Source organism: Acetivibrio cellulolyticus CD2, assembly GCF_000179595.2.
Taxonomy (GTDB): domain Bacteria; phylum Bacillota; class Clostridia; order Acetivibrionales; family Acetivibrionaceae; genus Acetivibrio; species Acetivibrio cellulolyticus.
The window spans coordinates 271,765-329,435 of the sequence record NZ_JH556658.1 but is presented as its reverse complement, the minus strand read 5'-3'; the positions used below and the strand labels follow the sequence as shown (position 1 = coordinate 329,435).

Annotated in this window: 50 protein-coding genes (1 of these 50 running past the window's edge); 6 read left to right on the top strand and 44 right to left on the bottom strand. The window is 34.2% G+C overall.

What is annotated here, in order from left to right:
- The 28 genes from ACECE_RS27940 to ACECE_RS0217145 all read right to left on the bottom strand — a co-directional run.
- A protein-coding gene (locus tag ACECE_RS27940; protein ID WP_010249508.1) for a DUF3846 domain-containing protein crosses the window boundary here: on the bottom strand, positions 1-102 show its start. The gene continues 336 nt to the left of window position 1, outside the view; only the first 102 of its 438 coding nucleotides appear in the window; the start codon lies at positions 100-102; its stop codon lies beyond the left edge, outside the window.
- A 14-nt stretch (positions 103-116) separates the two neighbouring features.
- Entirely contained in the window at positions 117-1,835 is a 1,719-nt protein-coding gene (locus tag ACECE_RS0217275; protein ID WP_010249506.1) for a hypothetical protein, read from the bottom strand.
- A gap of 73 nt (positions 1,836-1,908) precedes the next feature.
- The gene (locus ACECE_RS29555) at positions 1,909-2,493 is read right to left on the bottom strand and encodes a DUF6550 family protein (protein ID WP_010249504.1); all 585 of its coding nucleotides are present in this window, start codon (positions 2,491-2,493) and stop codon (positions 1,909-1,911) included.
- Between the two features lie 150 nt (positions 2,494-2,643).
- Complete coding sequence (locus ACECE_RS0217265) at positions 2,644-3,189, bottom strand: hypothetical protein (RefSeq protein WP_010249502.1); 546 nt, start codon at positions 3,187-3,189, stop codon at positions 2,644-2,646.
- The gene (locus ACECE_RS0217260; RefSeq protein ID WP_040428629.1) at positions 3,186-3,566 is read right to left on the bottom strand and encodes a DUF4320 family protein; all 381 of its coding nucleotides are present in this window, start codon (positions 3,564-3,566) and stop codon (positions 3,186-3,188) included. Before ACECE_RS0217260 ends, ACECE_RS0217265 begins: the two co-directional genes overlap by 4 nt.
- 31 nt (positions 3,567-3,597) lie before the next feature.
- A complete protein-coding gene (locus ACECE_RS0217255; RefSeq protein WP_010249498.1) occupies positions 3,598-4,485 on the bottom strand; it encodes a hypothetical protein in 888 nt (295 codons plus the stop codon).
- Positions 4,473-5,123, bottom strand: a complete 651-nt coding sequence (locus ACECE_RS31865) for a JAB domain-containing protein (RefSeq protein WP_085946259.1) — start codon at positions 5,121-5,123, stop codon at positions 4,473-4,475. The genes ACECE_RS0217255 and ACECE_RS31865 overlap by 13 nt, the downstream gene beginning before the upstream one ends.
- A gap of 165 nt (positions 5,124-5,288) precedes the next feature.
- A complete protein-coding gene (locus tag ACECE_RS0217245) occupies positions 5,289-5,591 on the bottom strand; it encodes a hypothetical protein (RefSeq protein WP_010249493.1) in 303 nt (100 codons plus the stop codon).
- A gap of 21 nt (positions 5,592-5,612) precedes the next feature.
- A complete protein-coding gene (locus ACECE_RS0217240; protein ID WP_235715982.1) occupies positions 5,613-6,539 on the bottom strand; it encodes a type II secretion system F family protein in 927 nt (308 codons plus the stop codon).
- A gap of 3 nt (positions 6,540-6,542) precedes the next feature.
- Complete coding sequence (locus ACECE_RS0217235; protein ID WP_010249489.1) at positions 6,543-7,928, bottom strand: CpaF/VirB11 family protein; 1,386 nt, start codon at positions 7,926-7,928, stop codon at positions 6,543-6,545.
- Positions 7,921-8,673: a ParA family protein gene (locus tag ACECE_RS0217230; RefSeq protein WP_010249487.1), complete on the bottom strand. Its 753-nt coding sequence runs from the start codon at positions 8,671-8,673 to the stop codon at positions 7,921-7,923. Before ACECE_RS0217230 ends, ACECE_RS0217235 begins: the two co-directional genes overlap by 8 nt.
- A gap of 11 nt (positions 8,674-8,684) precedes the next feature.
- Complete coding sequence (gene cpaB, locus ACECE_RS0217225) at positions 8,685-9,452, bottom strand: Flp pilus assembly protein CpaB (protein ID WP_010249485.1); 768 nt, start codon at positions 9,450-9,452, stop codon at positions 8,685-8,687.
- Between the two features lie 15 nt (positions 9,453-9,467).
- The gene (locus ACECE_RS27925) at positions 9,468-9,923 is read right to left on the bottom strand and encodes a prepilin peptidase (RefSeq protein ID WP_010249483.1); all 456 of its coding nucleotides are present in this window, start codon (positions 9,921-9,923) and stop codon (positions 9,468-9,470) included.
- A 25-nt stretch (positions 9,924-9,948) separates the two neighbouring features.
- Positions 9,949-10,281 (bottom strand): hypothetical protein, encoded by a 333-nt coding sequence (locus ACECE_RS0217215; protein WP_010249481.1) that lies wholly within the window; start codon positions 10,279-10,281, stop codon positions 9,949-9,951.
- Positions 10,282-10,294: 13 nt separating this feature from the next.
- Positions 10,295-10,507 carry a hypothetical protein gene (locus tag ACECE_RS0217210; protein ID WP_010249479.1) on the bottom strand — a complete coding sequence of 71 codons (213 nt, stop codon included), beginning with the start codon at positions 10,505-10,507 and terminating at the stop codon, positions 10,295-10,297.
- A gap of 50 nt (positions 10,508-10,557) precedes the next feature.
- Positions 10,558-11,391: a conjugal transfer protein TrbL family protein gene (locus tag ACECE_RS0217205; protein ID WP_010249476.1), complete on the bottom strand. Its 834-nt coding sequence runs from the start codon at positions 11,389-11,391 to the stop codon at positions 10,558-10,560.
- A 68-nt stretch (positions 11,392-11,459) separates the two neighbouring features.
- Positions 11,460-11,723, bottom strand: coding sequence for a DUF6133 family protein (locus ACECE_RS0217200; protein ID WP_010249474.1), 264 nt, complete (start codon positions 11,721-11,723; stop codon positions 11,460-11,462).
- Between the two features lie 72 nt (positions 11,724-11,795).
- The gene (locus tag ACECE_RS0217195) at positions 11,796-12,092 is read right to left on the bottom strand and encodes an Mbov_0395 family pilin-like conjugal transfer protein (protein WP_235715981.1); all 297 of its coding nucleotides are present in this window, start codon (positions 12,090-12,092) and stop codon (positions 11,796-11,798) included.
- A gap of 106 nt (positions 12,093-12,198) precedes the next feature.
- Entirely contained in the window at positions 12,199-13,728 is a 1,530-nt protein-coding gene (locus tag ACECE_RS0217190) for a VirD4-like conjugal transfer protein, CD1115 family (RefSeq protein WP_010249471.1), read from the bottom strand.
- A 365-nt stretch (positions 13,729-14,093) separates the two neighbouring features.
- Positions 14,094-14,711, bottom strand: a complete 618-nt coding sequence (locus ACECE_RS0217185; protein WP_010249470.1) for an Imm5 family immunity protein — start codon at positions 14,709-14,711, stop codon at positions 14,094-14,096.
- Between the two features lie 13 nt (positions 14,712-14,724).
- Complete coding sequence (tssD, locus tag ACECE_RS29545; RefSeq protein ID WP_010249469.1) at positions 14,725-15,735, bottom strand: type VI secretion system tube protein TssD; 1,011 nt, start codon at positions 15,733-15,735, stop codon at positions 14,725-14,727.
- 194 nt (positions 15,736-15,929) lie between these two features.
- Positions 15,930-16,322, bottom strand: coding sequence for a hypothetical protein (locus ACECE_RS0217175; protein ID WP_010249468.1), 393 nt, complete (start codon positions 16,320-16,322; stop codon positions 15,930-15,932).
- Positions 16,319-16,699: a hypothetical protein gene (locus ACECE_RS0217170; protein ID WP_010249467.1), complete on the bottom strand. Its 381-nt coding sequence runs from the start codon at positions 16,697-16,699 to the stop codon at positions 16,319-16,321. The genes ACECE_RS0217175 and ACECE_RS0217170 overlap by 4 nt, the downstream gene beginning before the upstream one ends.
- Entirely contained in the window at positions 16,689-16,973 is a 285-nt protein-coding gene (locus ACECE_RS0217165; RefSeq protein ID WP_010249466.1) for a hypothetical protein, read from the bottom strand. The genes ACECE_RS0217170 and ACECE_RS0217165 overlap by 11 nt, the downstream gene beginning before the upstream one ends.
- Positions 16,974-16,976: 3 nt before the next feature.
- Positions 16,977-17,660: a hypothetical protein gene (locus ACECE_RS0217160; protein WP_010249465.1), complete on the bottom strand. Its 684-nt coding sequence runs from the start codon at positions 17,658-17,660 to the stop codon at positions 16,977-16,979.
- A gap of 4 nt (positions 17,661-17,664) precedes the next feature.
- Positions 17,665-17,859: a hypothetical protein gene (locus tag ACECE_RS0217155; RefSeq protein WP_010249464.1), complete on the bottom strand. Its 195-nt coding sequence runs from the start codon at positions 17,857-17,859 to the stop codon at positions 17,665-17,667.
- Between the two features lie 40 nt (positions 17,860-17,899).
- On the bottom strand, positions 17,900-19,135 hold the full coding sequence (gene mobP3, locus ACECE_RS0217150) for a MobP3 family relaxase (protein WP_010249462.1): 1,236 nt from the start codon (positions 19,133-19,135) through the stop codon (positions 17,900-17,902).
- Complete coding sequence (locus ACECE_RS0217145; protein ID WP_010249460.1) at positions 19,116-19,613, bottom strand: hypothetical protein; 498 nt, start codon at positions 19,611-19,613, stop codon at positions 19,116-19,118. The genes mobP3 and ACECE_RS0217145 overlap by 20 nt, the downstream gene beginning before the upstream one ends.
- A gap of 162 nt (positions 19,614-19,775) precedes the next feature.
- Between ACECE_RS0217145 and ACECE_RS0217140 the strand changes: the two genes are divergently transcribed.
- Positions 19,776-20,237 carry a hypothetical protein gene (locus tag ACECE_RS0217140; protein WP_456049028.1) on the top strand — a complete coding sequence of 154 codons (462 nt, stop codon included), beginning with the start codon at positions 19,776-19,778 and terminating at the stop codon, positions 20,235-20,237.
- An 18-nt stretch (positions 20,238-20,255) separates the two neighbouring features.
- Here ACECE_RS0217140 and ACECE_RS0217135 read toward each other — a convergent pair whose 3' ends face one another.
- The 13 genes from ACECE_RS0217135 to ACECE_RS0217070 form a co-directional block, all read right to left on the bottom strand.
- A complete protein-coding gene (locus ACECE_RS0217135) occupies positions 20,256-21,455 on the bottom strand; it encodes an MFS transporter (protein ID WP_010249453.1) in 1,200 nt (399 codons plus the stop codon).
- 21 nt (positions 21,456-21,476) lie between these two features.
- Positions 21,477-22,013 (bottom strand): Chromate resistance protein ChrB, encoded by a 537-nt coding sequence (locus ACECE_RS0217130; protein WP_010249451.1) that lies wholly within the window; start codon positions 22,011-22,013, stop codon positions 21,477-21,479.
- A gap of 425 nt (positions 22,014-22,438) precedes the next feature.
- Positions 22,439-22,975, bottom strand: coding sequence for a cupin domain-containing protein (locus tag ACECE_RS27915; protein ID WP_010249449.1), 537 nt, complete (start codon positions 22,973-22,975; stop codon positions 22,439-22,441).
- 14 nt (positions 22,976-22,989) lie between these two features.
- A complete protein-coding gene (locus ACECE_RS0217120; protein ID WP_010249447.1) occupies positions 22,990-23,895 on the bottom strand; it encodes an alpha/beta hydrolase in 906 nt (301 codons plus the stop codon).
- A gap of 90 nt (positions 23,896-23,985) precedes the next feature.
- Positions 23,986-33,483 carry a hybrid non-ribosomal peptide synthetase/type I polyketide synthase gene (locus ACECE_RS0217115; protein ID WP_010249446.1) on the bottom strand — a complete coding sequence of 3,166 codons (9,498 nt, stop codon included), beginning with the start codon at positions 33,481-33,483 and terminating at the stop codon, positions 23,986-23,988.
- A gap of 993 nt (positions 33,484-34,476) precedes the next feature.
- Positions 34,477-34,623 (bottom strand): hypothetical protein, encoded by a 147-nt coding sequence (locus ACECE_RS31220; protein ID WP_162862571.1) that lies wholly within the window; start codon positions 34,621-34,623, stop codon positions 34,477-34,479.
- A gap of 80 nt (positions 34,624-34,703) precedes the next feature.
- Positions 34,704-35,438, bottom strand: coding sequence for a hypothetical protein (locus tag ACECE_RS0217100; protein ID WP_010249445.1), 735 nt, complete (start codon positions 35,436-35,438; stop codon positions 34,704-34,706).
- A gap of 94 nt (positions 35,439-35,532) precedes the next feature.
- Positions 35,533-35,904, bottom strand: a complete 372-nt coding sequence (locus ACECE_RS0217095) for a hypothetical protein (RefSeq protein WP_010249444.1) — start codon at positions 35,902-35,904, stop codon at positions 35,533-35,535.
- A 12-nt stretch (positions 35,905-35,916) separates the two neighbouring features.
- A complete protein-coding gene (locus tag ACECE_RS32110; RefSeq protein ID WP_268871023.1) occupies positions 35,917-36,048 on the bottom strand; it encodes a hypothetical protein in 132 nt (43 codons plus the stop codon).
- A 186-nt stretch (positions 36,049-36,234) separates the two neighbouring features.
- Positions 36,235-37,287, bottom strand: a complete 1,053-nt coding sequence (locus ACECE_RS0217085; protein ID WP_010249443.1) for a DUF3991 domain-containing protein — start codon at positions 37,285-37,287, stop codon at positions 36,235-36,237.
- Positions 37,288-37,307: 20 nt separating this feature from the next.
- Entirely contained in the window at positions 37,308-43,955 is a 6,648-nt protein-coding gene (locus ACECE_RS32390; protein WP_010249441.1) for an SNF2-related protein, read from the bottom strand.
- Complete coding sequence (locus ACECE_RS0217075; RefSeq protein WP_010249439.1) at positions 43,952-44,980, bottom strand: ParB N-terminal domain-containing protein; 1,029 nt, start codon at positions 44,978-44,980, stop codon at positions 43,952-43,954. The genes ACECE_RS32390 and ACECE_RS0217075 overlap by 4 nt, the downstream gene beginning before the upstream one ends.
- Entirely contained in the window at positions 44,970-45,755 is a 786-nt protein-coding gene (locus ACECE_RS0217070) for a ParA family protein (protein WP_010249437.1), read from the bottom strand. The genes ACECE_RS0217075 and ACECE_RS0217070 overlap by 11 nt, the downstream gene beginning before the upstream one ends.
- Positions 45,756-45,984: 229 nt before the next feature.
- On the opposite strand from ACECE_RS0217070, the gene ACECE_RS0217065 reads away from it, so the two are divergent.
- Both ACECE_RS0217065 and ACECE_RS27910 read left to right on the top strand, forming a co-directional pair.
- Complete coding sequence (locus ACECE_RS0217065) at positions 45,985-46,200, top strand: helix-turn-helix transcriptional regulator (protein WP_010249435.1); 216 nt, start codon at positions 45,985-45,987, stop codon at positions 46,198-46,200.
- A 168-nt stretch (positions 46,201-46,368) separates the two neighbouring features.
- Positions 46,369-46,863, top strand: coding sequence for a manganese catalase family protein (locus tag ACECE_RS27910; protein ID WP_010249432.1), 495 nt, complete (start codon positions 46,369-46,371; stop codon positions 46,861-46,863).
- 167 nt (positions 46,864-47,030) lie between these two features.
- Here the strand turns inward: ACECE_RS27910 and ACECE_RS0217055 are convergent, their stop codons facing one another.
- Positions 47,031-48,374: a DUF6056 family protein gene (locus tag ACECE_RS0217055; RefSeq protein ID WP_010249424.1), complete on the bottom strand. Its 1,344-nt coding sequence runs from the start codon at positions 48,372-48,374 to the stop codon at positions 47,031-47,033.
- 743 nt (positions 48,375-49,117) lie between these two features.
- Here ACECE_RS0217055 and ACECE_RS0217050 point away from each other — a divergent pair.
- The 3 genes from ACECE_RS0217050 (at position 49,118) to ACECE_RS0217030 (ending at position 55,774) form a co-directional block, all read left to right on the top strand.
- Positions 49,118-52,351, top strand: coding sequence for a hypothetical protein (locus ACECE_RS0217050; RefSeq protein ID WP_026073889.1), 3,234 nt, complete (start codon positions 49,118-49,120; stop codon positions 52,349-52,351).
- Between the two features lie 26 nt (positions 52,352-52,377).
- Positions 52,378-53,556, top strand: coding sequence for a HEAT repeat domain-containing protein (locus ACECE_RS0217045; protein WP_162862570.1), 1,179 nt, complete (start codon positions 52,378-52,380; stop codon positions 53,554-53,556).
- 835 nt (positions 53,557-54,391) lie between these two features.
- Complete coding sequence (locus tag ACECE_RS0217030) at positions 54,392-55,774, top strand: [Fe-Fe] hydrogenase large subunit C-terminal domain-containing protein (protein WP_010249420.1); 1,383 nt, start codon at positions 54,392-54,394, stop codon at positions 55,772-55,774.
- A gap of 252 nt (positions 55,775-56,026) precedes the next feature.
- Here the strand turns inward: ACECE_RS0217030 and ACECE_RS0217025 are convergent, their stop codons facing one another.
- Entirely contained in the window at positions 56,027-57,022 is a 996-nt protein-coding gene (locus ACECE_RS0217025; RefSeq protein WP_205410200.1) for a hypothetical protein, read from the bottom strand.
- A 16-nt stretch (positions 57,023-57,038) separates the two neighbouring features.
- Positions 57,039-57,671: ExeA family protein (locus ACECE_RS0217020; RefSeq protein ID WP_010249416.1), on the bottom strand; the 633-nt coding region annotated here is incomplete at its 5' end.

The following is a 57,671-nucleotide window of genomic DNA, read 5'->3' as shown; positions in this document are numbered from 1 at the left end:
ACCCACTATAGCCTGCATTGCTCTGTAATCCTTTTCAATTTCTTTAACATAAGGCTGTTTTTGTGGTTCAACTACCAGAACTTTTATTTTATTTTTATCCATGTTAATCCTCCTCTTTATTTGGGTGCAATATGCCAGTCATCATATAACGAACCTGAAACATTCACATAATCATTAAGATTTATTGATAACATTCCAGTAGGCGTCCAGGCATCTAATACGTAGGTATAGACCTTATATTGTCCATTTGGATACCAAATAGGTGTAAAATGGCATTTTGCACCATAGGTACTGTAAGGATTTGATTTAAATTCAAATCGTGCAAAGTAGCCACTTTGTGTACATTGAAGAAGTCTCCAATAAGTTTTATATTCAAACTCAGGAAAATAACTCACTCCAGTTTGAGCTCCTGTTATATGGCTTGTTGGTGCAGAAGATAATAGATTTGTTTGCACTACATTATTGATACCATATCCACTTTTCATATTTATATATGAAGCTGTTGGAGATTTAATATCCGGCTTGATTTTGCTAGATGCTGTTAGATTTGCTTCATATACATCGGTATAAAAATCATACCAACCTTTATCTACCCAATTCCCATTATCCAGCCAATGTCCCCAATCACCATGGTCACACCATTTCCAATTTGAAATCCAGACCCAATTAGCATGCCATTTTACCCTCCATACGCTCCATGTAGCATAAGTTCTCTGACTTTTGCTTGGAATACTCACAGGCTTAAATCCATTATTCTTATCATTGGCAGTAGGGTTTGGTGGAGTATTTTTATCCAAATTAACAATTTTTGCTTTAATGACACTTTCACTTAAATATCCTTTCGTTGCACTTACTGTTATTGTGATATTCTTTTCAGTTGAAGGAGTTGTCCATTTGCACCAAACCACTTGACTTTCATCTTTAGGAATCGCAATGTTGCTCATTGTGTAAATCTTACCGCCAACATTAAAAGTTACCGTAGCTGGACTATCTGGATTAATTTCATATGATGAGTTTAAGGTAACGGCAGTAATAACTTCAGTATTTATACGATATTCTATGACTGTATCCACCGGATCTGTTGGGGGAGCATCCTTATAGCTTACAATACCAACTCCTAAATATGTGAGAATTGTGCTGTTTGACTGTGAGCCGGATGTTGCACCAGTCCATGCTTGAAATCCCAGATCTGACTTTTCCAGAAACATTGCCAGTGGCAAGTTTTTATGCGTAAGACTTACCATTTTGCTTCTTAACGCTCCACTTTGCAACTGGTCATAAAGTGCAGCTTCATGTGCCGTCATACCCATTTCAATCCCTTGATATTTGAAATATGCAATCGGTTCTAAAAGCAGCTTATAGTTCCCATTTACTAGCTGGTCAAAATTAATCCCTACATCTTCTGCAATCATTTTGGCTGCACCATCAGAACAAAAGTACTTCTTTATAGCTTCTATTCTTGCTTTTCCACTAGCACTGCTTATTATTTTAGGCATAGGATTTGTTGGATTCTTATAATGATAACTTCCTTTTACAGGGTATAAAGATGTTCCATTATTATATTGAATTTTGGATACCTTGCCAAAGTGGATAATGCTTATAGATGGATTTTTATTAGTATAATCGATACCACTGCCAACTGTTTTTCCTGTTTTTGTGTCAACAACTGTTACCCTTACACCATCATTGCCTGGAGTCCATGAGTTTTGACTTGTGCCACTTCCCATACCACCAGAACCATTATCTATGTTTCCATCACCTTCAGCATATATGGAAGTTATTGAGGATAACAAAAAAATGCAAATAACCATGATTGTAAATATTTTTCTTCTCATCCTGTTCTCCTTTCAGGCAAATAAAAAAGAGGTAAATCATAATGACTCACCTCTAATTCATAGCTTTATTTAATTAATTCATATCTCCTATTTGTTTATTCCAATCTCCATCCGAATCACTTTTTTCTCCAACGTTTGCTCCACTATCTTTCACCCATCCAAAGCCTGGTACATATGTTTCACCTTTATCGTTTGTTTCTCCCCCTTGAGGAGTTTTATCTTTTGACTTGTCAGGTTCAATAGGTTTCACTGTTGTTTGTGGCTTTTTATCTGGATTGGTCAATTCTTTATCTTTTGGCTTTTCATGTGGTTTTTCTGTACTCAATGCTGTTTTCGGCTTTTCTGGTGGTTCTGGTTTCTCTAACGCTTCTGTTAATTGAATATTATTAGACGTTGTTGTAGCTTCAACCTCTGTATCATTCTCTATAATAGTGGGAGAAACTTCTGTAACAGTACGTTGAATAGGAATAGGTGTTGTAGTATCCTTGATTTCATCCATATATGCAGCATTATCTGTTGGTTGCATGGCAATAGGAACTTCAGAAATATTTTTATCTTTACCAATGAATGAAAATATTCCTACCATAATTGCAACACAAAGTAACAGCAACCCTGATACAATTAATCCCTTTTGTTTTTTGGGAGTCATCTTTTCCATTTTTATGTGCCTCCTTCCTCTTTAAAGACTAAATCAAACTACTATCACGTAAAACAAACTATAAAGTCAATTCAAGATCTTCCAATCACTTCATATTATATCACCGAACTTTCGTAATGTCTATATTGATAATACGCACTATGTTTCGTATTAAAATTTGGGTACATAACCTGCTTTTAGCTTTAACTTAAACTTCACATTCGGTAGATGTTCCCACCCAAAAGATAAAGGCATAGTAATATGAACAGTCCCTTCAACAGTAAATTGATTGGTTCCAATTACATCCGAAGGTGCTAAAGGTGCATTCTTCACATCAACATATAGATTGGAAATAGCATATTCCAGATTGCTTCCTGCATATTTTATATATTTATCGCCTTCTTGTACTACGCTTAGGTTTTCTTCAAGTCTTTCATAAATATTCCCGGTACTGATATTCTCAGTCCAACTTGAACCAGTTAAAGTATATCCGCCGGAATACCCTTCCCTAAGACCATTATAAACCTCATCCCAGTTTTCAGTAGCTACGTCAATTATCGAGGATTGTACAGCATCCCTTATACCCATTGCCACAATCATAAGTCTCATATATTCAAAAGCCGCACTTGATAGAATAATGATTACAAGAACAATGGCTACTATTAGTGGTGTAGAACTGCCTCCTTTATTTAGAAGAATTTTTCTGAGTTTAATCATTTGTGGTATACCTCCGATACGCCTGTTGCTTTAGCAGTCAAAGTTATAGGAAATGATGCAAAATCTCCAAAGAGGCCTATATTAACATTTGTAGTTAAAGTAACTTTAAACTCCTCATTAAGCTGTATATCACCAACCTTTGACCACACTATTGTCGGTTTTAATCCGGTTTCATTGGAAAGTTGTTCTGATTTCACTGTTGTATCAATTCCGATTTTACCCGATATTTCAGCTGTTCTGCATAGCTCGCTTGCAAATGTATCTAACTGCTGCTTTGCTATAAACACTGGCATAACTTTGATAACAATAGCTAAAAGCATGGCAATTACCAATACAACAACACATGCATCCACAAAACTGTTCCCCTTTTTATTCATTAGCTCCCTCAAATAGCATCCTTCCTTTCCTCTAAAACATATTTCCTAAAGCTCTCATGATTTCATATCCAAGAATTCCTAAATAAATTAACAAAAAGCATCCCAACATCATAAAAGAATACTTCTTGATTTTTCCCGGCTGTTTCATAGCAAGTAGTTTTAGCTTTTGGATTTCCAATTGTTTAAAATCATGATTTAGCATTTCAAAGTAAATTACACCATTATCTCCTCTCTTAACTGAAATAAGCCCTCTCACCACATCTGATAACATAGCACTACCTATTCTCGATTCAAGCCTGGTCAGTGCTGTTTCCTCGTTTCCTGATTTCATATCTGCAATGGTGACTTCAATCTCCTGTTTGAATTTCTCTCCTGCACTTTTTTGGTATGACTTTAATATTGCAGGCACATCCCTGGTTGCCTTTAGGGATTGAGTTAAATTTGACACAAATCTTGGCAATTCATACTCAATCTCTTCACGTTTTTGTCTGACAATTTCATCTGCTGCACGCATTTCCTTAAACAGCATGGCTATGGAAAGTAATATGATTACAGGTGTTAGTATTGGCAAGAAAGGAAGTATCGGTATAATCAATAACGCTATTAGCCCTGACTTTATCCATGCTTTTGCTATGTATGTTTCTGGCGTCATCTTAAGTCCTGCCGATTTAAGTGTTGCTGCCAACTTTCTTTTTTTGTAATCATCCAATTTTATAAATTTTGATAACTTTGTTGCTGCTTCAAATATAAGGGCTTCTATATTTTTTGTTTTCTTTTTATCCTGCCTTGCAACACTAATTACCGCCTTTGTAGTCGCAATCTTTGGCAAATGAAATATATGTGCTGATATATTGAATAATCCAACCGATAGGAAAAAGGCAGTAAATCCTATTATGAAAAATATCATTATCTCTCCCATTCACTTTCCTCCTCAGTGTCTTGCCCCATAAAGCCAAAGCTTTTGGTAGAATCATCCAAAGAAATATCAAAATCTTTTTCTACTTCCTTTGCAGTTGAAACATTATTAGAACGTATCGGATCATAAAAGATGTTTTCTGCTGCCTTTGGAATCATTCCCCTCTCTTCCATTGAAAGATAGCTGTTATTTGCAACAATAATGTGATCAAGAACATTTATCTGAAGTGGTGTAAAAATTGAGACCAAAATCTGCGTAATTTCTTTATCCTGCAGAGAAGGGACCATGCTCCCACCAGGATGGTTGTGAGCAACAATCATTGATTTACAGTCACAATCAAGAGCCGCTTTCAAAACAGCTCTTGGATAAACAACAGCTTCGCCGATGCTTCCTTCCGATAAAACCTTTGTTTCAATAACATTGTTACCTTTATCTAAAAACGCAACCACAAATTTCTCTTTATCCTTGACTCCTCCTAGAATTGAAACAAAATACTCCCCAGCTTTTGTTGAAGAATTGAGTGTCATCCTGTTATCCATTTCATACAGTTTAAGAAGCCTATAGCATGATATGAATTCATTCAGTATATTAATTTTATCGAGTTGTTGCTTATTAGGCTCAATAATGCTAGGGTGTTCCAATATATTGAATAGATTATTCTCAGCAAAATAACCGCAATCACATTCAATTGTAACATGTGTTCCAATATATTGAATAGATTATTCTCTGAAACATATTTTCTTACTTTTCTTTCTGATAGTCCTGTCAGACTTGTGAGTCCCTTTATAAAGCTGGCAAGATGTGATTCATCGTAATTTGGCTTCAAGACCTGCACCACCTTCCAAGGTTCTAATTTTTTTGTCGCCATATTCAATATTTAATACATCTTCTCCAAGACCAAAAAGAACCAGCTTGACAGCATTCAGTTTTTCATAAACATCTACTGAAAAATCAAAGGTTGCAAGCTTTTTAAAAAAGCCCTCCACTCCGTATATTTGAATGTATTTATTGATTTCATCTGTAATGTCTGAATCAAATGCAAAGAGCTCCCCTAAAAGACTGGAAGCCCTTTCATAATCTCTTTGTTTTATTGTAGTATTATTTATCACTTTGAAAACCCCTTTCATATTTTATCTTTTATACTCTATTGGTCTTGTAATTCTTATCACTGCTGCCAAGGAAACAAAAATAGCCAATGTACATACCGCCAATATTCCTTTTCCCAATACAGTATCTACAAGCACTCTGAACCAATCTTTATTCAGGAAGTAGATGAGCGGAATATTCAAAACTAACAGCAGTGCCATCGTGATAAACTCCTTCAACGGTTCATACATCAGATAATCCAACTCAGCTGATACAATTCTGACATCCGAAAGCTTTGAGATAATGGGTGTAAGCGTAGTTTTTAGGGTTTTATCCTCTTGGCATGCAATCATTGCATCTACCCATTCACTAAAGACATGATGATTGAGCTTTGATTTCATATCATTAAGTGCCTGCTTCACATTGACATTAATCATATTTGCCTGTGTCAAAAATGCTTTAAATGCATTAGATATAGGTGGATTGATATAGCCTATGTTCTCTTGAACAGCCGTAATTATGCTTTCATTTCTAAAATAGCTTGATGTAATAATAGATAAGGCTGTTTCCAATTCTGCATTTACCTGTTTTTTAAAAGAATGAGATATAAATATCAGATACCAAAAAGGAATGAGGGATAAACCTATTGCAGCAACGGGAATCATGAAAATATTCTCCATCAAGATCGAAGCAAAAATACCTGCCACCATAAGTATAAATGAGATAGCAAACACCATTCCGAATTTAGCTTCCTTTCCCATTAGTGTTAATACATCTCCTGCTTCTTTTACAGTTTTTCTAATTCCCCTTAAAGGCTTTGGATTTTTTACTTCTTCTATCTTTTTACTTATGGTTCTTTTGCGGTTTTGAAATGGCTTTAAAAGATTTTCTGCAAACTCAAAAATAGATAGATTTAAAAGCAGAAAAGAACCTAAAATCAAACCAACTAGAGCCATCAATATCAAAAACATCACCTATACATCAACTCCTCCCATTATGCTTTCAAACAAACTCATTGGCATCCCATTTTCAAGAAGTCTTTTTTGCATACTCTTTGAAATATCATTTACTTTCTGATATTCTCCTTTGATAGATAATTTGCCATCTACAACCTTGTTTTCAACAACATTGTAGCGAAACAAAGTATGAATTTTCCTCGTTCCATCCTCTAAAATTTCACATTCTGTTATCTCCATCACTTTGCGGCTGCCATCCTCAAGTTTTTTTACAAACATCACTATGGGAAAGGCTTCCGTTACAAGGTTATACAATGTCTTGTCTGCAATATCATACTTTTGGGTACATAAAGTGACCATTCGGTTGTAAGTAGCTATACAGCTATTGGCATGAGTTGTGGTAATAACGGCATGCCCTGTTCTTGCAGCCTCTTGTGCTGCAAAAGCTTCTGCTGACTTCATCTCTCCTACACAGATAATATCCGGGTTACATGTAAGAGCATACTCAAGTAATTTTTCCTGGTCTATATTTTGCTTCTTATCTTCGGAGTATCTGGTAACAGTATGTACAATACTATTTACTACATTACCATCTTCATCTTCCCTAACAAGATCAAACTCACGGCATCCATTTTCAATTGTAAAAATACGCTTTTCATTTGGGACACTGGATAGAATCCAACTCATAAGAGTAGTTTTTCCTGAACCCGTACTCCCTGTAACGCACATGGATAGGCCATATCTTAAACATATACTTAGAAAGTCAAGCATTTGGGCTGTAGCTGTATTGTTATTGATAAAATCTTCTCTTGATAGTTTTTGAGGATTGATGATACGAATTGATGCTGCTACTCCTTTATCTGAATCAGTAATGGGATTACCCAAAACAGTAATACGGATTTTATTTGAAAGATGTCCTACAACTCCGGGCTGTGAGTTATCAAGAATCATCCCCGATTTATGCAGCAGCCTTCTAACCACATCAACAGCATGTTCTGGACTATTAAATCTCTCTATGGATGGAACAACTCTTCCATCTGAATAGGTAATCTTAACATCTTTCCAGCTATTAATATTGATTTCTTCAATATTTGTAACAAACAGATACTGGGTGAGAAAAGAAAACTCAGCCATTTCCGTATATAACCGCTCAATAAGCTCATCAGCACTCATTCCTTCAACACTCAGGCTATAATCCGCAAGGTATTTTGCAATGTATGCAGTAATTTGCTGTTTTTGCTCTCCTAGCTGGTTATTCCCATTTGCACCTTCTGTACTACCAGAATTATTTACAATCATGGTGGCATATTTACTTGAAATGTATTCTTGTATTTCATTTAAAACTTCAGTAAATTCCTTTTTGTTCTTTGCCACATTATAAAACAGGCCAAGATTTCTACTCATTCCCAAAGACCTCCTTAACTATGGCTTTGATTGAACTATCAAAATCCTTTGCCGATTTCCCTTTAATTTCATCAAACAAAGTAAGAGATGCTGCTTGCTCTTCAATATCCTGCACATGAGGTAATATATGCGAAATACCACCATAAACATTTTTGTACTCTTCAATATCCTGCATTGGTTTGGCATTAGATAATACTTTGATATGACTGTCAGCATTAAACTTCTGCTCTCCCAATAATGGCATTATGGACATAAAATAAGAGATGCTTTTCAAATCACATCCCCCAAGTCTTAATACACTATCTGCAACTTCCAATGCCACCGTAGATAAAATATTTCCTGTTAAAATGCTGGAGCAATCTATCACCACATAATCAACGATGTGTCTTAGAAGTACGAAAAAATCAACTGCTCTATCCTTTCCATACTCTGCATAGGAATAGGGGTTTTCACAAGCTTTATAGCCTAATAAACTTAAATACGGATTGTTACTTAATGCAATGCTGTTTTTTAAGATTACTTCCTGAGTGATGTTAGAAGCTGCTAAAACATCTCCGATGGAAACTTCTACAGGTTCTTTTGATTTATATATGGTTGGTAATGCAGGGCAAATATCATCACATAGGATGAGCAAAACATTCTTCTTTCTACTGCTGAGTTCATTGGCAAGCTTTATTGAGGCAATCGTCTTACCACAATTCGGGCTTCCCCATACTGCCAGCATTTGTTTTCCCTTGCTACTCATCGAACTTCCTCCTATTTTGTTTGTTTTATCGTATTTTCTGTACTTTTGCCTTTAAAGTAGTTATCCTGGTCATTTAGGAATTTCTTTGCATTTTCACCAGAGCCTCTATAAACCAAAGTCGCATGAATATTCCCCTTTTGCTCCAAGTCAGCAAGTACCTTCGCTTGCTCAGTATTAACAATCAAAGTCAGTGTCGAAGGCAATTCAGTTTCTTTGTCTTCTTTCTTTATTTCTGCTTGTGCTTGCTGCTTATCCATTCCGCTTTCTGTTGTTGCAGCCAAAACCTTTACATATTTAAGCTCAGATGGAATGGTTGCTGACCCCATATTGTCATAATTTGATGAAATCAGTGTCACAATATCACCTGATTCTAATTTACCAGACAAGCCTGCAGCAAAGGATTTTATTGTAATGGACATTGCTACTTTGGTTCCATCCAAATCATTTAGGTATTCAAACTCAAGCAAAGGCTTGTCCGTCACCTTTGAAGACAAAATATAATCACCTTTCATGAGATCACAATTAACGTATTTTCCAACAACATCTTCCTTTCTTTTAATAATATTTTGCGGAAGATTATATGCTCCAACCTTTACAACTTCCAACTTATTGCCGGCAATCACCTCTCCTTTTTTCATATCTGATGATATCCTTATTATTTCTGTCTGTGCTTTTAATCCGCTGTTAAACATAGGTGTAAGTATAAAGCATATAAAAAGTGAAAGAACGATACATATAAGACCAATAGCTGTTCGACTCTTTATAAAGTTTAATTTCATAACCGTTTGCCTCCCTTAATTTTTAATTCTCATTAAATAAAATGCTATGTAAGAAAAAATACCTCCTGCACAGAAAAACGGTGCAAGAGGCAGTGTCATAGTTCTAATTCTATTCTTACTATCATGACATTTTAAGCATAATCCAAAAAGCAAAGCCATTGTAAGTGAAATGATACTATGTAATGTGCCAAATGTAATCCCCAGCACAAACCCACAAGCTGCCATAAGTTTTATATCACCGCCACCCATTGAAAAGCCACTGTCTTTTTTAATAAAGACAGCCGCAAGCACGTACGGCAATCCTGTCGTAATAAAACCCACAACTGCATTCCATGGTTGTATAGCTAAAAACCCAGTTGATAGTATAAGCACTACAATAGTGTCAGGTATTTCTCTTTTCCTTAGATCCCATAAAGCAGCAAAGATAAGGAGTACAACAAATAAGCACCCCTTTAATATCAATACATTCATTTTTCAGATTTGCTCCCTCCTTTTGTCATTTGTCCTTTTTGGCAATCATGCCCCATTCATCACCATAAATATATGGATAATACTTCTGACTTCTTGCAAAACGGACCATATTCTGAACCTGGTCTACAACAGATAGATTGGTCTGATCCTTGGTTGTCATCATCACTGAGCCAATTATACCAGCTAAAACGCATACCATTGTTGGTGCTGCACTATGTGAAAATATCCATATGATAAAAGCAACCATTCCAGCTGCCAGTGAACCTATTACAGACTGCAAAAGTTGCTTTCTTCCAAAACCAGAAAAGATTTCTGTTTCGGTTTTTACTCCCATTGGGATATAAAGCTTTTCTTCCATCATATCCTCCTCACTAACTCTTGTAGTAATACAGAATTAAATCCTTGATCTGCCAGATACTTTCGGCAATAATGTAGAAAATCACTGTATTCTTAGCCCTTTTTCTATATTGAGTTGACTCTTCTTCGGCAGCAGATAATCGAACCATGCAATAAATAAATCTTGCAACGGCTCCAATTCTAACAAGACTGATTATGGCAACAGAAATATCGTCAATAGTCACCACTGCCTAAGCACCACCTTTTCAATAAAATTCATTTCATTGCAACCCATCCTTTACTTTGCAAGATTCTTAGCCATACCTACGAGCCTTACACTATGATAAATATTATTAATGACTCCTGTACCTCCTCCACCAGTTGTTATCAGAAATTCCTGTAAGAATTTTGGTGTTTTGATCGCTAGTACCATACATGCTACTCCCCAAAAAATATGCATATTTATCATGAGTCCAACACCTAATTTTGCTAGAGATATCTGAAGGACAATAGCTAAAGTTGATTGGAAAAACTTATTGATATACGACTTAAATATTCCCTTATCGTTATCTAAAAGGCCCACACAAGCCATAGGAATTCCAATTCTAAGTATTAAAATTTCCAGACCTCTCATTAGAAATTGAAAGTATAGCATAAAGTAGCATATTAAAAATATTAATCCAAATATTGCCGTTACCAAGCCTAAAGATGAGATGCCTGTTACCCATGCCTGCCAATCAAAATCTGTAGCTACTCCAATTGCTGTGAGAATTTGATTTGTCATATCTTCAACAATACCACCAAGCCAACCATAAAGTGTTGGGAAACAAATGGCTACTGCCAAAGCTCTTAGGAAATTAGTCAGAAGATATAAAGGTTCTTCGTCTGCATCCCCATCAGTCCACATGACATAGACTTCAAAGCCCTTTTTTAGAAACTTCAAAATTATCAAAGATACTCCAAATCCAAATGTTACATCAAACAAGGTTTCTGCTAGATTTACACCGGATACAACTGTCATATACTTTTCAGAATATAGTGTCATAGGCACAATATCCGTCAAGAAGTTATCAATAAATGCAATAGAGCCATTAAGCAGGGCAACAATGAGCACTATTAAAATTGCTTCCAAATTTCCTTCACCCCTTTCAATGGAGTAAATATAAGGCGATGCCTAAAACACCGCCTTATGAAAAAAGTTTATCCCTTGAAATTAAACATATCTTTGATTTTCTGTGTAATTGTTGGCAATACTGTGTTATTGATGACCAGATATAGTCCTGCAAGGATTAAAGCTCCCAGCACAATAGAAATTAATACAGTTACTGCGACATCAAGCGTACCTTGTCCATCTTTGTTATAAAATACTTTCCTTGCCCTTTCTAACATATTAGATGCTTTACATCTTGAATCAAGTGCTAATAACATAGCTTTGTTTTTGGTATTTTTCATAAATTTACTCATTTTGAGCCTCCTGAAAATAATATTTTTTTGTAATAAAAAATAAAGCCACGGCATAAACATGACTTTTAGATACTATTTGTAATAACCAATAATAAGATTTAGTGTTGCAGAACCTACAACTGCACCAAGGCATGAAACAATTGCAACCACAATTCTGTCATTCCACTTTTTCTGATCCATTTCATCAGCTGCCGATCTACGTATACAAAAATAAATAATAAGCAGTCCTGAAACTACCGGTGCAAGAACCATAAGCCAAGTAGTCACATCTCCAATCAGCTTTTCTGTTCCTGTTACCACCTTACTGTCTTTAATTCCATCAGCATATACTGGTATATTGCTTAGAATCAAAAAAGCAAGTGTAGTCATTCCCACACTTGCCTTTTTCCAAAGACTTGTAGCTTTTGTTTTTAATTTTTCGGTATTCACAAATTACCCTCCTGTCAGATTTTTTCTCACTCTTTTCGTGATATTTCTATTCAAAATCACCCTCACTACTCACATAGGCACCACCTCCTTTATCTGCTGCTTGTTGTATTTTTCTTATAATGTCTTTTTGATAGTAAATCCAGATGTTCCATAATGCTATTTCTTCATGCATATCCGTTATTACCGGACGACTTTTCTCCCTCTCTTCTCTTAACTTGCGATTATGTTCCTTATCTCCAAGGCCAAGCATTTTATTAAAGTGCCATTCTGATAAATCAGGAGAATACATAATTGCAGGATGTGTTCTTGAGGTTACAATTTGATATGGTCTTCTTATACGCCTTATCTCATCAACATTTAAGAGCTTGCGTTCAATCAAACTTATACTGTGAGAACTAGATGGTGTAGTATATTTTGCATGATTTGCTGAAAGCTGATAGCTCGAAACAGTGTATGTACCAAGCTTTTCTGATATCTCTCTTAATGTATCCATATCATCCGCCTGTAAATAGACCCAAGTCTGACAATTAGCTTTAATGGTATCTGAAGTATTTTCATCATACTTCTCTTTTAATTGTGAAAACGACTGAATAAAGAGATTAAATCTTATTCCCCTTCCTCCACCAACAGTCAACTTATTTGTAAAATCAGTAATCGTTGTAAAGTTTCCAAACTCTTCAAGCATAAAGTTTACTCTCTGCAATAACCGTCCACCCCTGCTATCAGCTAAATTTGCCAATAGTTCATACTGTTGTGAAACAACAAGGGATGCAACCGGATAAAATGTAGTTTTTTCGTCAGGCAGAATTATAAAAAGTGCTTGTTTCTTTTGACCAATATCCTGCAATTGAAAGTCACTTTTATGGGTAATGGCATAGATAGATTTACTGGTAAACAAACGAAGTGTCGTTAGTGCTGAAGTATAAAAGCTTCCCCTTGTCCTACTTGGAGCAACGTCTGAAATTGAGAGAAGTGCTTTTGCAGGGTGCGAAGATGGAAGTTTTTTAACATATTCCAGTAGTGGCATTTTATTGCCAATGGTTTTTACCATTTCAGCAATAAACCAATAAACATTGGTCAGATTCTGATACTCTGGACGATACTTATTATCACAAACAACACAAAGAATTGATGCTGCAATTATTGAGCATTCACCATTTGTCCAGATTTTCTCTCCTTCCGGTTTACCGACAAGGCTATTTGTCAGGTCCCATGCCAGCATTTCTGCTTTGTCGGTATCACCCTCATTTACTGCGTTAATGATAGGTTGTAGTGGATTATACCTCTGGCTTTTGGAAGGATTCTTAAAGTCTAAGGTCAGTACTTCATAGCCCAGTTTTTCAAGAAATGTTGCAGTGTAATGAAAAAGTTCTGCTTTTGGATCACTGATTACAATGGATTCTCCTGCAAGTCCTAGTGCACAGATGGATTGAATGACCAAGCAGCGGGTTTTACCAGATCGTGTGGCTCCGATGCACAGTAAATGACTGTCTTCACCGACATAATAGATGCGTTCCTTGTTTCCTTCTTTCTTTAGACCAATGACAACACCTCCTTGTGAGGTAATAGTGGACATAGGGCATCAACTCCTTTCATAGGTTGTGATTCTTTTTCTATCTCGTAAAGAATTAACAGTAAGTGCACTTTGGATGATTAAGGTTTATTTCTTTTTTTCTCCAATTGCAATTCCAGAATTGCATCAGCGATTATAGTATTTAGTGATAAAACCATTCCTAATTGTATTCTAAATTGTAAAGAAGAATCATTCAAACATGTTGTTGAAAAGGGGGTTATAAGGTGTAATTTACCAGAATCTAAAGAGGGCAAATCAGAAACTGAAAGAAGTAAAAAAAGGTTGAAAAATCGTACCGCTTACTAAGCTAAACATTCCAAAAAGCTCTTATCTTTTTTTAAAGATAAAAGCCTTTTTTGTTAACTAAATTAAATTTGCATTGCTTTTGGTATAGCTTTATCTAAATACCATAACCAAAATTCTCGTTTTTTAAGAATCTTAGTTTTTTCATCGTATTGTTCGCTTTCTGAATATGCGAGAGAAGAATAAAAAGCAGTATCCCAAGTGTATGGGTCTAAATCTTCGTCAAGTAAGTTTTCATCATCTTCACCTAAATCTTCATCATTCAGTGCTACCATTACAGCATTAATTGAGCAATGTCCTACATATATTGATGTACCGTAATCATTATCATCACACATATAACTATCTAATACTGCCCAAAAATCATTCTGCAACTCCCATAAAGAATCCCAATCTTTGTCACCTGACAAGTAATCATTTATGCTCTTTAAAAGGGTGTTAGGGGTATTATCATCAAGCATTACATTATTCCATATAGGTAAAACATAATTAACACATAAAACAGAAAGTTGAAGTCTACGAAGATAACCGTCAGTTCTTAAAACTCGTCCTTCACTGTCCTCACTGTGTTCACCCATAAGACTATATATTTTTTTTCTTAAAGGCAGTATAAGTTGACCTTTTGGGTGATTATTAACTTCATTTTTCGCTTTATTTAATAAATCTTTTAGTTCATCTTTCATAAAATATCTCCTTTCATATTTCCCTTATTACACCATTAGGAAAGAATATTCTTGTCTTTTTAGGGTCTGTTGTTATTTTTACTTGTTTTGTATGTATAGCGTGTTTGCTAAAATACTCCACGCAATTAGGACACATAGGTTTAGAAATACCTATGGGTTTATCTGTCAAAAGTGATAATTGCTTTTCCGCATGACAAGCAAAAAAACTTCCCTTTATTCCATTATCATAAAAGTCTGGCATTTTAGCAGGTAACTCATGTCCAATCTCCTTACAATAATCAAACATAGTATCCAATGAAACTCTCGTAAAGTCTTTAGGGGCTTTAGTTGTTTTTCCATCAAAACCGCTTAATGTGATTTTACCATTAGAAGCAACACAACCTTTTAATTTTTTTGTTTTTATAATATCTGTTGCTCTTGTATAAGCCTCTTTAGACTGTTCTATTTCTTTTGCAAATATTTCTTTTAGTTTATCATCAGAAAGACCACTTAAATCTTGCTCACTTTGTTTTGCAAGCCTATCTGTAAAGCTCATAGTAGTTTTTTTAGCACTTTCTACTTTTGGAATATTTTCCATCATGGCTATTTTTTTCTGAATTATTTTAACTGGTTCTTCAACTTTATTAATTACAGTATTATTTGACTCTTTACTTGTCACTTCAATATCTTTAGCAAAAAATTGTCTTATATAAAGTGTAAATGTTCCAACTCCTGTAGAATTTGAATAATTCTCTGAATAATCTACTACGAATGCTTTATTAAAACTAACTTTCCGAACTAACAATTCTTTTTGGTATTGCTCGACCGTAATTTCCTTATAACACTCTGGATTACTTCCTGGAAGTAATGCCCATTTATAAAGTCCTGCCGTTTTTTCGTCAGTGTCTATTTTTCCTGTGATTATCATCGAATTTCTTGGATTTGTGTGTCTACTATTATAATCGTTAGTCGTTTCTGTGCTAAAAGATACATGCTCTATGCTTTCTTTTAAAATAGTTCCATCTGAAATAGTTATCTTATACATATTAAGCCATCCCCCCTTACGTACGCTGAACTTTAACATATATTCTATTAAAAATAGTGTTAAATGTAAATAATTATTTAAATATAAAAATAACTGGGGAATTCTAGCTATTTTTAGCGAGCTTATTTCATAATATTTTCATGTAAGTAACTCTATTTTATCACAATACCCATCTTCGTCCATAGGAACTCCTACTACATAGCGTTTTTATCCAAAACAAAACTGTCAAAAACTTTATCTTTCTCTTCATCCTTAAGCCATCTTGCCGATCCATGTTGATATTGACCGACTGGCACCGGTGTCTTTATATCTGGAGTAATCTCTACTAAATTGGACTGATAAGGCCTTAAATTTGTGAAAAAGAACATTACAGCTATCACAGCCACAAGTCCTTGAAAGCAAAGGAATAGCATTAGATGTTGCTTACTATTTGCCATACTCTTTAAGCACTCCATAACAGAAAACAACTGTAGAACTTTACTTTGCCTTGATAGTATCGAATGCACAGAAGTAGTAAAAAGGATATTAACCAATCCACCAATAATAAAAATCAATGAGCAGATTAATAATTTTGCCTTGGTCTTCATCTTTCAAACTCCCCACTTTTATCAATCTCAAGTTTAAAATCAATTTCATTAAAAGTTTCAAATCCTGTATCAATATCTGCATCATCCAATTGCTTTAGTGCATCCTGCTTGGCAATAAATTCTGGATTAGTAACAATTCCCTGTTCTATCAGTTCATCTGCAATTATTGAAGAGGATAAATCATCTACAAAGCATAGATTTTCACCATCTTTTTCTGCCAAATCAATTACATTTTGAGGCAACATTTCTTCTGCCATTTTCTTTGGCATCATTATTCCTTTATGATTGGCACCAACAATTTCATAGATACCAATAGCAATTTCTGCACAGGTAATTATGTTACCCCAAATATTTGCGTTTGGTCTGCTATCTTGCATTTATTTCACTCCCATCCACAAACTCCATATTTGCTATAAGGCTGAGGTATTCTACACCCAGCCTTTCAATCATTTTATACTGGTTTTTTAAAACAATATCTACAGTCTGCTCCGAACAATATTTCATCATATCTTGAATGTATGTACCAACATCTAATCCAACAGGATTCTTATAATATTGTTCCTCGGGCATATGCTCTAGTTGTTTATTGAGATTGCTTTTATATGCCAAAAACCTTGCTATAGCAATAACCTGATTACTTTCATTACTCATAACTCAGCCTCCAATCTCTGTCTCCATATCTTGCATAAACTCTTCCTCAAAATCAAAGTCATACTCCCTGCCTCGAAGTTCTGGAACAATATCTTCAATCTTTTCAATCATCCGACCAACTGAAAGCATATCGTCATTAGAAATGTTATTATCCAACAAAGTAAGTTTTATAAGGTTTGAGTATAAAACAATAAGCTCTGTCTCTGAAAATAAAGCCTTCTCATCCACTAAGCCTGATCTTATGGCAAAATCCTGTGTAGCTGATTCTTTATTATAGAAAAATTGTCTTTGAAGAGGCTGTTCGGTTTTCGGTGCTATACGAAAAGTCGAAAATACATATCCAAACAGATGGTGTTGCTTACATGCCAGTATGACATTATTATACTGGGTCAGTTTAACAGCCCCATTTTTAAGTCTTTCCTCATTATCAGTATAAGGACACTCTGTACATATGCCAACTTCTACAGCTGTTTTTCTCGCTGTCTCCTCAATAATGTTCAATACTTTATCTTTTACAGACACAAACGGATTTCTCTCAATGGTATCTGCTTTTGTATAGAACGCTATGAGTTGATTTTTATAGTAAACATCTGCAAGATAATCTGAAGAAGTTGACCTTTTGACCTCAAAACCTCTCCTTGCAAGTTGTTCAAAAAAACTTTTATAAAAGTCCATTTTAGTACGCATTGAATTACCTCCTGTTCAAAATAGCAGTTTTTAGGTTCATCGCTCTCATCTTGTTTTTCTTTCTATCCAATTCTTTTTGCATAAAGCATTTATCGCCTGTTTGTGGAAACATACAACTTGGCTTTGTCAATTCCAAAATAAAAGGACACCCACGGCAAGGATGTCCCTCAGGATACTGATATACTGTTGTATTTGACATTTTTCTCTTTTCCTTTCTGAAATATAAAAAGTATGGCAAATTATTTTCCCATACCTTTGTCTCTGTTTCTTAAATATAATTCTTTCTTTGCTCTTTTTGATAGCTCTGTACTTTCAGCTTTTTGTGTATCAATATAATCCATGTTTAAATCATCAACATTCTGCTCTATCATCATTAAAATCTCACAAATCATTTGCTGTGTCTTATACGATTTATACTCCTTGGAATATTCCAGTTTTGAAAGTTCGAATTCCTTATTTGCCAGCGTTTTAATTACGGCAATTAAACGGTTTGCAATCAGCTTGTCCATCTCTTTTATTGCTTTATCTCTATGCCTTTCCACACTCACTGGGTCTGTATCGTAGAGCATAGCCATTTTTGACTTTGTATCTGCATACTCATCAATCAGCTGTTTAATATATGGACTTCCTTGCTTTAAATCTTCCACAAGCCTATCCACTTGTTCTTTTACCTCTTCGGGCAGTAGTTGATAATAAAGCCTCCCCTTTTTCGGCAATATATCTTTTAATTGAAATAGCCGAATTGATATTGGTGATAAATCAACCCCTTTCAGAATACTGTCAATTGGAATATCTTTTAACTCTTCATCATCAATCTTTCCAGCCGCTTCCTTTAATTTTTTATATTGTTTTGGATAAATAGTCTTCATATAATCATCAAAATCTTTTACCAAATCATCCGTAACTTCCTTTAGCTCAGATTTATGTTTTTCCTTAGTCCTGCAATAATCGGCTATTTTTTCAGCAAAGGTCTCTTTTATCAATTGAATCCTTATACTGTCAGCTACTTTGGGACTAACATAATTTTTCATTGTCTTTTGATTTTTATCCCAGAATACAATATGAATATGAGGGTGGCTGGGTTCATTATGATGAGCACATACCCAAGAAAGATTTCTCCGGCTTATTCCATTCTTACTTGCTAAAATGTGAATATGTTTTTCCATGTAATTTTTCCATGCATTATGATCTTTTAGTCCAAGTTCTGCGGCAGTTTCAGGAGAAAATGAGATAACACTTCTAAAAATGTTTACTTTCTTATAAGACAGTTCCCGTATTTCTTTTGCAACCTCCTGCCAGGTTTTAAATTCAGTTAAATTCCCCGGTTGAAGTTTACCAAATAGTCCATGGCTCATTCCTTCATTTTTTGATGCACCGGGTCTGGTTGCGATATATCTTATATGAGCATAATTACATTTTGGAGTTTTATTGAAATTAGGAGGCTTGAACCTCTGCTTATACATCAAAATCGACATAAGAAGTATCTCCCCCTTTTATTTCCGAAACAGCTTTTTTAACTTCTTCATCATCCATAAATTTCGCAATAGCATCTCCGCTTTTCATATTTGCATAGGATAATGCCCTCTTTCTTGCGGCCTTTTCTATTTTCTCAAATGATGAATACCTGTCCTTATCAATTAAATCCGAGATGATGGTGATATTGGCATAATAGGCTGCTGCCGAGATGATTGTAAGTCTGTTAATCATACCTGCTAACCGGTTTGCTAATGATTTTATCGAAGCTTCAATTTCTTGATGAATAATGTCAGTTATCATATCTATATTTTCTTCATATCCGTTTACTGCTAAACCTTTTTCGACAAATTCTCTGATTATTTCAGAAGCATAAACATTCTTTTTTGTTGCCAGTTTCTCAATCTGTTCCAAAGTTTCAGTTGGAAATACTACTGACCTTTTTTGAGTCCTTGAGTTATTTTTGACTTTCTCTTTCACAAAATTCCTCCTTTCAATATATAACATCATACTCTTTTTGGACAAAACAAAAGAAGCCAATTTGCGGCTTCTTGCTATATGTATAGTACAATACTTTTATATTGCTTGTTTTTCTATCTGGTTTATACTGTGGCTTTCTGATATAAATTATTTTTTCACTCAGTGATTAGATTGTATCTTAAGGTTCAAGTACAATATAATTTAGATACTGTGTACCTGTCCTACATTCATAGTTATTATGAATATACTAAAGATGGTGTACGCTATCTGATTTCAGGCGGTGCGGGAGCAGAGCTGTTAACTAAAAACAGTTATTACCACTATCTTATTGCAAGAACTGATTATGCTGACAGAATCACCAGGGTTCAACTGCCCTCTCCGGCAAATAACTATATTGCGAGATACTCCGCAACTGTAAAGCTTTTTGCCAAAGCAATGTATGAAGAAAATCCGGTTGCAGTCGTATTTATTATTGCAGCATTTATATTACTCATCCTTTTGCTTGTCGTCAAGGTATATATACGAAGAAAACAGCCACTTGATACTTTCGGCAGGTGGCTGGGAGATATCGGCAAATATGCGGTAAAGCGATTTAGGGAATTGTTTTGTAAAAAAAGTACTTAATAGTAGAAATAAATCACCTCATTTTAACTGATTTCTTCGTCTTTTCAAATAGAACCCCAGCATAAGGATGGAAGCTATAAATGCCATCGCTGAACCAAAGTAAAATGGGGCTCTGTTATCGATTTTATCGTATAGTATGCCAGCAATAAAACTTGCAGGAAATAAGGTAATGCCTATAAGGGAATTATAAATTCCCAATCCGGTACCCCTCTTGTTTTTATCTATAAGATCAGAAACAAGTGCTTTCTGCACGCCGTCAGTTGCCGCACTATAAAGTCCATATAATGCAAAAAGCAAAATTACTGCCATTTTATCATTGGTTTTTCCAAAACCGAAGTAAATAATGGAATAAAGCAGATATCCAAAAACGATTAATCTTTCCCGTCCGAATTTATCCGAGATTATGCCGGCGGGAACGGCAAAGATAACTGAGACTGAATTGAAAATCAGATATACAAGGGGAATAAAAACAGCCTGTATTCCGATATCGTTAGCTTTTACCAACAGAAGGGCGTCGGTAGAATTACCAAGTGTAAAAACAAAAGCAATTGCAAGGAACATATAAAATCTTCCTGGAAAGTCTTTAAATGAAATCTTTCCGGGGAGGTCAGATTTGTTCCTTTTAGCCTCCTTTACAAATAAAATGATAGACAGTACCCCAAGTATACCAGGTATTGCCGATAGCAATAATACCTTTCTGTAGTCGCCCGGAAACACTGATAAGATTGCAAAAGCCAACAGTGGTCCAACTATTGCGCCGCTATTATCCATTGCTTTATGAAATCCGAAACTTCTTCCTTTTTTACTATCACTTGACGATCCGGCAATAAGACTGTCTCTTGGTGCGGTTCTTATTCCTTTTCCGACCCTTTCGGCAAATCTGATTATTAAAACTTGAAGAGGTGAAGTTACTATTGAAAACAGCGGACATAAAATAGCGGTAAAAGCATAGCCTACAACCATAAAAGGTTTGTTTTTGCCTATTTTATCACTCCACCAGCCGGACAAAGCCTTAAGAACTGATGCAGTGCTTTCTGCGATTCCTTCAATAAGGGACAATTCTGTTTTTGACGCTCCTATAGAGAGTAGAAAAAGTGGCATTATGGCATAAACCATCTTTGTGGTTGTATCAGTCAAAAAGCTGGTTATTCCTGCAAAAAATATATTCCATTCAAGTCCTAAAACCTTTTTCTGCTTATTTTGATCGGTATTCACCATATCAATGCCTCCTCCGTATGCTTATTTGTTATTATGCTTATAAACCATATCACTGTATTCATCAAAGGCTTTTTGGACTTGATCCAGCTTTTCTTTTGCATAACTGCTTTTGGGTGCATTAAATACATCTCTTGATTCAAGTTTTGAAAACCATGACAAGAGTTTATTAAGCTCTTCTTCCTCTTCTTCAATCTCAGCAAAGGTGAATTTCTCTATAGCAATCTCTTTCTCAAGTTCCTTAAAATAATCCCCACATTTTTCGATAAATTCATTGTATTCTTCATCCCGTGCATTATTGAAATAGGAAATGACCTTTTGTTCATACCTTGGCTCAAGAAACTCACACTGCATCAGAAGTACTTCTCCGAAATTAGATTCCATCTCTTGAGAAATAGCTTGTAATGCAGAGTAATTTCCATCACTATGGGGTAAAACCCACATGGATTGTTGTATATTGACGGCACCTAGCTTTTTCAGGTTTCTCCACGCTGCAACCCTCAACCTTGAGGGTTCAGAAGGCAAATTGTAATTTATGACGATCCATTTTCTTTTTTCCATTTTCCAACCTCCATTGTAACATCTGTTACAATTATACAATAATGTAACGTCCGTTACAATAGATAATTACCAAATTACCTTAAATCTCCTGCAACCTAGCTTAATTTTTAACGTATAATATATGATAGGATAGTAATTATCAACAATTTGGAGGGGTTGTGGCTAGAACCCCAAATCTATTACTACTGGATAAGAAGAATGCATACAATAGCCTTTGAAACCAATACTTTACTGCCAACACAAAATAGCCAGCAGATAGTGCCTGTTGCAGTAAACAGTCTGCAGTAAGTATACATCTTCCTTCTATCTCGGTGGAGCATATACAATGGGGCATCTGTGGAAATCATTGAAACTGTTATTTCTGTATTAAAATCGTCATACTAAAAGATCGTAAGATAAAGGAAGATGTATATTGTCTGCAGTTTTTATTTATAAACCGATCGATAACCAAAAATCTTGGCAATAGGTCCTACTATATTAAAAAATAGCTTTTGCACCCATATTGCTCCCGGCAAGAAGGTCTGATCTTTCATTTCATATCCATTAACCGCCAGCTGTAAAAAATTTGGCATTCCCTTTTTGTTTGTTTTTCCGTTTCTTGCCAAATAAAAGCAAGTTTCATAATAATCTTCATAATTCAAAGCAGGACGTATTTCGGACTTAATCATTATTTCTTCGGTTCCACTATTCCATGCAGTGTGAGGAACTCCTCCGGGTAATACTGCAGAATCACCAGGTTTAAAAACTCTATCCTCTCCATTAATTTTAAATGTAACAGTTCCCTTTGCAACTTCAAACCTTTCCTCTGCATTTGGATGCAAGTGTTCCGGCGTAATAGGGGAATTAGGTTTAGCATAATACTCATATCTTACATATTTTCCACCAGTATCTTTTGATGTTTCTAAAAAAATAATTTTTTCCCCTGTAACTGGATTTTCGATAATATCACCTTTTTTAGCCATTAAAAGTCCCCCTATCATTTCATGTATTTATCTAACTTTTCTACTACCCTATCAATAACACTATCTAAACATTCATTAAAAATAAGATGACTATCTATATCAAATTCAACCTTTTCTTTTGTCTTACATTTAATTTTTTCATATACCAAGTCACTATATTCTTTTACAAATAACGGATCACCTTTTGATACCAAAACTACAACTGGGCATTTTATACTCCCATCTGTAATATGTGTCATGTCACAAGCAAAAAGGCTCGCCAAAAATGAAATAGGATATTTAGTCATTCCTATCGGATCAGTATAAAAGTAGTCCTTCCATTCTTTTGTAGAGAATACTTTATCAGCATCAAGGTAGAAATCCATAGCCAATTGTTTTTTAGGCATAATCTTAGCACCTAATTTCATTACACCAATAATAGGGTTATATAAAGGTGTCAGCCAATTTGGGAACCTTGTTACTTTAATAGATTCTTTTAAGGAAGTTAATAGAATATTGTGAGGAAAAACTGCTTTTATCCTATTATCCAAACCTGCAAGAGAAATTGAGAGAACTCCTCCTTGGCTTGACCCCATAAGCCCGACATTATCATTAAAATTTTTAATAACATATGTAATAGTATCCTTTACGTTTGCAATCATATGATCTATTGTAAAAGCTTTTATCTCTCTAGGGCTTTTCCCGTGGGATAAATGGTGAACGCCTATAACATTATAACCTTTTTTACAAATCTCATTTAGAAATGGGCTATAAAATAAAGGATGTGTCATTGTCCCTGCTATAAAGACAATATTAGGATTGCTTTTAGAATCACTTTTCCAAATTGATAATGCAATTTGAGTTCCGCTGGATGGAATTAAAATCTCCTCATAATTAGGCAAATTCACGGAATTGTTATTCATTACTTCTTCTATTCTCATATTACCAACCCCCAATTTTTTAATGTTTTTATTTTTATGATATACGGTAGTATAATACTACCGTATATCTATTCCTGCATTATTGCAAGTTTATTTTTTTAACTGTCCTAGTTTTTCTGTCAGTATGCTGTAATCTATAGCTGATGGTTTTTGTAAATATCCTACTTTAATACAGTAATTAACATATGTCTTGATAATATTCTTATCTATTCGCGGGCAATTCAACTCTGCTTCATTCAGATATTTTTGGGCTATACTGGAGTCATATCTGATCTCTGTGCTATAAAAGTCGTCCAAGTATACAATAATATTCTGTAACCCTTTCATATACTCTTCATCATTTCTAAAGCTATAAACATTTTCTTTATACCATCCTGAATCCATTATATTAATGTCATATCCTGCATCTTTTATATAACCCCATAGTTGATTTCTGCTAACAGGATTGGGATTACAAATGTGAAGCGTTTTTCCCATAGATTTTGTATTTAACGATAGCATAACAATTGCATTGCTTGCAAAATCCACCGGAGAAAATTCTACTAAATCATTTTGAGAATCAGGAACAACCCCCATTTGAATCGCAGCTTTTATGAAACGGTACATAGCATCTGCATGGATATCCTTTTTGAACTTTCCATTTGTAGAATCTCCCATTATAAATCCTGTCCTGAATATTCTGACCGGATATCCTCTAAACATATATTCACGAACTATTTTTTCAGCTTTATATTTTGTTTTTTCATATATATTAGGTAAAATAGCATCCTCAAAAAAGTCAGTTTCTCTGAAGGTCTTATCTTTCCTATCGTTCATTAATCCGCTTACTCCAACAGTTGAAATATAATTCAAGGCTTTAACCTTATACTCATTACAAAAAGCTATAACATTATTTGTAGCAGTAATATTGGATTTTATAAATTCCGCTTCATCTTCTGCATAATGTTTTACATTAGCTGCTGCATGATAAACTGCATCAACTTCCGACGCTAATTTTTTATATTCTTCTGCACCCATTCCGAAGCAGTTTTCTCCCAAATTCCCGTTTACTACAGTTATCCTTTTTCCATAGTTGGAATTTGTCCATTTTTCTTCAAATAAATATTCTAGATTTTTACAAACCCTTTCTTTTGCATTTTCCTTATCGTTTCCTCTTGCCAAACAATAAATTTTAAAATCAGTATTATTTAATAGCTGCCAAGTAATATATCCGCCTAAAAATCCTGTAGCACCGGTAACAAAAGCTGTGTTTATTTCTTGATTTGAATAGTCTTTGTGTACTATTTCCTCTGTATAATTTTCCAATGCAACAGGGTTATCTTTTGATAATGTAGCTGCTTTCTGCTGAAGTTCTGCTCCTTTTTCATGTTTTTCCAATACCTTGCAGATTTCTTGTATTGTAGTGTTATTAAACAGTTCCTTAACATCCAACTTATTATACTGTGCTTTCAATTTTGCCATAACTTGCATAATAAGAAGCGAATCTCCTCCAATATCAAAGAAATCCTGGTTAACACCAACACTATCTAATTTAAGAACTTCGCACCAGATATTAGCCACCTTAATTTCCATTTCTGTTTGAGGTTTAATTATCGTGCTGTTATCAATTAAATCTGCAAATTTCACGCTTGGCAGATGTAATCTATCTATTTTTCTATTTGGTGTTAATGGCATTTCATCCAACTGCATAAACACAGATGGGAGCATATAGCTTGGAACTTTACTGGAGACAAATTCCTTTAACTCCTTAATATTAACTTCTTCTTTAGATGTTATAAATGCCACCAACCTCTTTGTTCCATTTGAATCTTCTCTAATTACAACGGCTACCTCATCCACTTTTTCATATTCAGAAATAACGTTTTCCAACTCACCTAATTCTACTCTGAACCCTCTAATCTTTACCTGGTGATCCTTTCTTCCAAGGAATTCTATATTTCCATCAGAGCCTATCCTAGACAGATCTCCTGTTTTATAAATTTTTCCGCCTTTATTACCTATAAAATCAGGTATAAATACTTCGTTTGTTTTTTCACTATTATTTAAATATCCCCTGGCAACATTATATCCCCCAATACATAGTTCACCAATAGCTCCATTGCCTAACAACTTATTATTTTCATCCAAAATATAAATTTGAACGTTGGAAATAGGTTTTCCTATGGTTACAACATTAACATCATTACTTATTTTGTAGTCAATATCATGATAAGTAACAACATGAGCTTCTGTTGGTCCATATGCATTTACAATAGTGTGCTTTGTTCCAAAAGCACTTTGCCAATCCTTAACAGATCTGCCGCTCATGGCTTCTCCTGCAACAAATATATATTTCAAATGATTAAATGTGAACTTTTGAGCATTTTCCGATAAATAGATTGCCATTTGATTGAAAAAGCTTGTTGGGAAAGATAATATAGTAATCTCCTCTTTTTCAGCCATATTAGCAATTGTTTCCGGAATCTTATCCTCATCATCTATTAAATATAATGTTGCACCACTTAACAATGATGAGAAAATTTCTTGGAAGGAGACATCAAAACTTAATGATGCAAATTGAATCTGTTTGTCACCTTTGCCGATTCCGTATCTCCTAATTTCCCATTCCATCAGATTAGCAACCGCTTTATGATGCATCATAACACCCTTTGGTTTACCAGTAGATCCTGAAGTATATAATACATATACCAAATCTGAAACCGAAGTTATAAGTTCTAAATCATTACCCGACATTTCATTAATATCTTTTTTGGTATAAATCCTTCCAATTTGCTGCCAAGCCTGTGTTCCTGCATCTTCGTCAATTAATACAATGGTCATAATTTTCTCAGTCTTTTGACATATCTTATTTATAATATCAAAATATCTTTTTTGTGTAATAATAATTTCAATCCCTGAGTTTTCCAGCATATACAATATTCTATCTTCCGGATAGCCAGGATCTACAGGAACATAAGCAGCACCTGACTTTAATATACCAATCGTACCGCTAATCATTTCAATGCTTTTACTTACCATTATTCCTACCAACGAATCCTGCTTACTTCCTAAATTGCGTAAAAGCTGAGCAACTTTATTGGATATGACATCCAACTCCCTGTAATTAACTTTTTGATTTTTATAAACAAGGGCAATTTCCTGCGGAGTTTTAGTAGCTTGTTCAGTAAACATCTCATGAATCGGTTTATCAATGCTGTAATCAGTATCTGTATCATTAAACTCCTTAATAAGCTTTAGTTCATTTTCAGTAATTACTTCCGTTTCACTAATTAGTTGATGCTCATCTTCCAACATCTGTGCTAAAATTAGCTTATATTTATCCATAAATTTTTCAATCATATTTGGGCTGAATTTATCTGTATTATATTCAAAGTTAACAGCTAAACCGTTTTTATTTTCCAGTATATTAACTAACAAGTCATATTTACTGGTTACCGATACTAGATTATCTAGCTTGACATTCATATTTTTAAATTTATAGTTGATAGGAACGTTTTGCATTACAAACATGGTTGAGAATAGCTGGATTCCTCTCTTAACATCTATCCTATTAACCAGCTTCTCATATGGATAATCCTGGTTTGCAACTGCACCCGAAACTCTATTCATTACTTTATTTATTAACTCTATATGAGTGCTATTTGAGTCAACATTTTGTCTTATGCACAAAGTATTAACAAAGAAACCCATTACACTCTCAAGCATTTCTACTGTTCTATTTGCTGATGGAATACCAACTACAATATCTTTTTCACCAGTTAGAGCGTGCAATAGTTCAAAATAGCATCCCAGTAATACCGAATAAATGCTACAGTTGTATTTTTTTGCTACTTCTTGAATTTGCAGTATTTTGTCTGTTTCTATAAAGCAGCTTCTTATTGCACCATTCAATACATTATCTCCAACTCCGGTTACATCGGATGGCAATTGAACAATCGGGATATTTCCTTCCATTTCCTTTAACCAATATTCCTCTTGCTTTTTCAAATATTTATCATTGTCAATTTCTTGGTTATACCAATAAGCATAATCGACATAATCAATATCCAAATCTTGTAACATAACATCTTTATTATTTATAAGGCAATCGTAAACATGAGAAAGCTCCTGTATAAATATCCCCATACTCCAGCTATCTGTAATAATATGATGCATATTAACATAAACCCTATGTAGATTATCGTCAATCTTAAATATAATACATCTAATAAGCGGGCCTTTTTCTAAGACAAACGGCTTCCTTATATCCTCCTCCATACAAGCCTTTATATAACTTTCTGAATTATCTCCCGGAACTGTTACTAATGGAATTTCAATTTTAAATTCCTCCATTATCTTTTGTTTTGGAATACCCTCTACCTCAACAAATACAGTTCTTAAAGCCCCATGTCTATTAACTATGTAATTAACAGCGTCACGTAATTTCTCGATATCCAGCTCTCCCTCAAATGTGGCACTAGCAGGTACATTGTAGTTAGGATTATCGGGTTCAGTTTTATACAATACCCACAATCTTTTCTGTGCACTGGACAAAGAATATAACTCCTGCTTTTCTAATTTGTTAATTACTATCTTATCAGAGCAAGCCTCTCTGTTGCCTATCTCATCTTTTAAGTAATCACATAAAGCTTTAATAGTTTGATATTCGAATATTATCGTTGGATATAACTCTATATTTAGAATACTACTTACCTTTTTTACTAACCTTAATGCAGCTAATGAGTCTATACCTAAATCCAGAAGATTTTCTTCCTTATTTATTTCATCAGCATCCTTGCCTAACAAGTTAGCAACAACTTTAGTTACAGTATCCTCCAAATCAGTATTATCCGATGAAATCTCAAGACCAATTACCTCTTCCTCAATTTTATCTTCATTCTCGAATTCCTCATCAAACTTTTCCTCAGCCTCAATTGCCGAGTTATTATAAGTTAATTTTGATTCACTAATCCAATATCTTGTTTTCTCAAATGGATAAAGCGGCAAATAGATTTTATTTGCAGAACATTCTTTATAGAATAGCTTCCATTGAATTTTAAGTCCATTTACCCATAAGGATGATACAGCTCCCATTAAAGCTTCAATTTCACTATTGCAGTATTTGTTTAATGAACTAACGATAACTAATTTTGAATTACCTTCTCCAATACCTCTTATATAGCTTGTTAAGTTCTTTGAAGGCCCTATCTCAATATAAGTATAGTACTTGTTTCTTATTAAGCTTTCTATGCCATCCATAAATAATACAGTATTTCTTAGCTGTTTTACCCAATAATCCGGACTACACATTATATCCGTTTCTATTTTTCCTGTTAAATTTGAAACAAATGGAATACTTGGTTTATTGAACTTTATGGTAGCAAGAGTCTTTGAAAATTCATCTAAAATCGGCTCCATAAGTTTAGAATGGAACGCATTTGAAACAGACAATTCTCTATAGGCGATCTTTTCTTTTTCAAGCTCATCCTTAAATCTACTAATATTCTCCTTTAAGCCCGAAATAACTATATTGTCTTTGGTATTTATAACACCAAACTCCAAACCAAATTTTCCAACAATTCCTTCAATCTTTTCTTTTTCCGAAAGAACCAGGAGCATAGTTCCATTGCTTGCAAGACTTTGCATCAACGTAGCTCTTCCAACAACTAATCGTATTCCGTCTTCTAATGAAATTACATCTGCAATACAAGCTGCAGGATATTCTCCAATGCTGTGTCCTATTACTGCTGATGGTTTTATTCCATAACTAATCCATACTTTAGCCAATGCATATTCCAATGTAAAAATAGCAGGTTGACAGTATATAGTCTGCTGAAGCAAGCTACCATACTCTTCATTGTCTTTATCTGCAAACATTATTTCCCTTATATCTATATTTTGCGGCATGTACTTGATTAACAAATGTGCACATTTATCTACATTTTCCTTGAAAACAGGATTCGAATCATATAATTCTTTTCCCATTCCCAAATACTGTAATCCCTGACCGCCAAATGCAAATACGATTTTTTCATTAAGCTCTCTAAGACTTTCACCTTCATATGTGTTCTTAGACCTTGTATTTTTATTTACATCCTTTAGAATATCAATCAGTTCTGCAGTACTGTTAGTAACAATAGCTCTTCTAAAGCTTAATTCTTCTCTGCAAGTGTTTCGTGTAAATGCAATATCTTCCATTTTTAGTTCTTTATTCTTAAGTAAATATTCGTACAGTTCATCAGTTTGGGCTGATAAAGATTTTTTTGATTTTGCAGACAATGTAATAATATGACATTGTCCCTTACTGCTGTTTTCAAGGGATTCTTTTTTTGGTGCTTCCTCAATAACTGCATGTGCATTAGTTCCACCAAATCCAAATGAACTTATTCCAGCCGTTAATGGTCTTGAGGCTTCCCATTCCGATAATTCCCTTACAGGATATAAAGATGTATTTTCAAAATTAATTTGCTTATTTTCATTATTTAGTGTTTTTATAGGTAACAACTTTTCATTCTTAATGCACAATAACACCTTAATTAAGCCTACTACACCGGCGGCAGCCATGGCATGTCCCATATCACTTTTTACAGATCCTATTGCTATAGTTTGCTTTTCTTTATAATCCCTAAAGAATTGATTTAATGCCCGTACTTCAATCGGATCACCAATAATTGTTCCTGTTCCATGTGCTTCAATATAACTAACTTTCTTAGGTTCAACACCAGCATCTTCATATGCTGATTGTAATACCCCAATTTGCCCCTTTGGGTTAGGTGCCATTAACCCTAATGAATGGCCGTCGTTATTAACCGCAACCCCCTTAATAACCCCATAAATTCTGTCATTATCTTCAATTGCCTTACTAAGTGGTTTAATGAGTATGGTTGAAATACTTTCACAAGGTACAAATCCATCTGCACTTTCATCAAAGACCTTACATCTTCCCTCATTAGATAATGCACCTGTTTTACTGAATAATATCTGCATGCTTGGAGTATTCATTAGATTGACTCCTCCCACTACAGCCATAGAGCATTCACCGTTTCGGACTGCATTGATTGCCAGATTTAATGCAATAAGCGAAGATGAACAGGCCGTATCCAAAGTTATAGCAGGCCCTCTTAAATTAAAATACTGCGATAATCTGGCTGAAATCATATTTAACATATTTCCAACTAATGTCGTTTGATTAGCCGCCTGTAGTCCATTATTAGCAATATGTAAATTTACAAGTTCTCCGTAACTGTTATTGCTGCATCCTATATAAACACCCACTCTATTATCATTTTTAATATGCTCAAATGCTCCTGCATCTTCAAAGAGCTGATATACAACCTCTAGAAGCATTCTCTGCTGGGGATCCATATGCATAGCTTCATTTTGAGAAATCCCAAAGAACTTGGCATCAAATTTATCTACATTCTTTAAAAATCCACCTCGGACATCTAGTCCTTCTATTGACCATCTTCCGGAATTATCATTATTAATAAATTCGACACCATTTAAAAGGTTTGTCCACAATTCATCTATATTATCCGATTCAGGGAATTTTCCCGCAATTCCTATGACAGCCATATCTTCTTTTGTCGACTCTTTATCCATTTTAACGTTTACTGCTGCTTTAATGTCATCTTTACCCGATAATTTTCGTTCAATATATATAACCATCTCTTTTATTGTCTTGCATTCAATAAGTATATCCTGACCGAACTCTGTCTTAAATTCACTTTCAAGTCCATTTAGTAATTGCATTGCTTTTATAGAGTTACCGCCAAGATATACAAAAGTGTCATTATTTTTAATGTCATCAATATCAATACTTAAAACTTTAGACCATAACATTCTAACTATTTTTTCAATCTTTCCTAGATCTTCAATATCCTCTGCATTTCCAGCTTTAACTAAGTGGTTCCTATTTTCATTAAGCAGGTTTACTTCTTTGTTTTTATACATTTTAACTAATTTAAAGTGCTGTACCTTACCGCTTGCAGTTAAAGGCATATCATCTATTATTATCACATCATCCACGTGCATGCCTACAACTTCTGCTATTTTTCTTTTCAACTCTCCTATATCAATAAGTCTATTATTTTGTGGCTTACAAATAAAAAGTGCTATTCTATTTGTATCATTAATATCATCCGGTATTTGACATACGGCAATTCTAATATCATTTTCGATTAATTTATTTTTATATATCAAGGTCTCTATATCGAAAGAATACATGTTTTTGCCATTAACAAATATTACATCTTTTTTTCTTCCTGTTACTATCAATCTACCATTTAAAATAAACCCTAAATCTCCAGTGTTAAACCAGCCGTCTTTGAAAACCTCTTTATTTAGCTCCGGCATATTATAATAACCTTTTATTACATTAGGTCCCTTTATTAATATATTTCCAATTTCACCTTCATCCACAATTTCAGCTAAATCGTTAACTATTTTTATTTCTACTTCCATTGCCGGATAACCTTCATCCACAAATGATATGTACTTATCATCCTTAGCCTTTTCAGCTTTGTTTAATTCCGAGAATACCTTTCTATCCAACATGTGGAATAAACATTTCTCATCTATTGGAGAAAGACTCACAACTAAAGTTGCTTCTGCCAAACCATAACATGGCAGCATTACACTCTCTTTTAATCCCAATCTGCTAAAGGTCTTAAGGAAAGCCTCTGATATTTCTACTGATATTGGTTCTCCTGCATTTATAATAGCCCTCAAAGAAGATAAATCAATTCCTTCATATTTATGATTTTGCACAGTTCCCAGCATTAACTTTATTCCAAAATTTGGTGTGCCGGTTATGGTGGCTTTATGCCTGCTTATTTTTTCAAACCAAATATCAGGTTTCTTTATAAATAGCATTGGCGGAATTTTTACTTGAGTCATACCTACAAATATTGATGTGAGATGAAAACCTACTAATTGAAAATCATGAGTATATGGCATCCAACTTAAAGTTGTATCATTTTTTCCTAATTTTAACCCTCTGCTTGTTTGAATAACGTTACCAACAAGGTTGTAATGGGTCATTGCAACACCTTTTGGTGTTCCTGTTGTTCCTGAAGAAAATTGTAAAATAGCTATTTCATCTTTATCCGGACGGTAACATTCATCAGCAGATACTTTCCTGGCAGAGACTTCCTCGAATATTATCAAATCTTCAATGTTTATTTTTTTACAATAGTATTTATAATTTTTTTCTTCTATCAGCAATTTACAATTGTTAAGAAGTTCCTTTACATTTTTTAATTTTTCCAGATCATCAAGTGATCCGTTAATACCTAATGGCAACGGGACTGGAACTATTCCTCCCAAAATACATGCCCATAAAGCAATTGTAAACTTCATATCATCTTCAAATTGAATTATTAATTTATCTCCAGCCTTTATTCCTTTATCCTTCAGTCCCCCTACATATTGCAATACTAGTTCTCTTAACTCGTCATAACTGACAAAACGTTCTGTAAGATCTAAATTCACAAAAACTATACCTTTTTCACTATTAACTTTTGTCAGTTCTAAGAATAGTTCTACCAAGTTGTCATAAGGTAATTTTTCAATCCGCTCTCCCTTTATTACTGATTTTCTTTTTTCCATAGTAATTCCCCCAATTATTATGATAAGTAATTAATGTGGTGCTAAAAATACAAAAATTATACTATCATATAAATCAGTCCAAGACCATGAAAATTATGTAAAATTACATAAGAATTATACTTAATATACCTTTTACCTAAACACTGTAGGTATTCATCTCATTGTTAAAAAATTCTTAGATCTTCATAGTTTTTATATAAATAATTAATGTAGTGCTAAATACAAAAATTATACTACCATATAAACCAGTCCAATATTATGAAAATTATTTAATAATTTACACAAGAACTATACTTAATATACCTTTCACTTAATGACTGTAGGTATTCATCTCATTGTTAAAAGAATCTTAGATCTTCATAGTTTATTATACATGTCTTTTCGAGGCTTATATTTCATAACATTTATTCTCTATAGGTTTTAGTTTAAGCAAACAGTTAAATTTTATAAGATATGATATTAAAGGGGTATCACCAACATTAACAAAATCCTACGCTAAGACATTATTTGGCAATGATACCCCTATATTTATTACTCTAAGCCTGTATCGTAGGAGTTAATGTCATTTAATAGAAATTTACTATAGCTTTGGCTTTTTCAAGGATATCCATGCCAACAATCGCACCTATTTCAAATCCATATTGCATGGTTCCTACGTCAACCTTAAAATCCTTCAATGTGGTAGTATCTAAGAGGCACCTGTGAAAAGTTAGGGAAACAATCCGAAGGCAAAAAAGAATGATGACACTAATTATGATGCAATTTGGGTTTTGACTAAAACCAGTGGTAATAAGGCAATATTTTGGGTATATAAGTAGTTTAGCATAAGGAATAATTGCGAAATCTTACACATATTGGTTGAGCCGATATACAATTAATATTAACCTGAAAGACAGTGCCCATATAAACATATAAGTGTGATATCTAGTAAAAAGGTTTAATAAATAACATTGTTTTACATTCACATTTCAGTACAGAGTACAGATGCTCTCATTACCCGATTAACGAAATTACTGATTGTTTGTTACAATTAGAAGTAACAATGTCTTTATCTTCTTCAAGGTAATTGCTATTTTTCAGTCCTAAAAACGTACTTCCTAGTCCTCGCCTGAAAGCTTCTTTAAATTGACCTTTGGTCATACTTTTAATTCCTTCGATTAAGGGTATAAACACCAATAATCATTATTTCATACTATATGGCTAATTAAAAGTAAAATCACTCATAAATCGAGCATTGAAAAATTCTCCTTCCAAGCTGAGTTAAGCAGTATTTCACATTGTTTCTTTACTTCATAAAAATGATTGGGCTGAAGGATAAAAATGTAATCTCTAATTGTTCCCCGAATGAATTTTAGTCCCAACCACTTACAACCCATAAAATCGTCATGTAGCTTTCTAAATTTATTTAAATATTCTTTCTCTTGCTTACGTTCTCTATGGTTATAAAAAACAATACTTTTACCAAGCTTGTAATAATCTTTCAGCTCATTCATACCAATATACTTGTTACCCTTATTACCAGTTAGCGATACACTTCCAACTTGTAAACCGTTATCTGGATCAAGAAAGACAATATTACAATCTTTCAGTAGTCTTAATGCTTCGTTATGCCAAGACTGTCTAAGCATACGACGTTTCATAAAGTCTGGTTCTTTGGATAAATCTAGCACTCTATCATAAAAAACAGTATTACTCGGTAAAATCTTGGCATTCTGCACACTATTTACATCTCTTTTATTGTTATCAAGGATATCTTTTAGCATGCAATAAAGTTCGTTATCATAGTCTTTATAAACATCCTTATATAGATAAGACGTGTGCTTACCGTCTGAGTTATGCTTTTCATCAGGTGTTAAATACCAATTCACTCCCAATAACATACCTGTTTTTGAGATATTTCTTAGCAGGGCATATTTTCCGTAATCTCCAACATCAGCAACATATCTGTTTTGCATATTTGTTCTCCTATAATTTATTATAGGCCTCCCTTTAAATAGTGCCTTATATAAAGTTCTGACTCTACCTATCAAGTAATAAACTAAAATATTATCAAGGTAAGATTTCAATATAAAAAGAATCCCCAACCTTGCCACTCCCACATATCCCATTCTTTAATAATTTAAGATAATCTAATATGGTAAAAATAAATGTACAATGACATCCATGACCATTATCCCTAGAACAAAAAACCCTAGGATTGAATGCTTTTATGTCATTTGTAGTACATCTCTTACCTGCAAACTTCTCATATACGTCAATAAAATCCTGTATCTTAAGATATAGTTTTGAATTACCCCGTTTATAAACAATTCTTTCATTTGAAACTGAAACTATTTCGGATGACCCTCTGCCTGGATTGTCAAAGACCATACCTACCTTAACATTATCTCGTATTGCACAAATTAATTCTGTTTTTAACATTTTATTTAATCCTCACTTATATTTAAATGAACTTCGCATTTTGACACTAGTTTCAGTACAATATTGATTATTTTCTTTTGTTATTTTATCATATTTGGCTATAATTTCCCATCCATTATATAAATCTTCTAGGTATTGACTCATAGCATCACCCCTGTAGGTGATATAGAATTATTGAATAACCCGTTGCCGACACTGTCGGCAAGCTGTATCTCTGTGGGGTGAGAACCCCACTATTCCTGCCTTACCTTAAAAGATAGAGGTCCACATGACCTCTATCTTCTGGTCGGGTCTTCTTTAAGGAAGGTTTTCTACTAATGAGAAAAAAGTTCATAGTTCAAATTCCTCCAGTGAATTTTCATCAACAGCATCTTTTTCAAATGCTAATCTTAGTTCATTTTCTCTAATAGTATCCAAATCTGCTGGTGTTTTACCTCCTCTTATTCCAAGTAAATCCTGATTAAAATCCTTGAGATGTGGTTTATGAATTGCAACATCATAGCCCATTTCATTATATTTATCACACCATTTCCTCGCTGCTAACTGGCCCCAATTTCTATAATTGTCGTCTTTATCCCTTGCAAGATAATCATTATCCAGTGCAAATACAATTTTATTAATTTCAGGGTGCCAGCTTAAATACCTTTCAAGAGCTCCATCCCAAACACATCCAAGAGAAATCCTATGGTCATCCTTCCAATCTTTTTTAAACATACCTGCAAGTGTAGCATGGCTCATAGCATCAATAGGGCTTTCACATACAAACAGATGATTCCCTTTTCCTTCTATAACAAAAGGATAGCTTTTATCAGAATTAACTGCATCCATTTTAAATGGTTTGCTCCCATATGTACCTCGCATAGAACAGTATTTTGCAGTACCGGTCTCATCATATCCAACAAAAACACAGTTTCCATACTTTCCTTCCTGATAAATTTTCTTCTCATTCATTAATACTGATACAATTTGAGAATCAATACCCCTTATAGAAATCAAATACCAATAAACCCTTTTGAAGTTTTCTGCTTTATCCGGAAGAATTACCTCCCCTTTCTCTTCTTTAACATAAGTTACACTCTCACGAATATAGCTCTCATAACGTTCTCCTAGCAGCATTGCTACTGCCTCCTGATAAGATGCGTTCCCATATTTCATCACAAAATCAATTGGACCACCTTTTTCGTCGGCAGTCCAATGATAAAAACGATTGCTATCTTTGAATATATATAGTCCTCCTGATTGTTTAGCATGCATTGCTTTACGCCCGCCTTTTTCAAGTTGAAAACCATATTGTCGTGCTAGGTCAATTAAATCAACACTGTTAGCACGTTGGATTTCTTCATCTGTAAAATGGCGGTATGTTTTCTTTATTTCTGTGGTCATTAAATGCACCTCCATTTCTGCTATCTTTCAGCAATTGCCATTTCACATTTCAATTCCTCTTCCTGATACTCATTTTCATTTCCTTGCCCATTTTCATCAACAATAACTTCTTCCTGTTCCCTTAATTCTTTAAACTCTAATTTGGTGTTTATCTCTGCCTGACGAGCTGAAAATTCATTAAGCCGCTCTTCAAATTCAAAGGGCTTGTCTACTTCCGCCTTTGCTTCTTCAAGTTGTACTTTTGCATCCTCCAATTTCCTAACAGTATCATTAAGAACACCGTCAATTCTTTCTACAGCATTTTCTATTCTTGTAATACAGCCAAGTTCAGAATTACTAAACTCCGCACGATAAGTCAAGGTCCCTTTAATTTGCACCTCCATCTGCTCAAAACCTGTTCGAGCAAGTAAAATCTTAAAACCCCGATAATGACCTACTTCAACTGGATCACCATTTATAGCAATATCATTAATCTTACTCATCACAAGAAGTCTTTCCCCTGCTTTTACCCTTTCATCAAATACTTTCCCATCAATATTCATTATGAAATCCTGAGAAGTAGACTTATCCCTCAAACCAATATCCTTTATTAATCCTTCAATCTTCTGTTCACAATGGGCTATCAAGCCAGGATATTTGCTTTCAACACTTCTCTTTAGAATTATCCTTTCATTGTTCCAATTGGCTTTTAAAAGCTTTAACCTTGTAATTTCATTATCTACTTCCATTTTCTCAGCCAACAAAGGATTTGAGGTTGCAATAGCCTTTACCTCTGCTGCCGATAAAACAGTCTCATCCATATCCTCACAAGAACATGAAATGCTTTTCCCTGTCATTACCTGACTTATATACTTCAGTTTTTGCTCTTGAATCTGCCACAAGTAAGCATCAAAGGTACCTTTTGTAACATACCTAAAGATGTTTACTACCGGATTTTCATTCCCCTGTCTTAGGATTCTGCCATCCCGCTGCTCAATATCACTTGGTCTCCACGGACAATCAAGGTGGTGTACAGCAATGAGCTTATTTTGAACATTTGTACCAGTTCCGAGTTTTGACGTACTTCCAAGCAGTATTCTGACTTCACCAGCTCTTACCCTTTCAAATAATGTTTCTCTTTGTTCATCCGTCTTTGCATCATGAACAAAAGCTATCTCCTCAGCATTAATGCCTTTCTCAATGAGACAATCCTTAATTTCATCATAAACATTGAACTGACCCGGCTTTGGAGTACCCGAATCGCAAAAAATAATTTGTGTTGAACGGGATTCTTTTGTATCTTTCCATACTTCAAAAACCTTGCGGATGGCAATATTAAGCTTACTTTCCTCATCATTTGGAGCTTCTCCAATTACCAACCGTGGATCAATCGACATGAGCTTGGCTTCATTTGTTAGTTTCAGCATATTATCTACACATGCCTCTACTTCCCTGGTTCGGATTTTCTCAGCCCTCTCAACAAAGGTTTCCATAAGCATTTTTTGAAATTGTGTTGCTTCTGTGGCAATAATTGTTGCTTTACCACCATCAATATCAGGTGTTGGAAGTTTTAGCATATCTGCCGTCTGTATGTCCGCCACAAGCCCAAACATATTCATAAGTTCAGGCAGATTATGAAATTTAGCGAAACGATTTCTCATTCGGTATCCAGAGCCTTCAGGAGTAATTTCCAAGGAGGATACCACTTCTCCAAAGGTGGCTGCCCAGCTGTCAAAATAGTTTAGTCCCATGTTTTGAAGTAACTGTGGTTGTAAGAATTTTTGCATCACATACATCTCACTCATACTGTTTGAAATAGGAGTTCCGGTGGCAAATACAACTCCTTTTCCATTATTAATTTCTTGGAGATATTGACACTTCATAAGCATATCCGAAGCTCTTTGGCTTGATGATTTTCCAATCCCTGCTACATTCTTCATTTTTGTATAAGTGAAACAATTCTTATAAACATGGGCTTCATCTACAAACATGTAATCCGCCCCTAATTGTTCAAATGTTAAAAGGTCATCTTTCTTTCCCTCTGCCAAAAGCTTTGTAAGCCTGTTTTTAAGGTTGTTCTGAAAGATGACCATTTGTTTTATTGACCAATTATCTCCCTTTTCTTCACGAATCTTTTTTATAACATAAGAGATTTGATTAATCTCATCATTAAGCTGCCTTTCCTGACGTTCTTTTGATACAGGTATTCTTTCAAACTGGCTATGACCAATAATGATTGCGTCATATTCACCCATAGCAATACGAGAAACAAATTTATTACGGTTGGCTTTTTCAAAGTCTTTCTTTGTTGTCACTAGTATTTTAGTCTGTGGAAAGAACCGATAAAATTCTTTTGCCCATTGCTCTGTCAAATGGTTTGGGACTACATACATTGGTTTCTTGATTGCACCAATGCTTTTTAGATACATTCCTGAAGCAATAAGTGCTGCTGTTTTACCTGCACCAACTACATGTCCAGCTAAGCCTGTACCGGAATATATAACCCTGGCAGCAAAGTTCATTTGGTGAGGTCGAAGTTTTATCTCATCACTCATTCCTTGAAAAAACAAGTGAGAACCATCATAAACTCTAGGTCTTATGGTATTAAATTTGTCATTATAGATTTTTAGCAATATCTCTGCCCTATCTTTTTCATTAAACAACCAACCTGCAAAAGCTTCTTTTATCTGATTTTGCTTAGCTCTCGCTATCATGGTTTCATTTGCATTGATGACATATTTGATTTGGTCCTTACCATTTGAATCTACATAAGAAACAGGATCTCTTACTGTAGTACTTTGGAGATTTAAGCAATCCTCAAAAATCTGATATGCATTTACTCTTTTTGTTCCATAGGTATTGTTAACTTTTACTGAGCTTGAATCTCTTGCCTTATTTAACACACGCCATTGTGTTGTATATTCCATATAGTCGATATCTATAGTGTCTTTAAGATAATACGGAGTTCCAAAGGTTTCATGCATAAATTGACGATAATATTCTATGGGTATCCAAGGTGAGCCAATTCTAAAGTCGATTTCTCCAGGTAATAGTTTTTGAGGCTGCACTGCTTCTAAAGCTTTTACATTTCTCGAGAAAAGTTCAGGATATTCCTCTGCTTTCATTTTTGCATACAAAAGCTTATCCTTTACCTGTCCACTTAAGTATTCCTCATTCAGCTCCCATCCTTCATAGTAGTTCCCATAATACTTCTGAGGATTTAAATAAATCCTGTCTCCAAGTTCTCCTATTAACGTATCTGCACTTTTATTTGTCAAGGCTTCCATATAAGATAAATCTATTTTCATTTTTACATTTAGACTTATCTCAAGGGCTTCCTTTGATGTTTCTGCATGTTGGGGTAAACGATATGATTTAATTGTTGCCTTATAAAATATTGGTGCTTTTGTCCATGTTTTTTTATCATGGCTCTGGTCTTCAATTGAACGAAGCAATGGGAACTGGTCATCATCTGAAAACACTGCTATATTTGCTTTATCATTTATAAACCCACACTCTTTGACAAAATAGTCATAAGTATCATTTAATTTGTTTTGTGCTTCATTAAGCTCGCTAGGAAGATATTCCCTTGTTTGTACCTCAATAACTTCTAATAAGGCTCCCCTTATTTCACAAAGTCCTTTTATCCTATCTGCCTTTTTTCCGATGTAATCCTGTGGAATTAACTTGTTGTGCTCGCAATAATATATCTTATCTTCCATAACAGCATAAGTATAATTCTTTGTTCCAATAGGAGCTTCAATCTCTATCGTCTCATTATCATGTTCATCAACCTCTTCTACTGCTATATCTGCCTCAGCACAGAATGTTGCATTGAGTTTATTAATAGCATTATTTAACTCTGCATTTAGGTCCTGTCCATCTGGTGCAATGCAAGCTGTTCCATCTTCATTTCCATACATATTTCTACTATGCTGCATTTTCCCCAATATCATATCCGGATTATCTATAAAATACTGATTCATATGAATATAATCAGCCTTTCTTGTATCAGTGAAAACCCAATCAGGTAGAGAAAACTTGTCCAGATTCCTTGGGCTACTATACTTTTGAAAAAATAGAATATCAGCGGTAACCTCAGTTCCTGCAAGAGCTTTGAAAGCATTATTAGGAAGCCTGATAGCTCCTATTAAATCTGCTCTTTCTGCTATATATTCACGAACTTTTGTATCTTTCTTATCCATGGTGCCTTTACTTGTTATAAATCCAATGATTCCACCAGGCTTAAGTAAATCCAAAGACTTTGCAATGAAATAATCATGAATCAAAAAATCCTCCTCAGCGTATCTTTTGTCATAAAGTTTAATATTGTTGAAAGGAATATTCCCAAGTATGATATCAAATGAATTGTCTTCATAATTTGTAGTTTCATATCCCTGTACACTAATTTCACCCTTTTGATAGAGCTGCTTTGCTATTCTCCCAGTGATACTGTCAATTTCAACACCATAAATAGCTGTATCTTTAAGACCATCTGGAAGGACTGAAAAGAAATTTCCTGTTCCCATAGCCGGATCAAGTATCTTTCTATTTTTTCCACCTGCAAATCCAAACTGCCTAATTGCATTGTACATATGCTTTATTAAGTCAGGTTCAGTGTAATATGCTGTTATTGTTGAATTTCTTGCATCCTCATACTCTTTTTCATCGAGTAAATGTTTTAGTTCCTGATATTCATTTTCCCAACCTGTTACTGTATCAGAAAATGCGTTTGCCAAACCACCCCAGCCTACATAACGTGCTAAAACTATCTGCTCATCATGATCTGCAAGGCGATTTTCACTCTCAATCCTTTTTAACATCTTAATGGCTTCAATATTGTTTTTATATTTGGTTTTTGCTCCATTTGGATAGAGATTATAGCGTTCTGAATACTGGAAGTTTATTTTATTTGGTGAATCTTCATTATATTTCTCATCAGTTGAGAGTATTTCTTCTTGATTTTCTTCGGCTTCCAAGCTATTATTATCATTTTTCAAATTATCGTAATTTCCCTGTTCTTCAAGTGGTTTGTCTAAAAATAACGTTTTGACATCACTCTCAATACCTTGCAAACTATCATTTACATCAACAGAATCAGTTTTTAAAACTACCAATTCTTCATTCTGCAAATTTCTTATTTCATTGGTAGTGATATATCTTTCCTCATTAATAAGATTTTGAATAATGATAGCAGCTTTTAACCATGTTATAGTAGTGTTGTGTTTCTCACCATTTTCATCAACCCAATCAAATGAAATTCCTTTGCTGTCATGATTCTCAAAACGAATTCCACCTTTATTGACTGAATGTCCGCCAATTCCATATTCATTTTTCAAGAAAGCCGCAAATGCTGAACCTGTGGGATTTGTTAGTGAATAGTCATATATCCGCATCTTACCACCTTCTATAATGCTACCCTCTAGAAGAACAATCTCCATCAATTGCTCCTCGTGACTTTTTTCTCTTTTAGAGAATAATGACTGCCCACTTTTCTTAATATTTTCTTGCATTAAAAATGAGCCACTATCAAGTGACTCATCATAGGATGGTTTGTAATTTTCGTTATTAAGTTGGTTTATCTCACCTTGTATATCAGTTCGTTCAAGACTATTTCCTCCGCTGTCGCCCTTAGGCTGTTCATATGTCTTGTCTTCTCCATTATATCCTCTGTCTTTGGTATTTGATTCTCCATCAGCATCTGTTGCAGTATGTTCTCTATTCTCTCCACTGCTTCCTCCTGAACTTTGTGCATTATCTCCATCAGTGTTCCATCCATTTTCAAAATCATATATCGCTGTGGGTTTTGTTCCTTTAGATATTCCATTGCCATCCTGCCGTATTTGCCCAGAGGCTGGTCGTAATTGCTTTCGTTGGATATTTGAATATTGGGAAGTTTCATTCCATCCTTCTCTGTATAATCCATCTTTAATATATTCATCTCTAATATTCCTTTCTCTATCAAAAGTTTTGATACTTCTTTCAATTTCCATTAAAATACCTTTTGAAACTGATGTAACCAAATGACCAAGCCTTGCAATTAAAGGCAATGTATTAAAATGTGCAATAGTTGCCATGCCATTTCCAATACATATTTCTTCATCAGATAATCCACATCTTTTCCCTACAAAATATGAAATACTATCGCTTATTAGTTCTTGAAGCTGCATCTGCAATCCATCCTGCGGAAGACTTTCAAATACACTATTTTCATTCCCATCCTGAAAACTCTGTAATTGCAGGTATTGACTTTCCATAACAGCTTTATGTGATATTTGCTGAATACATTCCGAGAAATTTTCTGTGTTTAAACTATATCCTTTTGAAAAATGTATTACAATATGTTTTTTGAGTTCATCATCAAACTTCCAGTTGGTAGCAGTGAATTCTTTACCGTGTGTCTGGGAGACATCAAATAAATGTTTTATGGTAAGCCTTGCATTCTCATATTCACATACTGCAATTCCTGTAGAACCTTTATTAACGTACCTTCCAACTCTATTCCATATAGCTGTTGGTGCAAGCATTGTTACATTTGGATTCTGAGCAAATATAAGCAGCGTGTTATCAAAGCTATATTTATATAATGTTGATGCAAATCTTAGATAATCTCGCCAATTGCTTTCATTTCTTGTGATATGTGGAGCAATAGTTTCATAGATCGTCTTTAACTTTTCATCTTTTCTCAAAATGAATTAACCTCCTTCCTTTCAGGATGCATTTCAAAATACAGTTCAAGTGCTTCTTCCACCACCTTTTCAATTTCATTCGATTTAGCATCCGGAGAAAAAAACTTCGAATATACCTTATGCTTTATTTTAATTGGTGGAGTTGTTGATTTTGGCTTTTTATTTATCTCACCAGATAAAATTTGATATATGGCTTTTTCATTTAATTTATTATCATTTGAATAACTTCTTAGCATTTGTGTCTTCTTCATATCCACTTTAAACTCATTTTGAGATAGTACCTGTTCAATTTCTTTCTGCTCATTTTCTTTTAAATATGATATATCAACAGCACATCTTATAGAAATTTGATTGTTATCAATTCTATCTTTAAGTGCATTAGATATCTTGTCAATTCTCAATAGCCTAGCAACTGTATTCTTTGAAAGTCCATACTCACTGCCTACTTTTTCCCTTGTCGTTAACTTCTGCCCCAGTGGGGCAGAAGTTTCATTTTCCCTTATATATTCAGGGTTTTCAAGTCTTTTAAGTTCATTAATTATGTCATTTCTTTTGCCCTGTGAAAACATCTTTGAGTGACTTAGAGAAAGTACCGTTGCTTTTTCTGATGGAAGCATATCTGTAAATGACCTCTGAATCACATTAGTTTCTACAACATACATAAGGGCTTCTTCATCTGTTAAATATTCCTTTACAATACAAGGTCCCTCAATAAGTCCTGCAAGCTTTGCCCCATTCATTCGGTTGTGCCCGGCAAGCATTTCATACTCAAAACCATCTTCACCACATTCAATTTTCCTCACTATCATGGGAACCAATATACCATTTGCCTTTATGCTTTCAACCAAGTCATCAAGCCGCTCGCCGCTATATAATCTAAACGGATGATTTTGATAAGGTCGAATTTTCTCAAAAGATATAATCAGAAATACTTTATCATTTGCTTGAATTGGTAATGTTGGTTCATCTGCCATTAGTAATTCATCAAGGGATTTAACTTTTTTTGCAGTTGGTCTAGTTACCATTCATTATCAACTCCTTTGCCACTTCATCATAAGCAATTCCAGCTTTTGATTTTCTGTCAAAATCAATAATACTCATTCCATATCTATTGGCCTCTCCAACTCTTATGGAACGTGGTATATGTACTTTAAAAATCTTCATTCCATTTTTATATGCTTCTGTTACCTCTTCACATACTTCCCTATGAAGATTTGTCTGCATATCACACATAGTCAGAAGGATTCCCTCAAACTGAATTTTGGGATTGATTCTTTTTCTTATCTTCAAGATGGTCTTTGTTAAGTCCGTTAGCCCCATTGTTGCATAATACTCAGGATTGATTGGAATGATTACACTGTCAGCTGCTGACAAAGCATTGATAGTAAGTGGTCCTAAAGATGGATTTGTATCAATGAGAATATAATCATAATCCTTTCTGAGTGGTTCTAGGATATTGGCAAGTAACTTCTCGCTTCCCATTTCCATACGTAAGTTAGCTTCAACTACCGATAAATGAATACTACTTGGAATAAAGTCCAAATTTCCATGTGTATAAATGTATTCTTCTGGATATGGAAGCTGTTCTTCATCCATAGCCTTGTACATTATCTCGGCAATTGTGGTCGCTATCTTAGTATTCTCATCTACAAATGATGATGTAAGGTTGGATTGCGGGTCAAAATCTAAAGCAAGCACCTTCTTTCCCTGCTCTCCAAGGGAAAATGCCATATTTCTTACACTAGTGGTCTTGGCTACACCACCTTTTTGGTTTGCAACTGCTATAATCTTTGCATTCATATACACCCTTCTTTCTTAAATTCTTAAATATCCTAAATTTCTAAATTTCTAAACTTCCAAAATTTCCAAAATCCAAAATTTCGCTTTACGTTATACACTGCACAGTTTCATAATACACTATTAAGTGTGCACTTGCAATAATAAATAAATCTTACAATGTACTTTTTATTGTATTTATTGATAATACACACGATTGAGTGTATATTATTTATGAGGATGGTGATTAAAAATGCCTTTCACTATGGGTGAAAAAATTCGTATATTGGCAAAAAGAAAAAAAGTAACCATTTCAGAACTTGCTACTTTAATTGGTACTACTAATCAAAATTTATCTAATAAATTGACCCGGGATAATTTCTCAGAAAAAGAGCTTAAGCAAATTGCCGAAGCTCTTGGTTGTAGCTTTGAAGGATTTTTTATTTTTGAGGATGGAGATAGGGTGTAACTTTGAACGTTTGTTTAACAAACCCGACTTCAAAATTATTACAGTAAACATAGTTTTATAATGCGTGTGAGTACATATTTCTACCTTGATTTTATTTGTGCCCGCAATAGCACATTTCACACTCCACTTCCATGTTTATTTGTTTTATTCCCCGCAAAATCTTTGATAATGGCAACTTTTGATATAAAATATCTAACAGAAAGAGTAATTTCTCGTAAGTTTATAGTATGCCATTTTGATAATGATATAGGCACTGAGGAATTGGCTCATTTAGAGATTATAGGCTCGATAGTTCATCAACTTACAAAAGGTGTGCCGGCAGGCATACTTGAAAAGGAAGGTCTTGGTGCATATTACTCAGATCATGACCATGCTGTTTATCCTGTAAGTGCATCGGGTGTACCTTTTACTGCTGCATATATCCAGTCAAAAGGTGATCCTATTGCCGATTTGTATGAAGATATGGCTGCAGAGCAAAAAGCAAGAGCTACTTATGAAAATCTGATCAATCTTTCAGATGATCCCGATGTTATTGATCCGCTAAGGTTTCTAAGGGAAAGAGAAGTAGTTCACTTCCAGAGATTTGGCGAGGCTCTGAGGATTGTTGAAGAGAAATTGGCAGATAAGAAATTTTATATAACCAAGCCTGTAAATAAGGCATAATGGTGCCAAAAACAATACAAGATTTATTATTTTAGACTGTAATTAGGTTTGTGTGAAAAAACACATACTTTAATTATGGTCTTTTACATGTAATTTCCTATTTTTGCTTCTATCCCTAGCTCAACCTTGATCTGAATTCAATCAACAAATCATTAAATAGTAACATTTTATGCGAACAACTTTAAATACTCTAGACCTGCAAAAAAACCAATCACACTTGTGCTAAGCATAATATATTTTTTCAATTTTGAATCTAAAATTACTTGAAATAAAATTACACTGCAAATTATAAAAGCAAAATACATAAATATAAAAGTTCTTAAGCTTGATGCCCAAATAGTAGGAGAAAATGCCATTATAATGCGGGATCCAAATCCAAGTAATACTATAAAAATTGATAGCATAGAATATTTTTTGTTTTCAAATATAACATATAATGAAAATAGAACGGATACCAATGAAAAAGTTATTATAACATCAGGAAGCCAACTAGTGACAGAAAATATTTCTATCCCAGTTCCAAATTCAGTCATTGAATTTTTAACAAAATCAACAATAGGTAAAACCTCTACTAATAATCCACCTAAGTAACCAAATATTATACTTGTAGCAAATGGTACAGCTGCCATTACTTTATATAGGCCTTTTTTATTTGTAATTATCATGCATATCAATAATAATCCACTGAATAATGTAAATATAATATTAGGATTTATAATAAATTGAAATAAAGAAGATGAATATCCCATTTCTATTTTTCGCAATAAAGACATATTTGGATATTCAGGAAACCATCTCTTTACTTCTGATATTTTCCTAACATAATTACCTGGGCATGTGAGTATAAAAATTATGCTTGCAATGCCTAATATGCTTTGCACAAACATAAACAAATTTGGTCTTTTTTTAATGATCAAATATATTGTAAACACTAGATAAACTGATAAAACAATTGCACACATTTGTTCCTGGTTTAATGCAAAAAGTAAAGCTGTTATATAAAATATATACTCAAAACTCTTTATTTTTTCATCAAAAAGAATTTTCTTTATTGGTATCATGGAAAACAATCCAAAAGCAAGCGGCCAAGAATAATTCATAGTTGTTGCTATCCAGCCTGCAGTGCTCATGTGGCTGATTGGATAAATAAATATAATACCTGCAATTATCCAGTTGCTTCTTCTAATATCGCTGCTTGGAATCAGCTTTGATATACTTACTGACATGATAACCATTACAGCTGTATCTAGTATTCTCCATAGCCACTGAAAATGAACTAATTTTATGAGAAAAGGCTCTATTATTACTCTAGATGACCAGTTAAAATAACGATGTATAATAAAAGGCATAACATTTAAATTACTTTTGTTTAGTACCATTAAATACTCATGGTCATCGCCCCATCCTAATTTGATGGTGGAGTGAAAAAGCAACATTCCTAAGGTAAAAACCACAAATGGGAAGTACCTCCATTTATATAGTTTTATTATCTCATTTATTAGAAATCTCATAATCTGTTTCCTCTCCTTGACAATATAAATTGAGTTTGGCACCCATAATTTAGATGCCTTCCCCGTTTAAATATGTAGCTCAAGTCCCGCTATATCAACAGTATCTGCAAACTCCAAATTCTATTTTTAAGCAGGATTACTGACCTCGAACATCCGATTACTAAAAACCAGGTTTCAAATAATTCCTTAATGAATTGATATTGTTGTTTTTTTTAATTTCCAGTTCTACTTTCCACTTTTCGAGACACTATCAATTACAATCTGCGATAGTTCATTAGTCAACTATCAGAGCCTTTGTGCAAGTTTTCTTACACAATCATTCTATATAAATAAGTCCCCTAAATTTTCATGAGCTTCTATTCATATAAAATACGACAGAAAATGTAAAGCATCATACTAATTGAAAGACTTGCAATTTAAGCATCAAAGTCTCTGGTTTGACATATTCCGAGGTGTGGGTGTTGTTTCAATTCAAGGAAAATTATCTCTATGGACCAATGTATAGAAAACACAACGGATATTGTATATCACAGTCACAAGAAATGTCAATAATAATATATGATAATATCACGGTTTATAACACGGTTTATGTTTATATGTTGAACATAATACAATCTCTTGCACTAATACTTACATTTTTGTTATCATTATGTTGGAATTTCTTTATTATTAAAGCTTCCAAAATACATTTTCCTTCAGCCTGTATGGTCTCATAAATAATAAACATGAAAGGCACTAATAACATGAATAATTTTAATAGTCCAGGAATGCCTGTTGATTTATTGCACGAACTAATAGAAAGTGATGATATTTCCAAAGTATATATTTCGCTCAACTATTTAATGGAAAACATTCATTCAGAAACAAACAACAAAGTATTATCTCAATGGTCTAAGATTATACAAGATGTAAATCTTCAAAATTCCCCAGATTTGCAATTGTTATATGCTGATGTATTCTATGAATTATTTAATTATAATAGCAAAATGGTATTCCCTAATTGGAAAAGTTGGAGTGCTCCAATTGTGGTACAGCTAAAATTGAGACAGCTGGAATTCTATCTTCAAACAGATAAAATTGATTTTAATGATATTGATGAAATAACTCTTCAGGGATTATTTGATTTGGATACAAAAAAGTTATTGTATCCGGAAATCTTCTTTGAGAAAATCTGTTCTTCAAATAATTATAATGTTCAAAATATTACATTAAAGTTAATAAGGCAAAGTCTGAGCAACTGTATTATCTTACCTAATCAGGCATATGAATACCTTATGCAGCTTTGCAGAACATCAAATTTATTAGTTCTTAAAGATGCGTTAGAATTTCTCTCAGAAGGATGGGCTCAATGTGAAGACTATCCGAAAGTACTAGTTGAAAAAGCATTTAAAACTGATTCCTTTTATGTAAAAAAATCAGCCGTAAAGCTATTGGAATCCTGGGACCAGTTTGACAAACTTGAACTAATTTTAAAAGATGAAAAACAAAACCCGTTGATCAGATGTGAAACGATGAAAGCTTTAGGAAGAAGCTCAAGGAAAGATTTGATTGATGATATATTAAGCATTTCATCATCTGACAGTTTATGTTTTGGAGAAGCATGTTTTAACGCTTTGGAAACACTTCACCATTGTGGTATTTTTATAAAAGAAAACCACCTGGAGGATTTAATAAAAATATTTATTGAGAACAGCAAATGCAGTGAACAAATATTTGAAATGATAACATTTACATGTCGCGAACAATTAATATTAAGATTAAACTCCATGAAAGATGATTTTGATCTATGGAATAGGATGTGTCTGGTTATTCCACTACTTCAGACAGAGAGCAAGCTAAAAATGCTGTTAAACGTTCTTGAAAGAGTCAATGATATTTCTACAAAAAAAAGTATTATAAAAGTTATTGGAATGGTTGGAGGAAAAGCCGAAGAAGAAATCATATTGAATTATCTGGAAGCTTGTCCCCAGGAATGTCTAAATGCGTTAAAACACATTGGGAGTGAGAAAACTGTTGATATTTTATGGAATGCTTTAGGTGTTGAGTCAGATAATCATTTTATAGCTCCATATATTTTTCCCTATCAAAAAGAGGCATTAACGCTTTTATGGCACTTGAGTAAAAACGAAAAACGGAATATATTAAAAGCAAAACTGAATCCCGTCAATATTCCATCCGGTATAATATGTGATATTGTACCAACCTTAAGTGAAATTGACATGAAACTGTTATTGCTTCAAAAAGATCTTGTTTCAGAAGAAATAATTCTAACCCTCTGCCAATATGGAAGTTCTAAAACAATAGAAGAAATATCCCAGCTTTTAATGAGGCATGTTTCAGAGATAGCTGCAAACAAACATTTTGAAGCTGTGGATAAAGAAGAATACAAAAGCGAACCTGTTGTATCCAATAGCATACACCAGGCTATTATTAAGTTTGGAGAAAACCTATTTAAAAGGGGTAAAATAAGGCCAGTATACCTTTTAAAAGCTGAAACCGCTCATCAGGCAGGAGAAATCCTGTTATCCGAAATAGTATTTGATATAATTGAAAACAGGACATCATCACCTGAAGAAATAAGAATCCTTCTTGAAATCCTTGAAAATCTCAAATACAATAATATTTCATCCAAAATCCGAAAACTAATCAGACATAAGGAACCTCAGATTCGAAAAATGGTAATCAGATGTATGGTAAAACAACATGTCATTGGCCATTCCTTTGATATATTAAGACTTCTTGAAAAAGATGATGTTGAAACTATAAGGCAGGCAAATATTGCAATGGAAGAATTTAATGCAGTATGGGCTAGCAGCTATGTAGTTAAATGTCTTGAACATCCAAACATGAATATAAAGAAAACAGCAGCTAAAGCATTAGCCAAAATTGGTGACTATAAAATTGTTAAAAGTCTTGTATTCTGGCTTTCTCATCATGATAACACTGAGTTCAGACAGCTTCTGACAGATGCACTCAAAGCTGTTGCAGGTCCCGGGCACTTGTTACTCATATTAAGAGAACTTGAAAAATCAAGTGAAGAAAGAAAAACTGAACTTTTACTAAAAACATTTGATGGGAACATAAATAAAGAATTGGTAAAAAACTTATTGAGAAATAAATCAAAAGCATCACAAATAGTTATTGAAGCATTGATAGATGGCAGAATAAGGCTCATAAATGGCAGCATTATTGAATTAATTAATAGTGAAAATAACTTTTACAAGGATAAATTCAACAAACTCATTAATAAAACCAGCTTTATAAATAAAAAAATCATGACATCGGATATTTTAAGTGAATCTAATGACCTCTGGGACAAAAATGAAATAAAAGGACTATTGAGAAGAAGATCTCTATCAGACTCTGAAATGGAGTTTGTTATACTCCATTTTCCAATAGAATGGCTTGACTTTATAAGTGAAACAGAACCTTTCTCTATGAACAGCGTTAAAAAGTTTCTTGAAATTGCTGAAAAATCATTTACAGATAAACATTATGAAATAATAGCTGATAAAGTATTTGTAATACTCAAAATTCTTCAATCAGACACTATAACTTTAGATCTGGCACAGAGAATTATCCAAATACTAAACAAAGTATTCACTTTACTTCCAAAGCCCATTGCTGTTAAAGCAACAGCATTTATAAGAGAAATTCCAATAGTTATTGCTCCTGATTATGACTGGGCTTGCAAATTAATCAAACAAAGCAATTGTATTTTGCTTGATTCAGATGTTTATAGTATCATTTTTAAACTTAATGCACTCGATAGAATTAATTTACTAAAAGATGCTTATAAATTAAGCTTTATAAATTATGATACGTCTGACCATACTTCTTGTATTATAGAAAATAAGAAGGTCTTAATGCCGGTCAATACAAAAATATGTTGGAAACCTTGTTTCACAATCTTATTAAAATCAATAATCATGATGATAAAGAAAACTTTAATTCATTACAAAAAATGCTTCCGCTAAATGTACCTTCATGGTCAGACAGAAAATTGGATGAGGAAAATAAAGAAATTGAAACCATAAAAGTCAATACTTACAAACAAAGTATAGTGTACAATAATCAGTACAAACAATATTTGTTGAACCTTCTTAATGATCCGGAGTCCAAATTGTCAGAAAAAGCTGCTACTTCGATTTTAGATTGGGATGGGGTGGAATCAGCTAAAAAGCAGGTTTTTACTGCCTATCTTGATGGAAAAATCAATTTGGATAGTAAGTATCAAAATAAATTGCATGAAATGCTACCGACTTTTACAGCCAATTGGTATATTACACAAATAAAAACACAATCAAACCAGTGGGTTTGTAGATTGTTACAATTAATTTCAACCACCAATACTTTAAGTCGGCAAGATTATATTTCATGGCTTTATGAAATTTGGCAGATTAAAGATAGAACTCTCTCAAAGAAAGCATATGATTGCCTTGTAGGAATCGATGCTTTTGTGCTGATTGGCGAAAGTGCAAAATATGCTAAAGTCAATCAAACGTTAGCAATTAAAGAAGATTTCAGCATTGAATACTATGAAAGTATATGTCAGCAGCTTAAAAAGGAGGGCTTATTGCACATTAAAAACTTAAAACCTCTGTTTCTTGGTGAAGATCAAATAAAAGAACTCAACAAAGCATATATAGAGCTTCATAGTCCAGAAAATTCTAGCTTTAGTGACCCTATTGAAGATAAAAATCAGTTATACGATTTAATAAATGATGCCCAGAGTAGTGATAGCGAAAAAATTATAATGGCATTAAAAAAACTGTCAAAATTCAAAAATAATAATGTAATAGACGTTGTTACTTCATTAATAGATCATAATGATTCCAGAGTAAGGTCAAATGCACACAGATGTCTCAGACAAGTTTCAGATAGGCAGCATTATTTAAATGTTACCTGCAAATTATTACACGATCCACGAATTGATGTTAGGAAAAGTGCTATACGAACATTATCGTTTTCAAAATACGAACCGGCAATACCTTTAATTATTGATCTATTATCAGACAACAATCCAAAACTTCGAAAATATGCATCAGAAGGGCTGAAAATTATGGGCTCCTGTACTATTTCAAAATTAATTAAAGCAGAAAAAAAGGCCCGTCCTGACCAAAAGCACAGATATAGGGAAATTATTAATTCTATTCAAGCAAAAATTGAGGAGGGAATTTAAGTAAGTAGTATGGGAAGTATACTGGGAATGTAAGTAAGTTAATCAGGAACCACCCGTAAAATGGTTGTTATGTTCTGGGGCTATAAGCCCCTGTTAACAGCGCCTTAAAACGCTAGCTGCTAGTTTATTCAAGCCACTACCTTTTTCTCTTCCACAACCATCTTTAATTTATTTTATCTGCTCTCCTTTAATGCCGAGTACATTCTCAATATTAGGCAGAAGATCTTATATCAAAAGTTAGTCATCGATAAATAGGTATCTATAAACCTTTTTGTCTCTATGCCTTTCAAAGTATGATAGCATAAATGCTTCTTCACTTGTATCTATTTCAAACATCTTTATTCTCTCCTTCGATTTCTAACACTTGACAGCACATTACTGTGGTGGACCATAATCGAGTTAAATTCTTTATAGTATCTGCTGTCAAACATATAAAATTTAACATTAGAATTTTTGTATCATATTTGTTCTCAACATCCCTAATAACTAATAGGATATATCCGGTTGCTATTGGAAATAGCATCATATAATCTGACATGGTTATAAGTTCTCAAACCAAATGAGCGTTATCCTGTCATTCATTGCAGGCTGCCTAATGCGGTACGTTAGTAAATCAATAACTACACAACTTATAACATTTTACTAGACTCAAATAGTAAAATACATAAATGATAGTCCCTAATTATTTTCACTTTTTAGTTAAATTTTTGTGTTTACTTATTTCGTTGAAATCATATTAAAATAGTTGCCAAACCCATGTTCAATATGATATTTTTAAATCTGTTGGGCAAGCTACAAATGTCAAATCACATTAAATAAGACGGGGTGGTATTTTATGGACAACCGCTTTGCTGGTTTTCAGGAAAAAAGAATGAAAATTTTCGGTGAGATCGTAGAAATGTATTGGAACGACCGCCTTAATACTGCCGACGATCTTAATAAGCTTGCTGATGATATCAGGGTCAAATATAACTTTACGGATCAGGATCTGCCTTTTATAAAGGATCATATCCGAATTGCGATGGGGCTGGATCCGAAGGGCGGCAGAGAGTTCTCAGACGAGCTTGATATCGTAAAGAAATCCGAAGCAGTTGGTGAAACGATTATCGCGAAAATAGACGGTGCCTGCAAATACTGCGAAGACCCCGACTGCAGCGGCCATTGCAAATATGAGGCCCAGATCTACAGAAGGAATGAAGGTCCCGTCATTGAGAACAATAAATGCCTAAGCTGCGGCGGATGTGTAGTCAGTTGTGATTTCGGAGCACTGGCCGACAAGATCGAGTTCATCCCGCTGATCGACCTGCTGAAGAGCAAAAGCAGAAAGGTTTTTGCCGTAGTTGCACCTGCCATAGCTGGACAGTTCGGCGAAGATGTAACTTTGGGGCAGCTAAGATCAGCCTTCAGGGTAATGGGCTTTGAAGACATGATCGAAGTCGCCATGTTTGCAGATATTCTATCTATACGCGAGGCGTTCGAGTTCAGCAGCCTCGTCAAAACAGAAAAAGATTTCTTCCTGACCAGCTGCTGCTGCCCGGTGTGGTTCAATCTGACCAGGAAAGGCTACCCAGAAATGTATAGGCATATGTCCCCATCAGTCTCCCCCATGATCGCATCGGGCAGGTTCCTAAAGGAATTGTACAAGGACGCCGCAGTCGTCTTTTTCGCTCCATGCATAGCAAAAAAAGCTGAGATCAACGAACCTGAACTGCGCGGAGCCATTGATTTCGTAATTAATTTCAGAGAGCTTGCTGAGATCTTTAACGCTCTCAAAATACATCCGAAAGATCTTCCCGGCGACGAAAAGGATCAGGCGTCCCTTGGCGGGAGGCTTTATGCAAAAACAGGAGGTGTGAGCTTTTCAGTAAAAACCGTCGTTAACAGGCTTGAACCAAGCAGGGTCATCAAGCTCAAATCGAAGCGCGTCGACGGCGTTAAAAACTGCAAGGAGCTCTTGGACAGGCTAAATGCGGGAGAAGAAATAGACGCGAATTTCATAGAAGGCATGGGTTGCTCAGGAGGCTGTGTCGGTGGCCCGAGGACAAACATAGATGCAGACAGAGCAACAAGGATAGTTAACGAAACTGGGGAGGATTCATATATCCTGACACCTTTTGATAATATGAACGTAATGATAGTACTCAGACAATCGGGTATCCATTCTATCGAAGAGATCGTTCAAAACAGGCATGTTTCAGAGCTGCTGAAACGGGAATAGTCTTGCTGAATAAAAAACCTATAAAGGGATTTTTTTATCGTCCACTTTATAGGTTCCATTTTAATCTGTCTACTTTAAGGGAAGCATATCAATTCCGCTTGTATCGACTTATTGTCCAATGCAGATTCTAAAATATTAAACGCTTTTAAGGCAAAAAGTTTTTGTATTGAATCCTTATTTAGCAGTTTTCATCCTTGGGTGATAATTCATTGTTTCTAAGCCAGGCACTCCGAATACTGCTGCCTACAATATTTAGTATGAGCTTAAATCAACAAGTTTTCCATTTTCACGCAAATGAAATGTTGCGCTTAATACTCCCAACTTCTCTTTTGACGCTTTTTTATTAATGAATTCCGATTGATAGAGTACTTTTGCTGTTTGCGTGTCAATTACCACAAGTTCATTTATTCGCTTTCCATCTACACCCATTACTCCAAATAACTTACCATCATGCAAGGAGAAAAACGAGCCAAAACCACATGTGGTGATTTTTCCGTGTTCGGACTTTATTTCAATATATTGAGATTTCAAAAGCTTTAAACTATTATCATAATACTTTAAGCATGGTTTAAATGTATCTTTTTCACTCGATAATACTAAATATCCATTATCTATTGGAAATACCTTTTCAATATAATCAGCCTCGAAAATAGTATCTGCTTTTTTTGTTTTAAAATCATACCTAAGAAAAACCCCTCTATTCTCATTCTGAATTATTTGCTTGTTTATAGATCTTTTAATTTTATATTCAGAAGTTGCCTTAAAATAATTATCATTATGAATAAAAACCCCTCCAAAATTTGAAGTTGCTGAATCAACTGCGAACTCATTATATGGCAATTCTAAAATTTCTACTTTATAATCTTTTACATCAACTTTATATATCTTGTTTGAATACACATATACTGCGTCTTCTGTAATTTGATATGTATATATGTTACGATCTTCATCATTTTTAATTGTAACCTCTTTTACATCATTCTCATACAAAAAATAAATTTTCCAATCAAACGTATCGAATGACTCATATAGAAACAATTCATATTTAGCTGTACTTGCATAATATATTAGTTGTCCATATGAATCAGATAATAATCTATTTAGTTTTAATTGCTTTATTAGTCTTGTTTCTGAACTCACTGGATATTTATTGGCAAACGTTAGTGTCGCTGCTCGGTCTGTTTGACCGCTCTTTGCCCAAATTTTGTGTCCGTATATTTTGCTCATTAACCCTGTCCGATACTTCACCGAACAGGGTAATTAATTACCAATTGAATTCATCTTCAATTATGAGCCTTACTACATGATCATCTATCAACTTTGTTTGCCTTTGTGCTGCGTGCATCAGGCAGGCTATACATACTTTATTGATTTTCCTTGCTACTCCATGAGAATAGTCATAAATTTCGCCAATAGCCTTCTCGGTAAATATATCCCTGGTTTCTCCTGCATATTCAAGATGCTTTTTGATGTATTCTCCGGTTTGTTGCCGATCGTAAGGGGTAAGGTGATAACGTATATCTATCCTTTGGCATATTGCCTCATATATCTGTTTTTTCAGAACATCTCTAAGTTCACTCTGTCCCGCTAGAATTAAACTCATTGGATTGTATGAATCCATCTTAAAGTTTAAGAGAAACCGTACTTCCTCTAGCATTTCTCTTGATAAAAGATGTGCTTCGTCTGATATTATCACTGGTATCCTCTTTTGTGTTTCTATGAGGTTCGATAGCTCACGGGTTAACTGACGTTTTGCATCTCCTCTGTAAAATTTTGCTTCGCAACCTAGTTGGGTTAATACCTCCCAGTAGAAATTTCTTGGTGTTAAAGATGAATCACTTATGGACATTACCTTGTAACGATTGATATCAAGGCTATCTACTAACTTTCTTAGCGC

Excerpts from the sequence above, each read along its gene's own strand:
- ACECE_RS0217275 (WP_010249506.1), bottom strand. The coding sequence starts at position 1,835 with ATGAGAAGAAAAATATTTACAATCATGGTTATTTGCATTTTTTTGTTA.
- ACECE_RS29555 (WP_010249504.1), bottom strand. The coding sequence starts at position 2,493 with ATGGAAAAGATGACTCCCAAAAAACAAAAGGGATTAATTGTATCAGGG.
- ACECE_RS0217265 (WP_010249502.1), bottom strand. The coding sequence starts at position 3,189 with ATGATTAAACTCAGAAAAATTCTTCTAAATAAAGGAGGCAGTTCTACA.
- ACECE_RS0217260 (WP_040428629.1), bottom strand. The coding sequence starts at position 3,566 with ATGAATAAAAAGGGGAACAGTTTTGTGGATGCATGTGTTGTTGTATTG.
- ACECE_RS0217255 (WP_010249498.1), bottom strand. The coding sequence starts at position 4,485 with ATGGGAGAGATAATGATATTTTTCATAATAGGATTTACTGCCTTTTTC.
- ACECE_RS0217240 (WP_235715982.1), bottom strand. The coding sequence starts at position 6,539 with ATGTTTTTGATATTGATGGCTCTAGTTGGTTTGATTTTAGGTTCTTTT.
- ACECE_RS0217235 (WP_010249489.1), bottom strand. The coding sequence starts at position 7,928 with ATGAGTAGAAATCTTGGCCTGTTTTATAATGTGGCAAAGAACAAAAAG.
- ACECE_RS0217230 (WP_010249487.1), bottom strand. The coding sequence starts at position 8,673 with ATGAGTAGCAAGGGAAAACAAATGCTGGCAGTATGGGGAAGCCCGAAT.
- cpaB (WP_010249485.1), bottom strand. The coding sequence starts at position 9,452 with ATGAAATTAAACTTTATAAAGAGTCGAACAGCTATTGGTCTTATATGT.
- ACECE_RS27925 (WP_010249483.1), bottom strand. The coding sequence starts at position 9,923 with ATGAATGTATTGATATTAAAGGGGTGCTTATTTGTTGTACTCCTTATC.
- ACECE_RS0217215 (WP_010249481.1), bottom strand. The coding sequence starts at position 10,281 with ATGGAAGAAAAGCTTTATATCCCAATGGGAGTAAAAACCGAAACAGAA.
- ACECE_RS0217200 (WP_010249474.1), bottom strand. The coding sequence starts at position 11,723 with ATGAGTAAATTTATGAAAAATACCAAAAACAAAGCTATGTTATTAGCA.
- ACECE_RS0217195 (WP_235715981.1), bottom strand. The coding sequence starts at position 12,092 with ATGACTACACTTGCTTTTTTGATTCTAAGCAATATACCAGTATATGCT.
- ACECE_RS0217190 (WP_010249471.1), bottom strand. The coding sequence starts at position 13,728 with ATGTCCACTATTACCTCACAAGGAGGTGTTGTCATTGGTCTAAAGAAA.
- ACECE_RS0217185 (WP_010249470.1), bottom strand. The coding sequence starts at position 14,711 with ATGAAAGATGAACTAAAAGATTTATTAAATAAAGCGAAAAATGAAGTT.
- tssD (WP_010249469.1), bottom strand. The coding sequence starts at position 15,735 with ATGTATAAGATAACTATTTCAGATGGAACTATTTTAAAAGAAAGCATA.
- ACECE_RS0217175 (WP_010249468.1), bottom strand. The coding sequence starts at position 16,322 with ATGAAGACCAAGGCAAAATTATTAATCTGCTCATTGATTTTTATTATT.
- ACECE_RS0217170 (WP_010249467.1), bottom strand. The coding sequence starts at position 16,699 with ATGCAAGATAGCAGACCAAACGCAAATATTTGGGGTAACATAATTACC.
- ACECE_RS0217165 (WP_010249466.1), bottom strand. The coding sequence starts at position 16,973 with ATGAGTAATGAAAGTAATCAGGTTATTGCTATAGCAAGGTTTTTGGCA.
- ACECE_RS0217160 (WP_010249465.1), bottom strand. The coding sequence starts at position 17,660 with ATGCGTACTAAAATGGACTTTTATAAAAGTTTTTTTGAACAACTTGCA.
- ACECE_RS0217155 (WP_010249464.1), bottom strand. The coding sequence starts at position 17,859 with ATGTCAAATACAACAGTATATCAGTATCCTGAGGGACATCCTTGCCGT.
- mobP3 (WP_010249462.1), bottom strand. The coding sequence starts at position 19,135 with ATGTCGATTTTGATGTATAAGCAGAGGTTCAAGCCTCCTAATTTCAAT.
- ACECE_RS0217135 (WP_010249453.1), bottom strand. The coding sequence starts at position 21,455 with ATGGTGAATACCGATCAAAATAAGCAGAAAAAGGTTTTAGGACTTGAA.
- ACECE_RS0217130 (WP_010249451.1), bottom strand. The coding sequence starts at position 22,013 with ATGGAAAAAAGAAAATGGATCGTCATAAATTACAATTTGCCTTCTGAA.
- ACECE_RS27915 (WP_010249449.1), bottom strand. The coding sequence starts at position 22,975 with ATGGCTAAAAAAGGTGATATTATCGAAAATCCAGTTACAGGGGAAAAA.
- ACECE_RS0217120 (WP_010249447.1), bottom strand. The coding sequence starts at position 23,895 with ATGAGAATAGAAGAAGTAATGAATAACAATTCCGTGAATTTGCCTAAT.
- ACECE_RS0217115 (WP_010249446.1), bottom strand. The coding sequence starts at position 33,483 with ATGGAAAAAAGAAAATCAGTAATAAAGGGAGAGCGGATTGAAAAATTA.
- ACECE_RS31220 (WP_162862571.1), bottom strand. The coding sequence starts at position 34,623 with ATGACCAAAGGTCAATTTAAAGAAGCTTTCAGGCGAGGACTAGGAAGT.
- ACECE_RS0217100 (WP_010249445.1), bottom strand. The coding sequence starts at position 35,438 with ATGCAAAACAGATATGTTGCTGATGTTGGAGATTACGGAAAATATGCC.
- ACECE_RS0217095 (WP_010249444.1), bottom strand. The coding sequence starts at position 35,904 with ATGTTAAAAACAGAATTAATTTGTGCAATACGAGATAATGTTAAGGTA.
- ACECE_RS32110 (WP_268871023.1), bottom strand. The coding sequence starts at position 36,048 with ATGAGTCAATACCTAGAAGATTTATATAATGGATGGGAAATTATAGCC.
- ACECE_RS0217085 (WP_010249443.1), bottom strand. The coding sequence starts at position 37,287 with ATGACCACAGAAATAAAGAAAACATACCGCCATTTTACAGATGAAGAA.
- ACECE_RS0217075 (WP_010249439.1), bottom strand. The coding sequence starts at position 44,980 with ATGGTAACTAGACCAACTGCAAAAAAAGTTAAATCCCTTGATGAATTA.
- ACECE_RS0217070 (WP_010249437.1), bottom strand. The coding sequence starts at position 45,755 with ATGAATGCAAAGATTATAGCAGTTGCAAACCAAAAAGGTGGTGTAGCC.
- ACECE_RS0217065 (WP_010249435.1), top strand. The coding sequence starts at position 45,985 with ATGCCTTTCACTATGGGTGAAAAAATTCGTATATTGGCAAAAAGAAAA.
- ACECE_RS27910 (WP_010249432.1), top strand. The coding sequence starts at position 46,369 with ATGGCAACTTTTGATATAAAATATCTAACAGAAAGAGTAATTTCTCGT.
- ACECE_RS0217055 (WP_010249424.1), bottom strand. The coding sequence starts at position 48,374 with ATGAGATTTCTAATAAATGAGATAATAAAACTATATAAATGGAGGTAC.
- ACECE_RS0217050 (WP_026073889.1), top strand. The coding sequence starts at position 49,118 with ATGAATAATTTTAATAGTCCAGGAATGCCTGTTGATTTATTGCACGAA.
- ACECE_RS0217030 (WP_010249420.1), top strand. The coding sequence starts at position 54,392 with ATGGACAACCGCTTTGCTGGTTTTCAGGAAAAAAGAATGAAAATTTTC.